Here is a 56,635-nt window from a genome sequence, read left to right as displayed (position 1 = left end):
CCCCGGGTCCCCGGCTGCGGCCCCGGTGTCGACTGCAGGGGCGGACCCGACGGGCTCCCCCGCCCGGCGGAGGGTCTTCACCGCGAGGGCGAGCGCGGGGAGGTGGGACGGGATGCCGTCGAAGGGCGAGGTGCGGGCGGGCCGTTCCTGCTGCTTCACGGACTGCCAGGTCGCCACGATCTCGTCCACCGACGCGGGGAAGCTCCCCCGCAGCGCACCATCGGGGGCGAACACGTGCGGATTGCGCCGGACGAGCTTGGCCGTGAGCCCGGCCGCGACGTCCGCGAATCCGAAGGCCCCCTCCTCGGCCTGCAGCTGCGCGTGGAGGACCACCTGGAACAGGACGTCGCCGAGCTCGCCCCGCAGTTCGTCCCGCAGCGCATCGGGCGGGTGTGCTGCGCGGGCGATGTCGTCGACGGCCTCGTAGAGCTCGTACGTCTCCTCCACCAGGTACTCGAGCAGCGACGCGTGGTCCAGTGCCGCCGTCCACGGGCAGTGGCGGCGGAGGAGGTCCACCACCTCCACGAGCCGCTCGACCGCCGCGCCTGGGGTGGGCCCGGGCGCGGCGTCGAAGCGCAGGGAGGGTGCGTCCGTCACGGGGTCGGTCAGGCCGACGCCTGCCGGGCGGCCGTGTCGAAGCTCTCCGCGACGTACTGGGCCAGCGCCTCGCGGTCCTCGAGGGGCAGGAACGCGGCGTCGACGGCGTTGAGGGTGAGCTCCAGCAGGTCGCCGAGGTCGTACCCGAACGTGTCGACGAGCAGTTCGAACTCCCCGGTGAGGGTCACCCCGCTCATGAGGCGGTTGTCGGTGTTGACGGTGACCTTGAACCCGAGCTGGTAGAGCAAATCGAAGGGATGCGCGTCGATGGTGTCACCGAACGCCGCGATGGCCCCGGTCTGCAGGTTGGAGGACGGGCACAGCTCGAGCGGGATCCCGCGGTCCCGGACCCAGGAGGCGAGGCGCCCGAGGTTCGCGATGCCGACCTCCTCGCCGTCCGCGGCCTCCTCGTCCACGGACTCCTCGATCTCGATGTCCTCGGCGATGCGGACGCCGTGGCCGAGTCGCAGGGCGCGCCCGGCGACGAGTGCGTCCTGGATGCTGTCCAGGCCGGCCGCCTCGCCCGCGTGGATGGTGGCGGGGAACTGCTCGGAGGCCAGGAAGGTGAACGCGTCGGTGAAGCGCGAGGGCAGGAAGCCGTTCTCGGCGCCGGCGATGTCGAAGCCGACGGCGCCCCTGTCGCGGTGGCGGACGGCGAGTTCGGCGATCTCCTGGCCGCGGTCCGCGTGACGCATCGCGGTGATGAGCTGGCCGACCTGGATCACGCGGCCGGTGGCGATGACGGCGGCGGCGCCCGCCTCGAGGCCCTCCTGCACGGCCTCGACGGCTTCGTCGAGCGTCAGGCCCTTCTGGGTGTGCTGCTCGGGGGCCCAGCGCACCTCCCCGTACACGACGCCGTCGAGCGCGAGGTCCTCGACGAACTCGCGGGCCACCCTGATGAGGCCCTCGCGCGTCTGCATCACGGCGATCGTGTGGTCGAAGGTCTCCAGGTAGCGTTCGAGCGAGCCCGAATCCGCGGACTCGCGGAACCAGGCACCGAGCGCCTCGGCGTCCGACGCCGGCAGCTCGTGCCCGATCCCGGCGGCGAGTTCGACGATGGTGGCCGGCCTCAGCCCGCCGTCGAGGTGGTCGTGAAGGGAGATCTTCGGCAGGGTCTGGATGTCGATGGCGGCGTCGGGGACGGCGTCGTTCTGGGTCTGGGTCACGCTGCCAAGCCTACGCGATCAGCCTCAGGGCGGGCTGGTCTCGCGGGACGGCTCCGGCACGTGCACGGCGCTGCCGGAGGGGTGGTCGGCGGGCTGGGCGAGCGGTCCGTCGAGGGTGGTCTGCAGCGGGGTGGAGCCCCGGACGAGGGCGATCACGCGGTCCACGACGAACCCGATGACGACCGCGATCGCGATGGCCACCGCGATGCCGAGCAGGTGGTTGTGCTGGAACCAGGTCCCGGCGAGGGCACCGATCCCCACGGAGTACCCCGCCCAGACCACCCCGGACAGCGCCGTGAGGGCGACGAAGCGCCGGTGCGAGTAGCCCGTGGCGCCGGCGGTGAGGTTCACGGCCACCCGGCCGATCGGGATGAAGCGCGCCACCAGGACCAGCGAGGCGGCGCGTTTCGCGAGTTCCCTGCCCGCCCAGGTGAAGGAGCGCTGCATCCGCGGCCGGCGCATCCAGCGGAAGCGCGTGGTGCCGATCGCCCTGCCGAGGAGGTACGCGATGTTGTCGCCGAGGAACGCCCCGAGCGCCCCGACGAGGATGAGCAGCCACGGGTTGGGCACACCCTGGGTGATGACGAGCGAGGCCAGGCCCACGACGACGGACTCGCTGGGGAACGGCGGGAAGAAGCCGTCCACGATGCAGCACACGAGGACGAGGAGGTACACCCATGGCTGCTCGGCGGTCGCGAGCACGAAGTCGCTGATGCCGCCGAGTGCGCTGGTGATCGCGTCCATCGTGTTCCTCCCGCTCGTCGTCCCGCGTCGGCCCGCCGGAATCGGATACGGGGGACGAGCGCGGGACGGGACGCCCGGGGGTGGTCCCGACCGGACCGCCGTGTGTCGCCGCGCGTCTGCCTCCGACGCTACCGGTGGTCACCATTGTGGGTCGTCGCCCTTCCGGGCGACATGCTTCGGCGGCCGGCTCACCCTCAGGGATGAGACCGGCCGCCGGAGCCCCTACGGGTAGACCCTGAGGCGGACCGCTAGGCGATGCGGTCGATGATGAGCTGCTGGGCGGGACGGGAGCCCTCCGGAGCGATCACGACGGCGTCGGCGAGGGCCTCCCGCGCGCGGTCGAACTTGTCGGGGGTGTCGGTGAGCAGCGTCATGAGCGGCTCTCCGGCGCGTACCGGCGCGCCCGGCTTCGCGTGGAGGCGCACACCGGCTCCCGCCTGCACCTGGTCCTCCTTGCGGGCGCGGCCGGCGCCGAGGCGCCAGGCGGCGACACCCACCGAGAGCGCGTCGAGGCCCACGAGGACGCCGTCGGCCGGGGCGAGGATCACCTCGGACTCCTTCGCGACCGGCAGGGCCGCCCGGGGGTCGCCGCCCTGCGCCTCGATCATCCTGTTCCAGACGTCCATGGCACGCCCGTCCTTCAGCGCCGCGGCCGGGTCGGCGTCGCGCACGCCCGCGCAGGCGAGCATCTCCTCGGCGAGGCGGACGGTGAGTTCGACGACGTCGGACGGGCCGCCGCCGGCGAGGACCTCGACCGACTCCTCGACCTCGATGGCGTTGCCGGCGGTGAGGCCGAGCGGGGTGCTCATGTCGGTCAGGAGCGCCACCGTGTTCACGCCGGCGTCCTTGCCGAGGGCCACCATGGTCTCGGCGAGTTCGCGGGCCTGGGCCACGTCCTTCATGAAGGCGCCGCTGCCCACCTTGACGTCGAGGACGAGCGAACCGGTGCCCTCGGCGATCTTCTTGCTCATGATCGAGGACGCGATGAGCGGGATGGCCTCGACGGTGCCGGTGACGTCGCGCAGGGCGTAGAGCTTCTTGTCGGCGGGGGCGAGTCCCGTGCCGGCGGCGCAGATCACGGCACCGACGTCGGCGAGCTGGCGCAGCATGGCCTCGTTGCTGAGGTGCGCCTGCCACCCCGGGATGGACTCGAGCTTGTCCAGGGTGCCGCCCGTGTGGCCGAGGCCGCGCCCGGAGAGCTGGGGTACCGCGACGCCGAACACGGCGACGAGCGGGGCCAGGGGCAGGGTGATCTTGTCCCCCACGCCGCCGGTCGAGTGCTTGTCGCTCGTCGGGCGTCCGAGCGAGGAGAAGTCCATGCGCTCGCCGGAGGCGATCATGGCGGCGGTCCAGCGGGAGATCTCCGCGCGGTCCATGCCGATGAGCAGGATCGCCATGTTGAGGGCGGCCATCTGCTCGTCGGCGATGACCCCGCGGGTGTACGCGTCGATGGTCCAGTCGATCTGCTCGGGGGTCAGGGTACCGCGGTCGCGTTTGGTCCGGATGATGTCGACGGCGTCGAAGGCTTCGGTCATGGGGATGTCCTCGGGTTGTTCGGGGTGATGGTCGGGGAGGACGGGAGGGGCGCGGCCGGTCCGGCCACGCCCCTCCCGTCCTTATTCTCAGGCGAGGTGCTGCGGCCCGAAGGCGTCCGGCAGGACCTCGTCCATGGTGCGGATGCCGCTGACGGTCAGGAGCACCATGTCGGGTGCGCGGAACTCGTACAGCAGCTGGCGGCAGCGGCCGCACGGCATGAGCGTGTTGCCCTCGCCGTCCACGCAGCTGAACGCCCTGATCCGGCCGCCGCCACTCATGGCGATCGCGCTGACCAGCGTGCACTCGGCGCAGAGCGTGAGCCCGTAGGAGGCGTTCTCCACGTTGCAGCCGGAGATGATCCGGCCGTCCTCGAGCAGGGCAGCCACGCCCACGGGGAACTTCGAGTACGGGACGTAGGCCTTTTTCATCGCCTCCGTCGCGGTGGCGGTGAGCGTGGCCCAGGGGATCTCGGTCCCGGTGGTGTCTGTGTCGGTCATGGCAGGTGCTCCTAACCCTTGATGTAGGGGATGCCGCTGGCTCCCGGCGCCCGCGAACGGCCCACGAGACCGGCGACGGCGAAGACCGTCACCACGTAGGGCAGCATGCGCAGGAACTGGTCCGGCACGGGTGTGCCGAGCAGGCTCAGCACGTTGGACAGATTGGTCGCGAAACCGAACAGCAGGGCCGCGAAGAACGCGCCGATCGGGTTCCAGCGGCCGAAGATGAGGGCCGCGAGGGCGATGTAGCCCTGGCCCGCCGTCATGTCGCGGCCGAAGCCGGAGACGGCCACGAGCGTGAAGAACGACCCGCCGATGCCCGCGACCACGCCGGCGAGCAGCACGTTCATGAACCGCATCCGGTTGACGTTCACGCCGAGGGTGTCGGCGGCCTTCGGGTGCTCCCCGACCGCGCGCGTCCGCAGGCCCCACCGGGAGTGGTAGAGGGCCACGTAGACGACGGCGACCGCGATGTACATGAGGTAGCCCACGATGGTCTGCTGGAACAGGATCGGGCCGATCACGGGGATGTCCGCAAGGAACGGGATCTCGATCACGGGAAGGCGCGGCGGCGAGTTCCACCGCTCCGCGTCCTCGCTGAGGACGGCGGAGAACAGGAACCCGGTGAGCCCGGAGACCAGCACGTTCAGCACGACGCCGACGATCACCTGGTTGACCACGTACCGGATGCTGAAGACGGCCAGGACCAGCGACACGAGGACACCCGCGACGGCCGCCGCGAGGAGGCCGACGAACGCGCTGCCGGAGAGGGAGGCCGCGACGGCGGCCGCGAAGGCGCCGAACAGGAGCTGCCCCTCGATGGCGATGTTGACGACGCCGGACCGCTCGCAGAGGACACCCGAGAGGGAGCCGAAGATCAGCGGCACTGCGAGGGTCACGGACCCGGCGAGGAGCCCGTAGAGGGCCACGTTCGGGGTGCGGGCGCTGCCCACCACCCAGGTGAGGAACGCGATGAGGAACAGCACCGCGAACACGGCCGGCACCCAGGTGGGCGTCTTCTGCGCGGACCGGGTGCGGAGGATCGCGAGGACCGCGAGGGCGAGCATCGCGAGGGCCGCGATCCAGCCGATCACGGGGGCGGACACGACGATCGAGGGCAGGACGATCGGGTCGTTCTCCTCCGAGAGCCGGAACGTGACGTCGTTGCCCGGCGCGCCGAGGGCGAAGACCAGCAGGGCGAAGAGGGCGACGACGGACAGGATGATCGGGTTCTTCCAGCTGCGCACGCCGGTGTCGCCGGTGCCGCGGGCGGGACTGTTGCTCTGGTCGCGGGCCGTGGTTGCTGTGCTCATGCTGCTGCTCCGGTCGAGGCTGGCGTGCGGGTCGTGGAGCCGCCCCTGCCCGCGCGGGACGCGCCGGGTGCGGGGAGGCGGAACAGCGCGCGGACGAGCGGCGGCGCTGCGATGAAGAGGACGATGAGCGACTGCACCACGAGGACGATGTCGATGCTGGTCCCGGTCGAGGCCTGCATGGCCACTCCCCCGGCACGGAACGCGCCGAAGAGGATGCCGGCGGCGAAGGTGCCCCACGGCGAGGAACGGCCGAGGAGCGCGACGGTGATCGCGTCGAAGCCGAAGCTCGCCGCGACACCCGAGGTCAGGACCTTCTCGGTCCCCGACACCTGCGCCACACCGGCGAGGCCCGCGAGGGCTCCGGCGATGGCCATGGCGAGGATGTAGCCCTTGCTGACGTTGACGCCGGCCGTGCGGGCGGCGCTCGCATTGGCGCCGACGGCCCGGAGCTCGAAGCCGACCGTGGAGCGGTTCAGCAGCCACCACACGAAGACGGTCGCGAGCACGGCGACGACGAAGCCCCAGTGCAGGCGGAAGGCCGGACCGAGCAGCGGCGGGTACAGCGCGGAGGCGTCGAGCTGGGGGCTGATGGGGTTCGTGGACCCCGGCCGCTGGAACGCCGGGGTGCTCAGGAAGTAGAGCACCAGGTTCGTCGCGATGTAGTTGAACATGATGGTGAGGATGACCTCGTGGGCGCCGGTGCGTGCCTTGAGGAGTCCGACGAGTCCGGCCCACACGGCCCCGCCCACCATGCCCGCGAGGATCACGAGGAGCAGGTGGAGGCCGACGGGCAGGTGCAGGGTGAAGCCGACCCACCCGGCGAACGTCGCGCCGATGAGGATCTGCCCCTGGGCACCGATGTTGAACAGGCCCGCCCGGAAGGCGAGGGCCACGCCGAGGCCCGCGCAGATGAGCGGCGTCGCCACGGTCAGGGTCTGCGTCAGGGGGTAGATGACCCGGGTGAAGGACTCGCCCTCGAGGTTCAGCACCGACCCCTGGAACAGTGCGAGGTACGCGCCGGACGCGGCCGACCACGCGGCGGCCAGGGTGTCCTGGGGGCGGCTGAAGAAGTACGACGACGCCCGCGCCACCTCCTGGTCGGTGACCGCGATGAGCAGGCCGCCGAGGATCAGGGAGAGCACCACGGACAGGAAGGCGACGAGCGCGTTCCCCGTCATGATGCGCTGCAGGAGGGTCGATTCCGGGGCGGGGCCGGCGCCGAGGCCGGCCGCGGTCACGGGAACGGCCGGTGGCGGCAGTTCCCCGCCGGCCGTCTCGACGGCGTTCTCGAGGCGCACCTCGTCCTGACGGGCGGTGTCGTTCGCCTCCCGGCGGGTGTGCGGAGCACCGTCGTCGGTTGCCGGGGTTACCGGCCTGTCGTCCTGCGGGGTCACAGGTTTCCTCCTTGAACGTCGTGGGCCTGCGCCAACGCCTCGTCGGCGGGCATGCCGGCCATCATGAGGCCGAGGACATCGCGTGAGACCGTGCCGGGCACGATCCCCATGAGCCGCCCGCGGTACAGCACCGCGATGCGGTCGGCGAGCTCCAGGACCTCGTCCAGTTCCGTGGAGACGATGATCACCGGCGTGCCGCCGTCACGCTCCGCGACGATCCGGCGGTGCAGGAACTCGATGGAGCCGACGTCGACGCCGCGGGTGGGCTGCGAGGCGATGAACAGTTTGAGTGGCCGCGAGAACTCGCGGGCCATGACGACCTTCTGCTGGTTCCCGCCGGACAGCGTGCCGGCCGCGGCGGACGCCGACTGGGTGCGGACGTCGTATTCCGCGATCTTCTCCTCGGCGTTCTTCTCGATGGCCGAGGGCGACATGGACAGGCCCTTCGCGAAGGGGGCGTCGTCGTACCGGTTGAGGATGAGGTTCTCGGCCACGGAGAACGTGCCGACGAGGCCCTCGACGCTGCGGTCCTCGGGGACGAACCCGACGCCGGCACGGATGATGTCCTTGACGCTGCGGCCCACGAGTTCGGTGCCGCCGAGCGTGATGGACCCCGTGACGTGGTCCTGCAGCCCCATGATCGCCTCGGTGAGCTCTGTCTGCCCGTTGCCCTGCACGCCGGCGACCGCGAGGATCTCGCCCTCGGCGACGTCGAAGCTGAGCCCGTCCACGACGTGCTGGCCGTTGGCGGCCTGGACGGTGAGGTCGCGGACCCGGAAGGTCACCTCGCCCGGGGTCGCGGGCCGCTTGTCGAGCGTGAGGCTGACGGACCGCCCGACCATGAGGGACGCGAGCTCCGTGGTGGGAGCGCTCGGGTCGGCGGTGCCGACCACCTTGCCTCGGCGGACGACGGTGATCACGTCGGACACCGCCTTGACCTCGCGCAGCTTGTGCGAGATGAACACGATCGACTTGCCGTCGGCCTTCAGCTGCACCATGATGCCGAGCAGTTCGTCGGTCTCCTTGGGGGTCAGCACGGCGGTCGGCTCGTCGAGGATCAGCACCTCGGCGTCGCGGACGAGGGCCTTGATGATCTCGACGCGCTGCTGCACACCCACCGGGAGGTCCTCGACCACGGCGTCGGGATCGACGTCGAACCCGTACTGGTCGGAGATCTGCCGGATGCGCGTGCGCGTCTCCTGGAGGTTGAGCATGCCGCCGGCCTTCGTGGACTCGTTGCCGAGGGCGACGTTCTCCGCGACGGTGAAGACCGGTACGAGCATGAAGTGCTGGTGCACCATGCCGATCCCCGCGGCCATCGCGTCCCCGGGACCCTTGAAGGTCACCGGCTTGTCGTCGACGCGGATCTCGCCCTCGGTGGGGTCGTAGAGCCCGTACAGGACGTTCATGAGGGTGGACTTGCCGGCCCCGTTCTCGCCGAGCAGGCTGTGGACCTGCCCGGGTTCCACGACGAGGTCGATGGAGTCGTTGGCCACGAGCGATCCGAAGCGCTTCGTGATGCCGATCAGTTCGAGTTTCACAACTCAACCAGCCTGTTCTGTTGTGGTGTCTTCCTGTCGGAATCGAGCGGAAGTCACCGGAAAGGATACCGGGTGCGGCTCCGGTGCGCGCACCCGGGGGGAACGCAAACCGCCCTCCTCCCTGCGGGAGACCCGCGGGGAGGAAGGCGGTGTGCGACGTGCTGGTACTACTTGGGGCTGGCGGCCGAGTCGACCGTGATGTCGCCCGAGACGATCTGGTCCTTCAGCTCGTCGAGCTTGGTCTGCAGATCGGCGGGGACGTTGGCCTCCTGGTCGTGGAACGGCGCGAGCGCCACGCCACCGTTCTCCAGCGTGCCCACGTACGGGGTGCTGTCGAACGTGCCGTCGACGTCGGTGCTGACGACGTCCTCGACGGCGTCGCCCATGAGCTTCATGACCGAGGTGAGGATGAATTCCTCGCCCTTGCCCGCGGTCTCGTAGCCGTCGGAGTCGACCCAGATCGCTTTGACGTCCTTGCCGGCGCCGTTCGCCTCGATGACGGCGTCGAGCGTGCCGGCACCCACCGGTCCGGCGACGGGCATGATGATGTCGGCGCCCTCGTTGATGAAGTTCTGGGTGTTGGTCTTGCCGGCGGCCGCGTCCTCGAAGTTGCCCACGAAGGTGCCGTTCTGGCTCTCCTTGTCCCAGCCGAGGAGCTGGACGTCGCCGCTCGTCTCCTCGTTGAAGTAGTCCACGCCCGCGGCGAAGCCGTCCATGAAGATGGTGACGGTGGGGATGTTGATGCCGCCGTAGGTGGCCACCTTGCCGGTCTCGCTCGTGGCCGCGGCCGCGTAGCCGGCCAGGAAGGCCGCCTGTGCCGTGTCGTAGATGATCGGCTTCACGTTCGGCAGGTCGATCGAGTTGTCGTCGATGATCGCGAAGTGCGCGTCGGCGTTGGCCTCCGCGGCCGCCTTCGTGGTGTCGGCGAGCAGGAAGCCCACGGTGATGGTCAGGTTGCAGCCGGCCTGGACCATCTGGTCGACGTTGGGGCCGAAGTCGGTCTCGGCCTGCGACTCGGCCTGGTTGATCTTGATGCCCAGGTCCGTCTCCGCCTTCTTCAGTCCCTCGTAGCTGGACTGGTTGAACGAGCGGTCGTCGAATCCGCCCGAGTCGGAGACGATGCAGCCGAGGTAGTCGGAGTTCGCCTCGGCGCTGGCGCCGCCGCCGGACGAATCCTCGGCCGGCGGCGCACCGCAGCCGGAGAGGACGAGGGCCGATACGCCGAGAACGGCGGCGGACAGGCCGGTTCCGCGCGAAAACTTGCGCAGTGAGTTCTTCAAAATGCCTCCAGGAGAAAAGTGCGCCACGGGTACGAGGACCAGTGAGTGTCCATCACGGGTCTGTTGCGATCCGAGGCTCTGTTGTCACTGGAAGACCGTGGCGCCGCGACACCGTCGGTGCAGCACGTATGCGAACATCCTAAGGGCCAAGTGACGGGGAGCACTACACGGCCCGCCCGGAGCCGGTGATCGTTCGGGTTTCGTTATGCACCGCGCCTCAGGACGAGGGAGGACGGGCCCTGCGGACGTCAGTCGTCGTCCCCGAACACGACCCGCAGGGCGGCGGCCGCCATGACGCGGACGCCGCAGCCGATGGCCCGCTCGTCCGGCGCGTAGTCGCCCCGGTGCAGGTCGAACGTCTCGCCGCCCGGGGTGCGCGTCCCGAGCCGCATCATGGCGCCGGGCACCTCCTGCGTCATCCACGCGAAATCCTCCCCGCCCATGGACTGCGGGGTGAGGACGACGGCGTGCGAGCCGAGCTCCGCGCGCGCCGCGGCCTCCAGCAGACCGGTTTCGGCCTCCTGGTTCACCACCGGCGGCACCCCGCGGATGTGCTCGAGCTTGACGTCCACGCCGAACGGGGCCGCCACCTCGCGCACGGCGCGGTCGAGCAGCTCGCCCGCGGAGTGCCAGGCCTCGCCGTCGAGGCAGCGCAGGGTCCCGGACATGAAGCCGTGGGCGGGGATGGCGTTCGGGGCGGAACCGGCGTGGATCTGCCCCCAGACCACCGACACCGCGCTGCGGACGTCGATCCGGCGCGACAGGACGGCGGGGACGTTCACGGCGATGGACGCGAGCGCGAAGACGAGGTCCTCGGTCAGGTGGGGGCGCGAGGTGTGGCCACCCCTGCCGCTGAGCTCGACCCGGATGGTGTCCGACGCGGAGGTGATGGCGCCGATGCGGGTTCCCACGGAACCGACGTCGATCCTCGGGTCGCAGTGCAGCGCCAGGATGCGCGGGACGCCGGCGAGGACGCCCTGGGCGATCACGTCGAGCGCACCGCCGGGCATCAGCTCCTCGGCGGGCTGGAAGATGATCCGCACCGTGCCGGGCAGCGCCTCCTCGGCGTCGAGCCCGGCGAGGACGAGCGCGACGCCGAGCATCACGGTCGTGTGGATGTCGTGCCCGCAGGCGTGGGTCACGCCCGTCGAGGCAGAGGCGAACGGGAGTCCGGTCTCCTCGATGATCGGCAGTGCGTCGATGTCCGCGCGCAATGCCAGGCGGAGCGGTCCGCGGCCGATGTCGACGAACGCGCCGGTGCCCTCGAGGCGCCGGGGCGCGAGCCCCGCCTGCTCGAGCCGGGCCACGAGGACGTCGGTGGTGCGGTGCTCCTTGTAGGAGAGCTCCGGATGCCGGTGCAGATCGCGGCGGATCCCGATCAGCTCGTTGTGGAACTGCTCGAGGGAGGCCCCCACCCGGGAGGTCGGTGAACTCTGAGTGATGAACGTATCCACTCCCTCAGCCTACCGACCCGGGGCCGGGCTCCCCACCCGGGTCCGCGCAGGCGCCGTGTTCGACAGATCGCCCTCCCGCGGGACCCGGGTGGGCGCCACGGCGTCAGAGGACGTCGGTGTCGCCGCTCGCCCGCAGGCGCTCGACGGCCTTCTTGACCTCCTGGGCGTGCTCCTTGGTGGTGACGAGGAGCGCGTCGGGGGTGTCGACGATGACGACGTCGTCGATCCCGATCAGCGCGATCACGCGCTTGGTGTCCGAGACCACGATGCCGGAGGCGTTCTCGGAGAAGACGCGCGCGCCCTCCCCCATCACCGTGAGCTCGCTGTTCTCCTCCGCGGGGTTCAGGCGGCCGATCGCGGCGAAGTCGCCGACGTCGTCCCAGTTGAAGACCCCGGGGATCATGGCGACGTCACCGGCCGCGGCGGCGGGCTCCGCGACGGCGTAGTCGATGGCGATCTTCGGGAGGGTCGGCCAGACCCGGCGGGCCACCTTGACTCGCTGCGGCGTGTCCCACGCCTCGGCGATCTCCATCAGGCCCGCGTAGAGCGCGGGCTCGTTGGCGGACAGGTGCTTGAGCATGAGGTCGACGGGCGCCACGAACATGCCCGCGTTCCACGAGTAGTTGCCGCTCTCGATGTACCCGTCGGCGACCTCCTGCGAGGGCTTCTCGACGAACTCGATGACGGCGCGGGCGCTGGGCGCCCCCTCGGCCGCGAGGGACTCGCCGGCCCGGATGTAGCCGAACCCGGTGGAGGCGTGGGTCGGCTTGATGCCGATGGTGACGATGTACCCGCGGGCTGCCGTGTGGATGGCCTCGCGGACGGCGTCCTGGAAGACGTCCACGGGCGCGATGACCTGGTCGGCGGCGAAGGACCCCATGATGATGCTCGGATCCCGCTGGTGGAGGATGGCGGCGGCCAGCCCGATCGCCGCGCCGGAGTCCTTCGGCTCGGATTCGAGGACGAGGTTCATGTCGTCGATCTCGGGCAGCTGCTCGAGGACGGCGCGGCGGTGCACGATGCCCGTGACCACCATGGTGCGGCCGTCGCACAGGGGGCGGAGGCGGTCGTACGTCGCGCGGATCAGGGTGCTGCCGGAACCGGTGAGGTCATGCAGGAACTTGGGGGCGGCGGCCCGCGAGAGCGGCCACAGGCGCGTGCCCGTGCCTCCCGCGGGGATGACGCCGTGGAAGCGGTCCAGCGCGTTGTCGGGGGTCTGGCCAGCGGCCCTCTCGGTATTCATCGCTTCCACGGTAACCGACGCACGGGAACCGGTTCCGTCGGGCGGCGTCACAGGCCTTCACGCGGCGCCGGCACCGGAGCGGATGCGGACGCGAATGCCGACGCGGATGCCGCTGCCGACGCCGGTGTTAACAAGGTCACAGGGAAGGGGCCCCTAAATTGAACGGGGACTGTCACCGGCCTAGATTATTCTTATCGGAAGAGTGCTGTCGCACCGGCGTGATCCCTGCGTATATCGCGCTAACGCCCGGGCGATGCAGGGAGGTAATTTCAATGCCGAAGACACTGACACCAGCGGGCACCCTCTACCGTGGGCGGGAGGGCCAGTGGTCCTGGGTGGCCCACCGCATCACCGGGGTAGTGATTTTCTTCTTCCTCCTGGTCCACGTGCTGGACACGTCGCTCGTCCGGGTGTCGCCCGAAGCCTATGACGCCGTCATCGCCTCCTACAAGAACCCGATCATGGGTCTCGGGGAGCTCGGCCTCGTCGCGGCGATCATGTTCCATGCCTTCAACGGCATCCGGTTGATCCTCGTGGACTTCTGGAAGAAGGGCCCCAAGTACCACCGCCAGATGCTCTGGAGCGTCGTCGGCGTCTGGGCCGTCGTCATGATCGCCTTCTCGATCCGCCATCTCACGCACGTCTTCGGAGGTTAGGACCCATGGCTACCCCAATCATCGAAACCCCCCGCTCCGGGCGCGTCGCACCGGGCTACTCGCGCACCACCAGCTCGCGCAGCAACTTCGAGATGGTCGCGTGGCTGTTCATGCGCATCTCGGGCGCCATCCTCGTCGTGCTGATCTTCGTCCACCTGTACGTCAATCTCGTCGCCGGTGACGGCATCAGCGGGATCGACTTCGGCTTCGTGGCCGGCAAGTGGGCCAGCCCGTTCTGGCAGATCTGGGACCTCACGATGCTGTGGCTCGCCATGCTGCACGGGACCAACGGTATCCGCGTGATCATCAACGACTACGCGGACAAGAACAGCACCCGCATGTGGCTCAAGGGCGTGCTCTACACGGCGACCCTCGTCATCGTGGTCCTCGGCACCCTCGTGATCTTCACCTTCGATCCGTGCCCCGTGATCGACGGCGTCGCCCACGTCGCCGACTACTGCCCCACCCCGTAGTACTGCTCCGTAGCACTACCCGAAGTACCTGCCGGTTCCCGGCAGCCCCCGCGTGGCAGGCTCATCGGAGCGCCCCCATGCACCGACACCGGTTTCAACAGAAAGAGCGACCAGCATGCAGGTCCACAAGTACGACGTCGTCATCGTCGGCGCCGGTGGCGCAGGGATGCGCGCAGCCATCGAATCGGGCCAGCGGGCCCGTACGGCCGTCCTGACGAAGCTCTACCCCACCCGCTCCCACACGGGTGCCGCGCAGGGCGGTATGTGCGCGGCCCTCGCCAACGTCGAGGAGGACAACTGGGAGTGGCACACCTTCGACACCGTCAAGGGCGGTGACTACCTCGTCGACCAGGACGCCGCCGAGGTGATGGCGAAGGAAGCCATCGAGGCCGTCCTCGACCTCGAGAAGATGGGCCTGCCCTTCAACCGCACCCCGGAGGGACGCATCGACCAGCGCCGCTTCGGCGGGCACACGCGGGACCACGGCAAGGCTCCGGTCCGCAGGTCCTGCTACGCCGCCGACCGCACCGGACACATGATCCTGCAGACGCTCTATCAAAACTGCGTCAAGCACAACGTCGAGTTCTACAACGAGTACTACGTCCTCGACCTGCTGATGGTCGACGAGGAAGTCACCGTCGACGGCGAGACCCGCCTTCAGAAGCGCGTGGCCGGCGTCGTCTCCTACGACCTCGCCTCGGGCGAACTGCACGTCTTCCAGGCCAAGTCGGTCGTCTTCGCCTCCGGCGGCGTCGGCAAGGTCTACAAGACCACCTCGAACGCCCACACGCTCACCGGCGACGGCATGGGCATCGCGTTCCGCCGCGGCATCCCCCTCGAGGACATGGAGTTCTTCCAGTTCCACCCGACCGGCCTCGCCGGGCTGGGCATCCTGCTCTCCGAGGCCGCACGCGGCGAGGGCGCGATCCTCCGCAACTCGGAGGGTGAGCGTTTCATGGAGCGCTACGCCCCCACCATCAAGGACCTGGCACCCCGCGACATCGTCGCGCGGTCCATGGCCAACGAGGTACGCGAGGGCCGCGGCGCCGGCCCCAACAAGGACTACGTCCTGCTCGACCTGACGCACCTGGAGCCCGCGCACATCGATGCGAAGCTCCCGGACATCACCGAGTTCGCCCGCACCTACCTCGGTGTGGAGCCCTACACGGAACCGGTGCCGGTCTTCCCCACGGCCCACTACGCCATGGGCGGCATCCCGACCAACATCCAGGCCGAGGTGCTGGCGGACAACGACACCGTGGTACCCGGGCTGTACGCGGCCGGCGAAGTGGCCTGCGTGTCCGTCCACGGATCCAACCGCCTCGGCACCAACTCGCTGCTCGACATCAACGTCTTCGGCAAGCGTGCCGGCATCGCCGCCGCGCAGTACGCGCTCACCGCCGACTTCGTCGAGATCCCCGAGAACCCCACGGTGGAGACGGAGGAACTCCTCAACCGGGCCCGCAGCTCCGAGGGTGGAGAGCGCGTCGCGCTGATCCGCAAGGAACTGCAGGACATCATGGACGCCAACGTCCAGGTGTTCCGTACCGAGGAGACACTGCTCGAGGCACTGCGTGTCATCGATACTCTGGAGGAGCGCTACACGCGCATCACGGTGCAGGACAAGGGCAAGCGGTTCAACCTGGATCTGCTCGAAGCCGTGGAGCTCGGGTTCCTCCTCGACATGGCGAAGGTCATGACCGCGGCGGCCCTGCACCGCAAGGAGTCGCGCGGCGGACACTTCCGCGAGGACTACCCCGAGCGGGACGACGAGAATTTCATGACCCATTCCATGGCCTACAAGGACCCCAGCGCCACCGAGACCAGCGGCGTCCGCCTTGAGACCAAACCGGTTATCTTCACCCGATACCAGCCCATGGAGCGTAAGTACTGATGAGCACCGAAACGATGGAAAAGGAGCCGGCCTCCAAGGTCGAGCTCGCACCCGGCGTCGGCGGCGGTGGAGAGATCCCCACGTTCGACATCACCCTGAAGGTCCGCCGCTACAACCCCGAGGTCTCCGACGAGGCCCACTGGGACGAGTGGAAGCTGACCATGTACGGCACGGACCGCGTGCTCGACGCACTGCACAAGGTCAAGTGGGAGCACGACGGCTCCGTGTCGTTCCGCCGCTCCTGCGCGCACGGTGTCTGCGGCTCCGACGCCATGCGCATCAACGGCCGCAACCGCCTCGCCTGCAAGACCCTGCTGAAGGACCTCGACACGTCCAAGCCCATCCTCGTGGAGCCCATCAAGGGCCTCCCCGTGGAGAAGGACCTGATCGTGGACATGGAGCCCTTCTTCCAGTCCTACCGCGAGATCATGCCGTTCCTGATCAGCAAGGGCCACGAGCCCGCGAAGGAGCGCCTGCAGTCCGCCGAGGAGCGCGACCGCTACGACGACACCACCAAGTGCATCCTCTGCGCGGCGTGCACGTCGTCCTGCCCCGTCTTCTGGACCGACGGCCAGTACTTCGGTCCCGCGGCGATCGTGAACGCGCACCGCTTCATCTTCGACTCGCGTGACGACGCCGGGGACATGCGCCTCGAGATCCTCAACGACAAGGAAGGCGTCTGGCGTTGCCGGACCACCTTCAACTGCTCCGAGGCGTGCCCCCGCGGCATCCAGGTCACGAAGGCGATCTCCGAGGTCAAGCAGGCCATCCTGACCCGCAAGATCTGATCGACGCGACGAACCACCGCCGGTGACGCCGGCAGGAGAAGGGCGGCCCCGGTGACGGGGCCGCCCTTCTCCGCGTCTACGGGGTCAGGTGTGCTTCTTGCGGCGGCCGCGCGGGATGAGGCCCCGCCGGATCAGGTTCCGGCCGATCAGGCTGCGCCGGACCAGGCTCCCGGCCTTCGCGCCGTGGTCGCGGTCGCTCGCCTGTTGCAGGTCGGCCGCGCTCACGGCGCTCCAGGACGCGGCGAGCAGGTACACCTGGCTGAGGAAGAAGAACCAGACGAAGAGGCCCAGGATCACCGCGAACTGCAGCAGGATGGCGTTCCGGCCGAGCCCGGACAGCAGGAGCGTCGAGAAGGTCCGCAGGATGGTGCTGCCGATCCCGGCGATCACCGCGCCCTGCAGCAGTGACACGCGGGGCATCTCGATGGCGGACGCGCTGTGCAGCAGGACCACGGCCACGAGCGTGTCGAGGATGACCATCACCGCGAATCCGGCGAGCTGCGTCAGCACCCGGCTCACGGAGTCCAGGTTCAGCAGTGCGAGCAGCGCACCGAGCGTGTCGTTCGCGAGCACCCCGAGCACGGTGGTCACGAGCATGACGACGGCCAGCAGGGCGAGCGTGAGCAGGTCCTTGACCTTGATCAGCACGGGGTTGCCCATGACGGGCGCAAGGTCGAAGATGCCGCGCATGGCCTCCCGCATGCCGGACACCCAGCCGAGCGACGTGGCGAGCGTGACGACGGAGGAGACGAGCAGGGTGATGCCGAAGCCGGTCGTCTCGCTGAAGAGGGCGTCGGGCTCCACCAGCCCGCCCCGCCCCTCCACGGTGATCAGTCCCGGTACGGCCTGGGCCAGGGCGTCGATGACGATGCCCCGCAGCGCCTCGTTGCCGGCGATCACGAGCCCGAAGGTCGCGAAGCCGACGAACAGGAGCGCGGCGATCGCGAAGAACAGGCGGTAGGCCAGACCCGCGGCCATCAGAGGCCCGCGCCGCTCGTTGTAGAGCACGAACACCCGCACGGGCCGCAGGGTGAAGAACCGGCACAGGGCGAGGTCCACCCGGGCGAACAGGAGCTCCGCTCCCCCGGTCCCGGACCGGGTCAGCCGGCCGACCTTGACCTGGGCGTCGATGACCCGGTGCTGCAGGTCGGTCAGGCTGGCGGGTGACGGCTGGTCAACCCGCGGCGGCTTCGGAGCTGTCAGCGTCTTCGCCAAAGTGCAGCTCCTCCCTCAACTTCCACAGCCCTGACGGCACGTGCTCATAGAGTCCCATGGATCGCACCTCGAAGGAGGCCTCGAACGCCTGGAGCACCTCGACGGCAGCGTCCAGTCCCGCCTCGGAGACGTCGTGGGCCACCGTGACGTGCGGGTGGAAGGGGAACTCGAGGTCGCGGTCGAGCGGTCCCGCCTGGAGCTGCGTGTGCAGCGCCACGCATTCGTCGAACCCCTCCTCGAGGTTCAGGAATACCACGGGCGAGACCGGCCGGAAGGACCCGGTGCCGACCAGGCGCACCGTGAACGGACGCTGGCGGCGGGCGACGGAGCGCACGTGGTCGATGGTCTCGTCCCAGTCGGTGGCCGGCGTCGTCGTGATGAGGGTGATGTGCGGCGGCACGACCGCCGCCATCGGATCGCCGAAGGACCCACGCCACGATTCCAGGTCGCCGGCGAGGGGTTCGGGGATGGGGATGGTGACGCCGACGCAGCTACCGCTCGGGCGCGGGCCTGCGAGGGCTGTCACCACTCCGTGGGGCTGACCGGTCGGGGCGCACATGGATCAGAGGGCCCCCGCGCCGGGCAGGAAGCCCACGCGGGCATAGACGTCGGCGAGCGTGGGAGCGGCGAGGTCGCGGGCCTTGGCCGCACCCTTGGCCAGCAGGCGGTCGAGCTCTGCGGGATCGGACAGCAGCTCTTCGGCACGCGTGCGGACGGGGGTCAGCGCCTCGACGACGACCTCGGCGAGGTCGACCTTGAGGTGCCCGTACATCCGCCCCTCGTAGTCCGCCTCGAGGTCCGCGATGGACCGGCCGGAGAGGGCGGAGAAGATGGCGAGCAGGTTCGAGATGCCGGGCTTCTCCGCCGGGTCGAACCGGATCTCCGTACCCGTGTCGGTGACGGCGGACCGGATGCGCTTGGCGGTGGTCTTCGGATCGTCGAGCAGGTTGACGAGCCCGGCCGGCGAGGGCCCGGACTTGGACATCTTCGCCGTCGGGTTCTGCAGGTCGTAGATCTTCGCCGACTCCTTCTGGATGAGGGGCTGGGGAAGCACGAACGTCTCGCCGAACCGCGCGTTGAACCGCTGGGCCAGGTCACGGCTGAGCTCCACGTGCTGGCGCTGGTCCTCGCCGACGGGGACGCCGTCGGGCTGGTACAGCAGGATGTCGGCGGCCTGCAGGATGGGGTAGGTGAAGAGCCCCACGCTGGCCGTGTCGGTGCCCTGCCGGGCCGCCTTGTCCTTGAACTGGGTCATGCGGGACGCCTCACCGAACCCGGTGAAGCAGTTCAGCACCCAGGCGAGCTGTGCGTGCTCGGGTACGTGGGACTGCACGAAGAGGGTCGCCTTGTCCGGGTCGACGCCGCCGGCGATGTACTGCGCGGCCGTGAGCCGCGTCCGCCGGGCGAGTTCCTGGGGATCCTGCGGGACGGTGATGGCGTGCAGGTCGGGGATGAAGAAGACGGCGTCGTAGGTGTCCTGGAGGCGCACCCAGTGCACGAGCGCACCGAGGTAGTTCCCGAGGTGCAGCGAGCCCGCGGAGGGCTGCATGCCGGAGAGGATGCGCTGGCGCCGGCCGGTGGCCGAGGCGGTCGTGGACGACGTCGTGGAGGCTATCGTGGGGGCTGTCATGGAGGCTGTCCTGTGGTCTAGATCTGGTAGTCGACGACGAGCGGGGCATGGTCCGAGAACCGCGTGTCCCAGCTCGGTGCCCTGTCGACCTCGGCGCTCACGGCGCTCTTGGCCAGGGCCTGGGTGGCGAGCTGGTAGTCGATGCGCCAGCCCGTGTCGTTGTCGAAGGCCTTGCCCCGCCAGGACCACCACGTGTACGGGCCGTCGACGTCCCCGGCGAGGAGCCGGGCGACGTCGAGGAAGCCGCACTCGTCGGAGAAGAACCGGTCGAAGTAGGCCCGTTCCTCGGGCAGGAACCCGGCGTTCTTGACGTTGCCCTTCCAGTTCCGGATGTCGAGCTGCGTGTGGCCCACGTTGAGGTCGCCCATGACGACGGCGTGGTCCGCACCGTCCCTGAGCTGGGGCAGCCGGGTGATCATGGCGTCGAGGAACCGGTACTTGTCGTCCTGCTTCTGGGTACCGACCTCGCCGGAGTGCACGTAGGCACTGACCACCGTGAGGCTCGCGCCGTCGACGTCGAAGTCCGCCTCGACCCACCGGCCGGCCGTGTCGAAGTAGCTGTCACCGATGGACGTGCGCGTGGCGACGGGCGCCTGGCGCGAGGCGATGGCCACGCCGGCCCGGCCCTTGGCCTCGGCCTCGGTGTGGAGGATGTGCCAGTCATCGCCGAGGAGGCTGTGGACGACGGCGTCGGGTGCGCGGACCTCCTGCAGGCAGAGGATGTCGACGTCGCGCTGATCCAGCCATTCCCGCATCCCGCGCTTGTAGGCGGCGCGGATTCCGTTGACGTTCACGGACGCGATGCGGAGGGGTTTCTGCGGAGGATTCGGTGCCGGACTCACCCGATCAACCTTACCCCGCAGGGTGTCCCCCGGTGCTCCCGGCGGGACGCCCTCACTCGACGACGGTCCCCTCGACAGGACCCTCACTGGACCCCTTCATCATGGAGCGGGCGTTGTGCGAGGTGATCTCGATCGTCTCGAGGGCACGCTCGACCATTCCCTCGTCCTTGCCGAGATAGTCGCGGACCACGCCCACCTGCACCTGCACGATCTTGAAGCTGTGGTCGAGCTTCAGGTCCCGTGCGCGGTCGGCGGCCGGGGGGCCCGCGGGCGACTGTCCCGGGGCGCCGAAGGCCCCGTGGCCCTGCAGGCGGGCGGCGGCCTTCCGCGCGGCGGAGCGTAGGCTGAAGACCACGAAGCCGAAGATCAGGAGCCACCCCAGCGAGATGATCACCACGAGCCAGCCGATCACGTCGTTCTGGTTCGCCGCGAAGACCACGGCGACCAGGAACACGACCAGCATGACCGCCATCCCGGCACTGCCCATGCGCATGCTCATGCCCCGGCCCGCTGGCCGCTCATTGCTCCCTAGTGACTGCATGGGATCATTCTTCCCCATGCCCGGGCCCGCCCCGGTGCCTTCCACCGCGGGCGAACTGTCAGGTTCCTCGAAGACTTCTCCCACCTCCGCCCATCCGTGATGCCGATCACCCCGAAGTACAGGCATGCGCGCCCTACGGTGCGCCTCACTCGCTCTATGGAGGAACACACCATGAACAAGAAGATGCGTTTCCTGGCAGTACCGGCACTCGCCCTCGGCGCCGTCGCCCTGGCCGGCTCCCCCGCGATGGCCGCCGACGCCTCCTACTCCTCGACCCTCGGCCAGCTGAACGGCACCACCGGCACCGGCAGCATCACCGTCGACGTCAAGGGCGACCAGGCCACCGTCAACCTCCAGGTCTCCGGTCTCGCCCAGACCTTCATGGACGGTCCGTACCCGCACGTCCAGCACGTCCACGGCGGAGCGCTCGGACAGTGCCCCACCATGGCGAAGGACGCCAATGGCGACGGCATCGTCAGCGTCACCGAAGCCGCTGATCTCTACGGAGCGATCCAGACCACCCTGACCACCAGCGGTGCCACGACGCCGGCCGAAGGCCTGAACCTCCAGCTGGGCGGCCAGGGCGGGACCTACAGCGTGCAGCGCACCATCACGCTGGACGCCGCCACCAAGGCGTCCCTCGAGTCCGGCACGGCGGTCGTCGTCGTGCACGGCCTGGATCCCGCAACCGCCGGTGTCCCCGCGGAGGTCTTCAACTCCCCGAGCGACCTCGACCCGGCGCTGCCCCTCGGCGCCACCTCCCCCGCACTGTGCGGCACCCTCGTGCAGACCCAGATGGGTGCCATGCCCTCGGGCGGAGCGGACACCGGTGTCGCCACCGAGTCCGGCTCCGGTTCGGTCGGCATGATCGCCCTCGGCGGAGGGCTCGTCCTCGCGGCAGCAGCCGGTGGAACCTTCGCCGTGCGCCGTCGCGCAGCACAGAACGCCTGATCCCGGTACCTCGTGACCAGTAGAGCAACCGACCACCGCTGGGGCTTCACGGCCCCGGCGGTGGTCGCCCTTTTCCTCCTCGCCGGCTGCTCCTCCGCCGGCTCCCCCGCGGCGCCCGAGGCCACGGCAGCGGACTCCCCGGCGGCCGTCGCGACGCCGTCGGCCCCTGCCGCCCCGTCCACCCCCACATCCCCTGCCCCTCCCGCTGCTCCCTCGACGGGCCCCTCCGGTGCGGCCGCGCCGACCGGACCCGCGGTGCTCCCCGCCTCAGCACCCGTGACCCTCGAGATCCCCTCCATCGGCGTCAGGACGGATCTGCTCCGCCTCGGCCTCCGCGAGAACCGGAGCCTCGAGGTACCGCCCGACGGCCCGGGCGCTCCCGCCGGCTGGTACGACCAGTCCCCCACCCCGGGCGATCGCGGGCCTGCCGTGATGCTCGGCCACGTGAACGCGACCGACGGCGGCAAGGGCGTCTTCGCCGATCTCCGGGCCCTCGGGGCCGGCGACCGCATCGACGTCACCCGTGAGGACGGCACGACGGCGGTCTTCGAGGTCCAGCGCGGGGAGGCGTACCGGAAGGACGAGTTCCCCACCCTCACGGTGTACGGCAACACCCCGGGCTCCGAGGTGCGTCTCATCACGTGCGACGGGTACAACCCCGACACCGGGGAGTTCGACGACAACTACGTCGTGTACGCCACCCTCGTCCCCTAGCGCCGGGCCCGGCCGGACCCTACTTGAGGAACAGCTTCCGCAGGCGCAGCGTGGTGAGGAGCATGCCGACGGCGATCATCACCAGGAAGTAGCCGAGGTGGATGATCGTGGCCGTCGTGAACGAGGCGACGCTGATCTGCCGAAGCAGTTCCACCCCGTGCCACAGGGGCAGCGCCTGGATGAACCACTGGATGCCCTGCGGGTACACGCTGAGCGGGTAGAACGTTGCCGAGAACAGGAACATCGGCAGCATCACGAAGTTGATCCACTCCATCTGCTGGAACGTCTTCATGAAGCTCGTGATGCCCATCCCGAAGGACGCGAATCCGAACGCGATCACCACGGACGCCGGGATCACGAGCAGTGCGACGGGTGTGGTGAGGAGCCCCATGAGGCCCATGACCGCCGTGAAGCCGGTGGCGTACAGGGCTCCCCGCAGCAGGGCCAGGAAGATCTCCCCGATCGCCACGTCCAGCGGTCCGAGGGAGGTGTAGAGCATCCCCTGGTAGAGCTTCGCGAAGTTCATCTTGAAGAAGACGTTCCACGTGCTGTCGTACACGGCGCCGTTCATCGCGGAGACGGCGAGCAGCGCGGGCGCGATGTACGCCGCGTAACTGATCTCCTGACCGCCCGGGCCCTCGACCGTGCCCACCAGCGCGCCGAGGCCCACACCCATGGACACCAGGTAGAGCACGGGCTCGAAGAAGCCGGACACCATGATCAGCCAGTTGCTGCTGCGGGTGGCGAGGAGGCCGCGGGCGATCACCGCCTTGGCGTTGCGCGAGTACAGCGCCGCGAGGGGCCGCGCGGATCCGGAGAGCGCGTAGTCCTGCGCCGTGAGCTGCGGACTCATCGGCCGAGCTTCCTCGCGTAGACGGACCGTGCCCGGCGCAGGCCGGCGACGGCGAGGACCACCAGGAACAGCACGTGGACGACGGCGAGCCAGACGGGCACGTCATGCCCGTACGTCAGGGCACGGCCGAGTTCCGTCCCGTGCCACAGCGGGGAGATCCAGCCGATCCACCGCAGGAACACCGGGAGGGTGTCCAGGGGGAAGAAGGTCCCGGAGAAGAGGAACAGGGGTGTGACGACGAAGCGCATCACGAGGGCGAACTGCCCCTTGTCCTCCTCGACACCGGCGGAGTAGGCCATCAGCGGGAGGCCGAACGCGAGCCCGCTGAGCACCGCGACGGGGACGGCCGCGATTCCCGTGGCCGACGGCGACGCGCCGAACAGGGCCACGATCAGGAAGTAGACGAGCGTCGTCGCCGTCAGCCGGGCCGTGATCGCCAGGACGTGGCCGTTGACGATCTGGGCGGGCTCGAGGGGCGAGGCATGCGGGCCGTAGTAGACCCTCCGCCACTTGAAGCCGTCCATGACCGGGTAGGTGAACTCCGTGGCGGCCGTCATGATCGCCGCGGACGCGAGCAGCGCCGGGGCGATGAAGGCGAGGTAACTGACACCGCCGAAGGCCCCGGCGGCGTTCCGGTCCACGAGCGTCGCGAGGCCCACGCCCATCGCGAACAGGTACATGACGGGCGTACCCACGCTCGAGGCGAGCAGCGTCCAGCGGTAGCCGTTCATGGCCCGCAGGACGTGCTCGGCGTAGTACCAGGAGCCGAACCTCCGGGCGCGGCTCGCCGACACCCCGGGCTTGTGGGCGTGCAGCCGGTACGGCGGGCCGGCTGTCTCCTGCACGTCCGCGGGACGGTGCTCAGTCAACGAGGCTCCTCCCCGTCAGGCGCAGGAACACGTCCTCGAGGGAGGACCGTCGCACGAGGGAGGTGAGAGGCCGCAGCCCGCGGGAGACCACCTGTTCGAGGGCGGCCTCGCCGTCGTGCGCGTAGATGAGCACGCGGTCCGGCAGCGGCTCGAGCCGCTCGCCGATCCCCTGCAGCTCCCCGGCGACCGTGGTGTTCCGCTCGGACCCGAAGCGCAGTTCGAGGACCTCGCGCGTGGAGTGCTCGCGGATCAGCTGCGCCGGCGATCCCTCGGCCATGATCCTGCCCTTGTCGACGACGACGAGCCGGTCGCACAGCTGCTCGGCCTCGTCCATGTAGTGCGTGGTGAGGATGAGGGTCACACCGGATTCCTTGAGCCGGAACAGGCGGTCCCACAGGATGTGGCGCGCCTGGGGGTCCAGGCCCGTGGTCGGTTCGTCCAGCAGGAGGATCTTGGGCTCGTTGATGAGCGAGCGGGCAATCGTCAGGCGCCGCTTCATGCCGCCCGAGAGGGCATCGACCTTCGCGCCCGCCTTGTCCGTGAGCTGCGCGAACTCGAGCAGCTCGTCGGCCTTGGGCTTCAGGTAGCTCATCGGCAGCCCGAAGTAGCGTCCGTAGACGATCAGGTTGTCCCGGACGCGCAGTTCCTCGTCGAGGTTGTCCTGCTGGGGGACGACGCCGAGATGGGCCCGCACCTCGGGGCCGTGCTCCTGCGGGTCGAGCCCCATGATGGTGAGCTGCCCGGACGTGCGCTGGGACACGCCGCCGATCATGCGCATGGTCGTCGACTTCCCTGCGCCGTTGGGGCCGAGCAGGCCGAACGACTCCCCTGCGGGGACGTCGAACGAGATGCCGTCCACCGCCTTGAAGTCGGCGTAGTGCTTGCTGAGCTGGTGCGCGGAGATGACCGGCGGACCGGGAGGGGTTGTGGGCACCCGCCCAGCCTAGGCGATGCTAGGCGGTGGCCGCCCGGCGCTCGGCCGCCTCGACGACGTTGGTCAGCAGCATGGCGCGGGTCATGGGTCCCACCCCGCCCGGGTTCGGGGACAGCCAGCTCGCCACCGATGCCGCGGCAGGGTCCACGTCGCCCGTCAGCCTCGCCTTGCCCGTCGCGGGGTCCTCGACGCGACTCACCCCGACGTCGAGCACGATGGCCCCGGGCTTCAGCTGGTCCGCCGTGATCATGTGCGGGATCCCCGCGGCGGCGACGACGACGTCCGCACGGCCGAGGTGGTCGGCGAGGTCCACGGTCCCGGTGTGCGCGAGGGTCACCGTGGCGTTGATCTGCTTGCGGGTCAGCAGGAGCCCCAGGGGACGCCCGACTGTCACCCCGCGCCCGACGACGAGCACGTCGAGTCCCTTGAGGGCGACGTCGTGCCGGAGCAGCAGTTCCACGATGCCGTGCGGGGTGCAGGGCAGCGGCGAGTCCATGGGGGCGTTGACGTTGAGCACCAACCGGCCGAGGTTGGTGGGGTGCAGGCCGTCCGCGTCCTTCGCCGGGTCGATGCGCTCGAGGATCGCGTTGGTGTCGATGTGCGCGGGCAGGGGCAGCTGCACGATGTAGCCGGTGGTGGCGTCGTCGTCGTTCAGCTCGTCGAGGACCGCCTCGAGCTCCGCCTGGCTGATCGTGTCCGGGAGGTCGCGCCGCACCGAGGTGATACCCACCTCGGCGCAGTCGCGGTGCTTGCCGGCCACGTAGGAGGCACTGCCGGGGTCGTCCCCGACGAGGACCGTCCCGAGCCCGGGCGTGATGCCGCGCTCGCGCAGCACCGCCACGCGCTCGGCGAGTTCCGCCTTGATCCGGGCGGCGGTCGCCTTCCCGTCAAGGATGCGTGCTGGTGTGCTCATGCGAATCGTCCTTCTCGGAGTGCCTGTCCAGTTGCTCGAGCAGGAATGCCTTGCCGCGGTCGCAGCAGCCGGTGAAGCAGCATTCCGCCGTGGGGATGTCGAAGTCCGTCGACGCGGCGGCCTGCGAGGTGAGGGCGCCGGGCGGGAACGGACCTACCACTCCTCCTGGCCCGGGTAGAGCGGGAAGTTCGCCGCGAGCGCGGACACGCGGGCACGGAGCGCCTCGACGTCGGGGGCCGGCTTCAGCGCGGCGGCGATGATCTCGCCGACCTCGGTGAACTCGGGAGCCCCGAAGCCCCGGGTGGCCAGCGCCGGGGTGCCGATGCGGAGGCCGGAGGTGACCATCGGCGGGCGCGGGTCGAAGGGGACGGCGTTGCGGTTGACCGTGATGCCGACGGAGTGCAGCACGTCCTCCGCCTGCTGGCCGTCCAGGGACGAGTTGCGCAGGTCCACCAGGACGAGGTGCACGTCGGTGCCACCGGTGAGCACCGAGACGCCGTGCTCGGCGACGTCGGAGGCGGTGAGGCGGTCCGCGATGATGCGGGCACCCTCGAGTACGCGTTCCTGGCGTTCCTTGAACTCCGCGGAGCCGGCGATCTTGAAGGCCGTGGCCTTGCCCGCGATGACGTGCATGAGGGGCCCGCCCTGCTGGCCGGGGAAGACGTTCGAGTTGATCTTCTTGGCCCACTCCTGCTTCGCGAGGATCACGCCGGACCGCGGACCCGCGAGGGTCTTGTGCACTGTGGAGGTGACGACGTCGGAGTACGGGACCGGGCTGGGGTGCACACCGGCGGCGACGAGGCCGGCGAAGTGCGCCATGTCGGTCCACAGCAGCGCACCGACCTCGTCGGCGATGGACCGGAAGGCCGCGAAGTCGAGCTGGCGCGGGTAGGCGGACCAGCCGGCGATGATGACCTGGGGCTTCTCGGCGAGGGCCTGCTCGCGCACGCGCTCCATGTCGAGGCGGTGGGTCTGCTCCTCGACGCCGTAGGCGGCGACCTCGTAGAGCTTGCCGGAGAAGTTGAGCTTCATGCCGTGGGTCAGGTGGCCGCCGTGCGCGAGGGACAGGCCCATGATCTTGTCACCGGGCTTGATCATGGCGGAGAGGGCGGCGGCGTTGGCCTGCGCGCCGGAGTGCGGCTGGACGTTCGCGAATTCCGCCCCGAACAGGGCCTTGACGCGCTCGATCGCGAGGTTCTCCGCCACGTCGACGTGTTCGCAGCCCCCGTAGTACCGGCGTCCGGGGTAGCCTTCCGCGTACTTGTTGGTCAGCACGCTGCCCTGGGCCTCGAGGACGGCGCGGGGCGCGAAGTTCTCCGAGGCGATCATCTCGAGGGTGTCCCGCTGACGTGCGAGTTCGTCCCGCAGGACGGCGGCGATCTCCGGGTCCACCTCGGACAGGGGCGCGTTGGTGACGGAGTCTGCGGCAGCCTGGGATGGAGCCGTGGGCGAAGTGGTCATCGGTTGATCCTTCTGTGGGTCTCGCAAGAGGTCAGCTTGAGTCGCGGGGCGGCGGATCGATCATCCGCGCCCGGCCGCTCAGAAACGTGACCCGCGGCCCAGGCGTGCGATCCGTGGTCTGCACTGGAAGCACGGGCTCTCCCGGGGGATCGTCCTGGCTCCATGCCGCTTCCTGGTGGTTGCCCACCCTACGCCAGTCGCGACGGTCCCATGCTAGCCGTACGACGACGTGACCCGCCACCGCATCCTCCTCACCCCCGGCGCGGGCCTGTCCGGGTACGGGAGGGCGCGCACGGTCGGCGCGCCCTCCCGGGCATCGCCTGCAGGAACGGCTCCCTTCCCCGGCCGGTGTCCGGGCGCCGGCGGAATACGGGATCGGGCTGGTCCGTTCGGGATGAGTGGAACGGGGTCCCGATGGACGGGAACCGCCAGGAAAGGTCTTGGGTCATGCTCGGGTCGGCTCGGCAGGTAGCGGTGGACGGGGAATCCCGCAGGGTGCGCGTCGTCGTGATCGGCGCGGGCCAGGCAGGGCTGAGCAGCGCCTACCACCTGGCGCGGCGGGGACTCGAACCGCACCGGGACTTCGTGGTCCTCGATGCGAACCCCGCGCCGGGCGGTGCCTGGCTGCATCGCTGGCCCGCCCTGACCTTCGACGCCGCCCACGCCCTGCACAGCCTGCCCGGCTTCCCGCTCGGCGCGCCGGACCCGAAGGAGCCGGCTTCCGCCGTCGTGAACCGCTACTACGGTGCCTTCGAGCGCGAGTTCGCCCTGCCGGTCGTCCGCCCGGTCACGGTGCTCCGGGTGGAGCCGGACGGCGCGGACCTCCCCGACGACGCTCACTCGGGCCCGCTGAGGATCACGACGACGGGCGGCACCTGGATCGCCGATGCGGTCATCAGCGCGACGGGGACCTGGGACCGCCCGTACTGGCCCTACTACCGGGGGCGGGACGTGTTCGCGGGGCGCCAGCTGCACACCCACGACTTCCGGTCCGCGGCCGAGTTCGCGGACCGGCGGGTCCTCGTCGTCGGCGGCGGGACGTCCGCCGTGCAGTTCCTGCTGCAGCTCGCCGAGGCCGGCGCGACGACCAGCTGGTCCACGCGCCGCCCGCCGGCCTTCACGCGCCGTCCGTTCGACCCGGAGTGGGGACGGGAGGTCGAGGCCGAGGTCACCGCGCGGACGAGCGCGGGCCTCCCCCCGGCCAGCGTGGTGTCGGTCACCGGACTGCCGCTCACCCCCCAGTACCAGGCGGGGATCGACGCCGGGATCCTCGTGTCGCGCGGACCGCTCACCGAACTGCGCGAGCACTCGGCGGTGTTCGCCGACGGCTCGGAGGAACCCGTGGACGCGGTCCTCTGGGCGACGGGCTTCAGGGCGTCACTGGATCACCTCGCACCCCTGCACCTCAGGGAGCCCGGCGGCGGCATCCGGACGGACGGCGTGCACGTCGTGAAGGAGCCGCGCCTCCTGCTCGTCGGGTACGGGGCATCGGCATCCACCCTCGGTGCCTCCCGTGCGGGCCGTGCCGCTGCGGCAGCCGCGGTCGGCTCCCTCCGAAGCATCGCGTCACACGAGGGCCCTGCCGGTAATCTGGCGTAGGTGACCTCCCCCGAGACCTCCCGTTCCTACTCGCTCACGCTCTCCTGCCCCGACAGGCCCGGGATCGTGCACGGTGTCTCCGGCGCCCTCGTGGGGGTGGGTGCCAACATCACCGAGTCGCAGCAGTACGGCAGCCCCGACACGGGCACCTTCTTCATGAGGGTCGCGCTCACCACCGGGGCCACCCTGCAGGATCTCCGCACCGCGCTCGAGCCCGTCGCCACGGAGTTCGGGATGGAGTGGGCGCTCGCCGAATCGGCCCGCCGCACACGGACGCTCATCATGGTCTCCCGGGCCGCGCACTGCCTCAACGACCTCCTGTTCCAGCACCGCTCGGGGACGCTCGCCATCGACATCCCCGTGATCGTCTCCAACCACCGGGACCTCGAGGGCCTCGCCGCGTTCTACGGCATCGAGTTCCACCACATCCCCGTGACGCCCGAGACCAAGCAGGACGCCGAGGACGCGCTGCGGGCCCTCATGGACCGCCACGACATCGAACTCGTGGTCCTCGCCCGCTACATGCAGATCCTCAGCGACGGGCTCTGCGAGGACCTCCGCGGCCGTGCCATCAACATCCACCATTCCTTCCTGCCGTCCTTCAAGGGCGCGCGTCCCTACCACCAGGCCCACGCGCGCGGCGTGAAGCTGATCGGTGCCACCGCCCACTACGTGACGGCCGTGCTCGACGAGGGCCCGATCATCGAGCAGGAGGTCATCCGCGTGGACCACGCCCGCACGGCCGAACAGCTCGCCTCGATCGGCCGCGAACTCGAGGGACGCGCCCTGGTGCAGGCGGTCCAGTGGCACGCGGAACGGCGGGTCCTGCTCGACGGCCGTCGCACCATCGTCTTCAACTGACGCCGGTCGGCCTAGGCTGACGTCATGACCAACCTCATCCCCTTCCGCGGCAGGACCCCCGACACCGGCGCCGCCGCGTTCACCGCGCCCACCGCCTCCCTGATCGGCGAGGTCACGCTCGGGACCTCCGCGAGCGTCTTCTACGGCGCGACCGTCCGTGCGGACACGGCGTCCATCCGGATCGGGAGCGGGACGAACCTGCAGGACAACGTGGTGGTGCACGCGGACCCCGGCTACCCGGCCAGGATCGGCGACCGCGTCAGCGTCGGGCATGGCGCCGTCGTGCACGGCTGCACCATCGAGGACGACTGCCTCATCGGCATGGGCGCCACGGTCCTCAACGGTGCCGTGATCGGGTCCTGCTCCCTGGTCGCCGCCGGTGCCGTGGTGCTGGAGGGCACCGTGGTGCCGCCGCGCTCGCTCGTGGCGGGGGTGCCGGCGAAGGTGCGCCGCGCCCTGGACGACGCCGAGGTCCAGGCGATCCGCGACAATGCCGAGCGGTATACCAGGCTCGCGGAGGAGCATCACCAAGCGTTAACTTCTTGACTACAAAGTCCGCCTGCGGCACCCTTGACCTCATGCCCGCAGAACTCCCCTCGACGATGAGGACACCCCTGAACACCGCGCTTCCGAAGCCGGGCTCCCAATCCGCACTGCGCGAGCAGAACCAGCGGCGCGTCATCGCCGCGCTGATGAGCGGCGGGCCGCAGACGCAGGCCGAGCTCTCCCGGCAGACCGGCCTGTCCACGGCCACCATCTCCAACATCGTCAAGGTCATGGCCACGTCGGGCATCGTGAGCACCACCCCGACCACCAGCTCCGGGCGCCGGGCGCTCTCCGTGATCCTCAACGACAAGGGCCAGGTCGCCGCCGGCATCGACATCGGACGACGCCACCTCCGGGTGGTCCTCGCCAGCCCCAACTACCGGATCCTGCAGGAGGCCTCCGTCAGCCTGCGGCCGGGCCACAGTGCCGTCGAGGGGCTCCGGGCGGCCTCCGACCTCCTCGACGCCCTGCTCGCGAACGGTGGCATCGACCGCCGCGCGCTCCTCGGCGCCGGCATCGGCATCCCCGGCCCCATCGACCGGCGGACCGGCACGGTGGTGCAGGGCGCCATCCTGCCCGAGTGGGTCGGGATCAACATCCGCGAGACCTTCGGCGAACGGCTGCAGGTCCCCGTGTTCATCGACAATGACGCCAATCTCGGCGCGCTCGCCCAGGTGACGTGGGGGCCGCACAGCGCGGTGGAGAACCTGCTGTTCATCAAGGTGGGCTCCGGGATCGGCTCCGGCCTGGTGCTCAACGGGTCGCTGTACTACGGCAACGTCGGTGTCACCGGGGAACTGGGGCACACCACCATCAACGAGCAGGGCGTCATCTGCCGGTGCGGCAACAGGGGCTGCCTCGAGACCGTCGCCTCCACGTCCACGATGATCGAGCTCCTCGGCCGCGGCAGCGCCGAGACCGTGGACACCCAGCGCATCATCGAGTGGGCCCTCGCCGGCGACACCGCGGCCCTGCGCGTCATCGACGACGCCGGTGCCGCCATCGGCCGCGCACTCGCCCACGTGGCCAACCTGATCAACCCCGAGACGATCGTCATCGGAGGCCCGCTGACGAGCCTCGGCGACATCCTGCTCGAGCCCGTCCGGCGCGGCCTCGCCCGCCACGCTGTCCCGCTCATCGGCGAGACCACGAGCGTGTGCATGTCCTCGCTCGGGGACCGCGCCGAGGCCCTCGGCGGCGCCGCCGTCGTGCTCGCCCACCCGGGACTCACCCCTGCCCTGGCGAGCTCAGCATAAAGATTTGATCTGTTTTCTCCGTGCTTTGCGTTCAACAGTTGACGCCAAGGCACCCTAGCGTGTTCAATTCTTTCGGGCCGAGGTTGGGCCTGCACCAAGACAACGCCGTCACCGCGGGAGGCTCCATGAACAACCACACCATCCTTGAGATGCGCTCCATCACCAAGGAGTTCCCGGGAGTCAAAGCCCTCTCCGACGTCTCCATCGAGGTCAGCGCGGGCGAGATCCACGCCATCTGCGGGGAGAACGGCGCCGGCAAGTCCACCCTCATGAAGGTCCTCTCGGGGCTCTACCCCTACGGCGACTACTCGGGAGAGATCGTCTTCCAGGGCGAGGTCGTCCAGTTCAAGGACATCCGCTCCAGCGAGGCGGCGGGCATCGTCATCATCCACCAGGAACTCGCCCTCATCCCCGAGCTCTCGATCGCCGAGAACATCTTCCTCGGCAACGAGCCCACCCGTTTCGGCGTCATCGACTGGGACTACGTCAACCGGACCACCCTCGACCTCATGGCCCGCGTGGGACTCACCGAGGACCCGACGACGAAGATCAAGGACATCGGCGTCGGCAAGCAGCAGCTCGTCGAGATCGCCAAGGCCCTCAACAAGTCCGTGAAGCTCCTCATCCTCGACGAGCCGACCGCGGCCCTCAACGAGTCCGACTCGCAGCACCTCCTGGACCTCATGGCGGGCCTGCGCTCCAAGGGCATCTCCTGCATCATGATCTCCCACAAGCTCAACGAGATCGAGCAGATCGCCGACTCCATCACGATCATCCGCGACGGCAAGTCGATCGAGACTTTGCACGTCAAGAACGACGGCGTCGACGAGGACCGCATCATCCGCGGCATGGTGGGACGCTCCCTCGAGTCCCGCTTCCCGGAGCACACGCCGAAGATCGGCGAGACCTTCTTCGAGGTCCGCAACTGGACCGTCGGGCACCCCACGGTCCCCGACCGCCTCGTGTGCAAGAACTCGAGCTTCCACGTCCGCCGCGGCGAGATCGTCGGCTTCGCAGGACTGATGGGCGCGGGGCGCACGGAACTCGCGCGCTCGGTCTTCGGGCGCTCGTACGGCAACTTCAAGTCCGGGCACATCCTCATCGACGGCAAGGAGGTGACGCTGCGCTCGGTGCCCCAGGCCATCGACGCCGGCCTCGCCTACGTGACCGAGGACCGCAAGTCGCTCGGGCTCAACCTGCTGGACGACATCAAGACCACCACGGTGTCGGCCGACCTGAAGAAGATCACGCGCGGCCTCGTGGTGGACCGGGACGAGGAGTTCAAGGTCGCCGAGGAGTACCGGAAGTCCCTGCGCACCAAGACGCCGAGCGTCAACGACGGCGTCGCCACCCTCTCCGGAGGGAATCAGCAGAAGGTGGTGCTCTCGAAATGGATGTTCACCGACCCCGAGCTGCTCATCCTCGACGAGCCGACCCGCGGCATCGACGTGGGCGCGAAGTACGAGATCTACGGCATCATCCAGAGGCTTGCGGATCAGGGGAAGGGCGTTATTGTCATCTCCTCGGAACTGCCCGAACTGCTCGGCCTCTCCGACAGGATCTACACGATCTTCGAAGGTGCCATCACTGGAGAACTGACCCGCAATGAGGCGAATCAGGAATCGCTGATGAAGCTCATGACCGCCAGCAGGAAATCTGCCTGACCGTAGCCCTAGGAAAGACACCATGAATTCGCTCAAACAAATCCTCGGCGGGAACACCCGCCAGTTCGGGATGATCTTCGCCCTGGTCGCGCTCGTCGTGTTCTTTCAGTGGCAGACCGGCGGCAAGACCCTCACGCCCGGCAACATGATGAACCTGTTCAACGGCAACTCCTACATCCTGATCCTGGCGATCGGCATGGTGCTCGTGATCATCGCGGGGCACATCGACCTCTCGGTCGGGTCCATCGCCGCGTTCGTCGGCATCGTCGTCGCGATCGCCATGCGGGACTGGGGCATCCCCTGGTACCTGGGTGTCGTCCTCGGCCTGGTGCTCGGCGCCGTGATCGGCCTGTGGCAGGGATTCTGGGTGGCCTACGTCGGCATCCCGGCGTTCATCGTCACCCTCGCGGGCATGCTCCTGTTCCGTGGCGCCAACCAGGCCGTCGGCGATTCGAACACCGTGCCCGTGCCTGAAGGGTTCCGGTACCTCGGGGCGGGCTACCTGCCCGAGGTCGGGCCCAGCACCGGGTACAACAACCTGACCCTCCTGCTGGGGCTCGCCCTGGTGGCGTTCGTCATCTACCGCGAGATCCGCAGCCGCCGCAAGCTCGAGCGGATCGGTGCCGAGCTCCCTCCGACCTGGGTCCCCGTGGTCAAGGTCGGCCTGCTCTGCGCCGTCATCCTCTACGCGACCTACCTGTTCGCGACCGGCCGTCCCGGCACCTCGTTCCCGGTCCCGGGGCTGATCCTCGGCGTCCTCGTCATCATCTACGCCTTCATCTCCAACAAGACGATCCTCGGTCGGCACGTCTACGCGGTGGGCGGTAACCGCCACGCGGCCGAGCTGTCCGGCGTCCAAAGCAAGCGCGTCAACTTCATGGTCATGATGAACATGTCCGTCCTCGCCGCCCTCGCCGGCATGATCTTCGTCGGCCGCTCCACCGCCTCCGGCCCGTCCGACGGCGTCGGCTGGGAACTCGACGCCATCGCTGCAGTCTTCATCGGCGGCGCCGCGGTGAGCGGCGGCGTGGGAACCGTCGTCGGGTCCATCATCGGTGGCCTCGTCATGGCCGTCCTGAACAACGGACTCCAGCTGCTCGGCATCGGTGCCGACCTGACCCAGATCATCAAGGGCCTCGTCCTCCTCGTCGCCGTCGCCTTCGACGTCTACAACAAGAGCCAGGGCAAGCCGTCGATCATCGGTCTGCTCACGAGGAACTTCGGCGGGGGTGGCGATGGCAAGAAGGCCGACGCCCCAGTTCGCGAACCCGCTCCGACCGAGCAGGCCATCGGAACGAAGGAAGTAATCTCCCACGACGTCTAGGGTCCGTGCGCACGCCGGCCCTCAGGCAAGGAAGCTCCACCCGTCCATCAGAGCAAGAGCAACAGAAAGAGAATGGAATGCGTAAGTTCGCAAAATCCCTCGCAGCCATCGCTGCAATATCAGCATTGACGCTGACCGGGTGCGGCCGCGAAGAAACGGCTCCCGCAGCCGAGGGCGGCGACGCTGCCGCCGCCGGCTTCGAGACCGGATCCGCCATCGGTGTGGCCCTGCCGCAGAAGACGTCGGAGAACTGGGTTCTCGCCGAGAAGCTCTTCAACGACGGCCTGACCGAAGCCGACTACAAGCCCAACGTCCAGTTCGCCAACGGCGGCGTCTCGGAGCAGCAGAACCAGATCAGCTCCATGATCACCAACGGCGTCAAGGTCCTGATCGTCGGTGCCATCGACGGCGCGCAGCTCGGCACGCAGCTGGCCCAGGCCAAGGAAGCCGGCATCACCGTCATCGCCTACGACCGTCTGCTCCTCAACACCGAGGACGTCGACTACTACGTGGCCTACGACAACTTCAAGGTCGGCGAGCTGCAGGGCCAGGCCCTCCTCGACGGCATGAAGGCCAAGAAGCCCGAGGGCCCCTACAACATCGAGCTGTTCGCCGGATCCCCTGACGACGCCAACGCGAAGGTGTTCTTCGACGGCGCCATGAGCATCCTGCAGCCCGAGATCGACAAGGGCAACCTCGTCGTCGTCTCCGGCCAGACGTCCTTCGAGCAGGCTGTCACCCAGGGCTGGAAGGCCGAGAACGCCCAGAAGCGCGCGGACTCCCTGCTCTCCGGCAGCTACGGGTCCACCGAGCTCGACGGCGTCCTCTCCCCCAACGACACGCTCGCCCGCGCCGTCCTGACCTCCGTCGAAGGTGCAGGCAAGCCGCTGCCCATCGTCACCGGCCAGGATTCCGAGGTCGAGTCCGTGAAGTCCATCATGGAGGGCAAGCAGTACTCCACCATCAACAAGGACACCCGCGCCCTCGTTGAGCACGCCATCGAGATGGTCGGCAACCTGCAGGCCGGCGAGGAGCCCGAGGTCAACGACCCCGACTCCTACGACAACGGCGTGAAGACCGTTCCCGCCTACCTCCTCGAGCCGCAGATCGTCACGAAGGACAACGCCGCCGAGGCGTACGCCAACGACCCGACGCTGTCCGCGCTCACCAAGTAAGTACCGTCCGGACCCCGTCCGGCAGCATCACCGAAGCGCCCCGGCCACCAGGCCGGGGCGCTTCTTCGTGGCCGGCCGGGCGGACGGGATCGACGTCGCGAAGCCCCCGCGGGTGCTGGACGCGGCCCCCGCGGACGGCAAGGATGGGTTCATGAACCCACAGAACCGCATCATCGTTCCCCCCTGCGCGGAAGCAGGAGCACCCAGTCCCGTCGTCGCCACCGGCCGCCCCCTGAAGTGGGGTGTCATCGCCACGGGCGGTATCGCGGCCAAGGTCACCCAGGACATCGCCCTGCTCGAGGACGCGGTGCTGCACGCCGTGAGCTCGCGCAGCGCGGACAGCGCCGCTGCCTTCGCCGAGCGGTTCGGGTTCGCCACGAGCTACGGGAACGAGGGTGCGACGGCCGGCTATCAGCGTCTCGTGGACGACCCCGAGGTCGACGTCGTCTACATCACCACCCCGCACGGCCAGCACTACGAGGTCGCCAAGGCGGCCCTCACCGGCGGGAAGCACGTCCTGTGCGAGAAGCCGTTCACCATCAACGCAGCGGAGGCCGAGGAGCTGGCCGCGATCGCCGCCGACCGCGATCTGTTCCTCATGGAGGCCGTGTGGACGCGTTTCCTCCCCAGCGTCAATCGCGCGTGGGAGATCATCCACTCCGGGGAGCTGGGCGACATCCGGTGGGTCCAGGCCGATCTCGGCTTCACCGCCCCCGACGATCCGAGCAGCCGCCTGTGGGACCCGAAGGCAGGCGGCGGCGCACTGATGGACCTCACGGTCTATCCGCTCACCTGGGCCCTGGGGTCGCTCGGTTTCCCCGACTCGGTCTCGGCCGTCGGAACACTGAACGACGACGGCGTGGACCTGCAGGCCGCCGTGACCCTCGCCTACGGGAGCGGGGCGTATGCCCAGTTGTCGTCGTCGTTCATCGCCTCGTGCCCGGGACAGGCGACGGTCTGTGGATCGAAGGGCTGGCTGAAGACCGGTGGCGGGCCTCTCCACAACCCGAAGGAACTCATGATCGACGCCGGTCACGGCGAGGCCCGGGTGGAGAAGTTCGAGCAGGTCGGTGCGGGATACACCTACGAACTCCGCGAAGTCACGCGCTGCATCCAGGAGGGACTCACCGAGAGCCCGACCATGCCGGTGGGCGACACCGTGAAGACCATGCGCCTGCTCGACGGCGTGCGCGAGACGATCGGCCTGCGGTACGAGAACGACGCCGCCTGACGGATCGTCTCGGCCGGCGCATGCCGAAGGACGGGTCCCCCGCAGCCTCCGCTGCGGGGGACCCGTCCCTTTCAGGTATGGGACCCTTTCCGGCTAGGCCCGCGCGGTCGAGCGTCGTGCTGCCAGCAGGCCGCCCGCGCCGGCGAGGAGCAGGAGCGAACCGAAGAGCAGGAGCTGCTGCTCGGCGAATCCGGTGGACGCCAGCGCCTGAGGAGCACTGGATGCCGTACCGGCGGAGCCGGCTGCTCCGGTGGCCGTGGTGACCTTCACCGCGTTGCTGGCCACGGAGATCGTGCCCGGTGCAGTGTCGGTACCTGAGCCGTTGGTGCCGTCGTCCGTGCCGTGGTCGCCCGAGCCCGGGACATCAGGAGTCGTCGGGGTGGTCGGAGTGGTCGGCGTGGTCGGCGTCGTAGGAACCGACGGCGTCGTAGGAACCGACGGGTTCGTCGGAGTGGTCGGCGTGGTCGGGATCGTAGGAACCGACGGCGTCGTAGGAACCGACGGGTTCGTCGGAGTGGTCGGCGTAGTCGGCGTGGTCGGCGTCGTCGGAACCGTCGGGACCTCCGCAGCTGCATCACAGTCGGTGCTTTGGTCGCCGATCAGGGTGATGCCGGTGCAGCCGACGTTCACCGGGATGGTGACGACCGGCGAGATGACGTTACCGTCGAGGATTCCGCCATCAGTCGTGCCGCCGGTGTTGCCACCGGTCGTGCCGCCGGTGTTGCCGGTCGAACCGGTCGAACCGGTCGTGCAATCCGAAGCACTGTCACCGATCACGGTGACGCCCGTGCAGCCGACGTTCACCGGGATGGTGACGACGGGAGAGATGACGTTACCGTCCAGGATTCCGCCATCAGTCGTGCCGCCGGTGTTGCCGCCGGTGTTGCCGCCGGTGTTGCCGCCGCTGTTGCCGGTCGAACCGGTCGAATCGGTCGTGCAATCCGAGGCGCTGTCACCGATCAGGGTGATGCCGGTGCAGCCGACGTTCACCGGGATGGTGACGACGGGAGAGATGACGTTACCGTCCAGGATTCCGCCATCAGTCGTACCCTCAGTACCGCCGGTACTGCCAGTGTTGCCGCCGGTGTTGCCGGTCGAACCGGTCGAACCGGTCGAACCAGTCGAACCGGTCGTGCAATCCGAAGCACTGTCACCGATCAGGGTGACGCCCGTGCAACCGACGTTCACCGGGATCGTGACCACCGGCGAGATGACATTCCCGCCTAGGAGACCCCCGTTGAGAAGACCGCCATCAGCCGTTGCGGGAGCGGGAGCGGGAGCCGGAGTAGTGCCGGTCGAACCGCCGGTGTTGCCCGTCGAGCCGGTCGTGCAATCGGCGGCTCGGTCACCGATCACGGTGACGCCCGTGCAGCCGAGGTTCACCGGGATCGTGACCACCGGCGAGATGACATTCCCACCCAGGAGACCACCGTTGAGAAGACCGCCATCAGCCGTTCCGGGAGCGGGAGCGGGAGCGGGAGCGGGAGCGGGAGCGGGAGCCGGAGTAGCACCGGTCGAACCGCCGGTGTTGCCCGTCGAGCCGGACGTGCAGTCCGAGGCGCTGTTGCCGATCAGGGTGATGTCATTGCAGCCGACATTCACCGGCACGGCGACCTCGGGCGAGATGACATTGCCGTTCAGCAGCCCGCCGTCGAGCAGACCACCACCGGCCGGCGCTGGCGCGGGAGCCGGCGTACCGCCGGTGGAACCCGTCGACCCGGTCGAGCCGGTCGATTCGGCGGAGCCCGTCGAAGACGAATCACCGATCACGGACACCGTATTGCCGGACACGTTCACCGGCACCACGGCCTCGGGCGAGATGACATTCCCGTTCAGCAGCCCCCCGTTGAGAAGACCACCACCGGCCGGCGCCGGCGCGGGAGCCGGGGAACCGCCGGTCGAACCGGTCGAACCGGTCGATTCGGCGGACCCCGTCGAGAACGAATCACCGATCACCGACACCGTATTGCCGGACACATTCACCGGCACGGCGACCTCCGGCGAGATCACGTTGCCGTTGAGCGGCCCCCCGTTGAGAAGACCCCCACCGGCCGGGGCCGGCGCGGGAGCCGGCGTACCGCCGGTGGAACCGGTCGAACCGGTCGATCCCGTCGATTCAGCGGAGCCCGTCGAGGACGAATCACCGATCACGGACACCGTATTACCGGACACGTTCACCGGCACGGCGACCTCCGGTGAGATCACGTTGCCGTTGAGCAGACCACCGTCGAGCAGACCGCCGATGGACCCGTTCGAGGATCCGCTGCCGATGGTACCGAGGCCGGCACCCAACTCGAGCGATCCGTCGAGCGAGACCAGGGTCTCCTGGATGATCGAGCTGCTCGTGGTGCCGGCTGGCAGGGGTGCGGTGATGATGGTTCCGAGACTCGAATCGAGTCCGGAGTCAGAGGTTGCCGAGAGGTCCGCGGCTGATGCCGAACCTGCTCCGAGGACGACGACGCCCCCGGCTAGAAGGACCCCGTAGAGCCCTCGCTGCACGCATGTGCGCATGATGTTCTCCTGTAGCTGGAAGTGGTGTGGAGACGCCCGAGGCGCCGTGACCGTCTGCCGTGCAGAGCACGGCGACGCCACCACTAATCAGGAGAGGAACCGGGATCGAAGCTGGGGGATGTCGGAAGACCGGCCGCCGCGGAACGGGCAGCACGGCCGGAGAGCAGGATGAAGACGAGAAGGGCCGTTCCGACGAGCGCTGCGAGCGGAGCTGAGACGCCGCCGCCGGTCATGGACGCGAGGACCGTGGAGGAACCCGCCAGGGGCGCGGCCGGGAAATCCGGTACCGCCGGCGTGGCCTGGGCGATCGTCGCCAGGACGGGCGCGGCAGCCTCGGCGGTTCCGCCGGCGATCGCGGGCAGGAGCAGCCCCGAGGTGAGACCGGCGGTCCTGGCGGCCAGATCGAAGCCACCGTCGGAGAGGACAGGCGAGGTACTCCGCGGCGTCTTGTGCGCAACCCCACCGACGGCACCCTTGGAAGAATCAGGGATGACGTCGTCGACCGGGGCCGGGGCGACGGGCACTACTGCGGTCTCGGGCGCGCCGTCGAGCGCAGGCGCTACCGGCTGCGCCACCGGGGCGACGGCGTCCGGGAGCGGGACGACGGCCTCGACCGGCGGGACGAGGTCCGGGAGCGGGACGACGACGTCGACCACCGGGGAGATGGCCTCCGTGACCGGCGCGACGGCCTCGAGCACGGGTGTGGTGACACCGCCGACGGTTCCGTCGACGATCCCCACGACCGGGGACGTCACATCGGTGACCGTCCCGGCAGGGACCACGCTGCGCACGATGGGTACCTGGGCGACCAGGTCGTCGACGGTCGACGTGACGGGGACGAGGACGGTGCGTGCCGGCTGGCCCAGGACCTGGGGCAGCTGGGCCACCAGGTCGGGGGCGACGGGAAGCCCGCCGAGCAGCGGACGAGGTGCAGTGGAAGCCGATGGACCGGGACCCGCCACGGCCGAGAGCGGCTTCGAGAGGGCGGAGACGGCCGGTGCACTCGCGGAATCGACGACGCCGACCACAGAATCGAGGAGACCGGCATCGTGTGGCGCTTCGGCGGCGGAGGCACCGGAGGCGCCGAGTGCCATCCAGCCGAGGGCTCCTACTCCGGTGAGGATCGACAGGCGCAGGGTAGTAGCGAGAGACCGACGCTTCTGCATCTTCATTGCTACACCCCCCCAGGCTGAGACCTTGGAGAAAGACTAGACCCGGTCTGGGGCGGATGTAAACAGTTGTTGTTGAAGTAATCAGCCGGCGTACCACCGAGGTGGTACGCCGGCTGATCGGTGCGGTCCTACTTCGCGAGGATCGCCAGGACCTCGGAGAGCGTGGCGGAGGGACGCATCACCTGGGTCACCTTCGTGACGTCCGGGTGGTAGTAGCCCCCGATGTCGGCCGGTGAACCCTGCACGGCGAGCAGCTCGGAGACGATCGCGTCCTCGTTGCCCGTCAGCGCCTCGGCCACCCGCGAGAAGCTCTCGGCCAGCTCGGCGTCCTGCTCCTGCCGGGCCAGTTCCTCGGCCCAGTAGCGGGCGAGGAAGTAGTGGCTTCCGCGGTTGTCGATCTCACCGACGCGGCGGCTCGGCGACTTGTTCTCCAGCAGGAACGTGCCGGTGGCGCGGTCCAGCGTGTCGGCGAGGACCTGCGCGCGGGCGTTGCCGGTCGACGTCGCGAGGTGCTCGAAGCTGACCGCGAGGGCGAGGAACTCGCCCAGGCTGTCCCAGCGCAGGTGGTTCTCCTTCACGAGCTGCTGGACATGCTTGGGCGCGGACCCGCCGGCGCCGGTCTCGAAGAGTCCGCCGCCGTTCATCAGCGGGACCACCGACAGCATCTTGGCGCTCGTGCCGAGCTCGAGGATGGGGAACAGGTCCGTCAGGTAGTCGCGCAGGACGTTGCCCGTCACCGAGATGGTGTCCTCGCCCTTGCGGATGCGCTCGAGCGTGAAGGCCGTCGCGTCGACGGGCGTCATGATCTGCAGCTCGACGTCGTCCGTGTCGTGCTCGGCCAGGTAGGCCTGCACCTTGGAGATCAGGTTCGCGTCGTGCGCACGGCTCTCGTCGAGCCAGAACACCGCGGGTGTCGCCGAGGCGCGGGCACGCGTGACGGCGAGCTTCACCCAGTCGAGGATGGGGGCGTCCTTGGTCTGGCAGGCGCGCCAGATGTCACCGGGTGCGACGTCGTGCTCGATCAGCACGGCGCCGTCCGCATCGAGGACCTGCACCGTGCCCTCGGCCTGGATCTCGAACGTCTTGTCGTGGCTGCCGTACTCCTCGGCGGCCTGCGCCATGAGGCCGACGTTCGGGACGGTTCCCATGGTGGTCGGGTCGAATGCACCGTTGGCGCGGCAGTCGTCGAGGACCACCTGGTAGATGCCGGCGTAGCTGCTGTCGGGGATGACGGCGAGCGTGTCGGCTTCCTTGCCGTCCGGTCCCCACATGTGGCCGGAGCTGCGGATCATGGCGGGCATGGACGCATCGACGATCACGTCGCTGGGGACGTGCAGGTTGGTGATGCCCTTGTCGGAATCGACCATGGCGATCGCCGGGCCGTCCTCCATGCCCTGGGCGATGGCCTGCTGGACACCCTCCCGGACATCCTCCGGCAGCTTGTCGAGGCCCCCGAGGATCGACGCGAGGCCGTTGTTCGGGCTCAGGCCGGCGGCGGAGAGCTGCTCGCCGTACGTCTCGAAGAGCCCGGGCAGGAAGGCGCGGACCACGTGGCCGAAGATGATGGGGTCGGAGACCTTCATCATGGTGGCCTTGAGGTGGGCCGAGAAGAGCACGCCCTCCTCCTTGGCCCGGGCGACCTGGGCCTTCAGGAACTCGTTGAGTGCCTCGGCGCGCATCACGGTGCCGTCGACGACCTCGCCCGCGAGCACGGGGATCGAGTCCTTGAGCACGGTGACGGAGCCGTCGGCCGCGACCTGCTGGATGCGGATGGTGCCGTCGGCCGGGATGACGACGGACTGCTCGTTGGAGCGGAAGTCGTCGCTCGTCATGTGCGCGACGTTCGTCTTCGACTCAGGCGTCCAGGCGCCCATGCTGTGCGGGTTCTGGCGGGCGTAGTTCTTCACGGACGCGGGTGCGCGGCGGTCCGAGTTCCCCTCGCGCAGCACCGGGTTCACGGCGCTGCCCTTGACCTTGTCGTATCGCGCGCGGACGTCCTTCTCCTCGTCGGTGGACGGGTGGTCGGGGTAGTCCGGCAGTGCGTAGCCCTGCTCCTGGAGCTCGGCGATGGCCGCCTTGAGCTGCGGGATGGACGCGCTGATGTTCGGCAGCTTGATGATGTTGGCTTCCGGCGTCTTCGCCAGGGCGCCGAGCTCTGCAAGCGCGTCGGCCATCTGCTGGTCCTCGGTGAGGCGGTCGCCGAAGAGCGCGATGATGCGCCCCGAGAGCGAGATGTCCCGAACCTCCACCTCGACACCCGCCGTCGACGCGAACGCCTCGATGATCGGCAGGAATGAATAGGTAGCCAGCATCGGCGCTTCGTCGGTGTGGGTATAGATGATTTTGGCCATGGGTTGGCGTCTCCCTGGTGCTCTACGGTGGTCTGTCTGGGGGTTGCCCATCGGCTCTAACTTACCGAGGTCCTGAGGTCTTCGCCTAACGGCGGTACCGGGAAACGACGGCGTTGACGGGCCCTGGGGACGATCAGTGGAAGAAGTGGCGCGCACCCGTGAGGTACAGCGTCACGCCGGCGGCGTTCGCGGCGTCGATGACTTCCTGGTCGCGCACCGAGCCGCCCGGCTGGACGACGGCGCGCACGCCGGCGTCGAGCAGGATCTGCAGCCCGTCGGCGAAGGGGAAGAAGGCATCCGACGCCGCGACCGAGCCGCGGGCCCGCTCGCTGTCGGACAGCGTGTTGGCCCGCTCGACGGCGAGGCGGCACGAGTCGACGCGGTTGACCTGGCCCATGCCGACACCGACGGACGCGCCGTCCTTCGCCAGCAGGATCGCGTTCGACTTCGCGGCACGGCAGGCCTTCCAGGCGAAGCCGAGGTCGGCGAGCGTCGCCTCGTCGGCGGCCTCACCCGCGGCGAGTGTCCAGCCGGAGGGGTCGTCACCGGCCGCGTCGAGGGTGTCCGCGACCTGCATGAGCACTCCCCCGGACACCTGCCGGAACTCCACGGGATTCCGCCCGTAGCCCTCGGGCAGGGTCAGGAGCCGGATGTTCTTCTTCTGCGAGAGGATCTCGACGGCCTCGGCGGAGAACGACGGCGCGATGACGACCTCCGTGAAGATGTCCTTCACCGTCGCGGCCATCCCCGCCGTGACCTCCCGGTTCGCGGCGATGACCCCGCCGAAGGCCGAGACCGGATCGCAGGCGTGTGCCTTCGCGTGCGCGTCCGCGATCGGGTCCTCGGCATCGGCGGACCCGACGGCCACACCACACGGGTTGGCGTGCTTGATGATCGCGACGGCGGGCTCCTCGAAGTCGAAGGCTGCACGGAGCGCTGCGTCGGCGTCGACGAAGTTGTTGTAGCTCATGGCCTTGCCGTGGAGCTGGTCCGCCTGGGCGATGCCCGGCGTCGCGCCCTTCTCCACGTACAGTGCCGCCTGCTGGTGCGGGTTCTCGCCGTAGCGGAGGACCTCGGAGCGCTCGAGTGCGAGGCCGGCGTACCCGGGCCAGGAGAACGCGTCGTCGTCCGTGTCGAACTGCTCGGCGGTCCAGGACGCGACGGCGGTGTCGTAGGCGGCGGTGTGCGCGAAGGCGAGCGCGGCCAGCTTCCGTCGTGCCTGCAGGTCGAAGCCGCCCTCGGCGGCCGCCGTGACCACCTCGCCGTAGCGTGCCGGGTCGACGACGACGGCGACCGACGGGTGGTTCTTCGCCGCGGACCGGACCATGGCGGGGCCGCCGATGTCGATCTGCTCGACGACGGCGTCGGGCTCCGCGCCCGAGCGCACCGTCTCCACGAAGGGGTAGAGGTTCACGACCACGAGGTCGAAGGCCTCGATGTCGAGTTCGGCCAGCTGGTCCACGTGCTCCTGGCGGCGGCGGTCGGCGAGGATGCCCGCGTGCACCTTCGGGTGGAGCGTCTTGACGCGCCCGTCGAGGGTCTCGGCGAAGCCGGTCACCTCGGACACCTCGGTCACCGGGACTCCTGCGGCCGCGATGCGCTGCGCCGTCGACCCGGTGGAGACGATCGAGACACCGGCACGGTGCAGGCCCTGGGCCAGCTCCTCCAGGCCGGTCTTGTCGAACACCGAGATCAGTGCGCGACGGATGGGGACACGGTCGAGGTGGGTCAGGCTCACGCAGTTCTCCGTCAGTCAGGGTTCGCCGGGGGTCGCCCATCAGTCTATAGGGGCTGCGTTCCCGCTCCGCGGGAGGTCCTTCCCGGTACAGTTCTCGCAGTACACGGCCCCTCCCACGAAGGCATCATGAGCATCAATACACAGCTTCCCACCGGCGACCAGGTGGTACAGGACCTCCCCTGGCGCTGGAAGGTCCAGGGGCGGATCTTCCTCATCGGCGGCCTCGGCTTCATGTTCGATGCCTGGGACGTCACCCTCAACGCCTTCCTGATCCCCCTGCTCATCGACGACTGGGGGCTCTCCTCCGGGCAGGCGGCGTGGGTCGCCACGTCGAACCTGATCGGCATGGCCGTCGGCGCGTTCGCCTGGGGGACGGTCGCGGACGTCATCGGCCGCAAGAAGGCCTTCACCCTCACGCTCCTCGTGTTCTCGATCTTCACCGTGCTCGGGGCGTTCTCCCCGGACATCGTCTGGTTCTGCGCGTTCCGGTTCCTCGCCGGCTTCGGCCTCGGCGGCTGCATCCCCGTGGACTACGCGCTGGTCGGCGAGTTCACCCCGCGCCGCCAGCGCGGCCGGGTCCTCACCGCGATGGACGCCTGGTGGCCTGTCGGCGCCTTCCTGTGCGGTGTGGTGACGACGGCGATCGTGGCGCAGACGGGCAACTGGCGGTACGCGATGCTCGTCATGGTGCTCCCGGCGCTCCTGGTGTTCTGGGTGCGGCGCGGTGTGCCCGAGTCACCGCTCTACCTCGTGCAGCGCGGCCGGCAGGAGGAGGCGCGGGAGGTCATCGACGGCCTCGTCGCGCGGACCGGCGGCGAGCAGCGGGCGTGGCGCCTGCCCGATCCGGAGCAGATCCCCCGCCTGTCCCTCGGCAGCATCTCGGGGCAGCTCACCGGACTGTGGCGCTACAACTGGCGGATCACGCTGACCGCGTGGAGCCTCTTCCTGACGATCCTGCTCGTCTATTACGGTGCGCTGACCTGGATGCCGCGCATCCTCATCGCCTCGGGGTACGCGCAGTCGGTCGCGTTCATCACCACCACGTTCATGACGGGCGTCGGTTTCCTCGGCGTCGTCGCCGCCGCCCTGCTCGTGGAGCGCGTGGGCCGCAAGTGGCTCCTCGCCATCACGGGCCCGGGGTCCGCCGCGCTGCTCGTGGTGTTCGCGCTGACCCTGGACCTGCCCGCCGTGGCCACGGCCTGGCTGCTGGGCTTCGGCTTCGTGGTGCAGGTGGCCATCCCCGTGCTCTACACGTACGTCTCGGAGCTGTACCCCACCGAGCTCAGGGGCAGCGGCTTCGGCTGGGCCTCGACCGTCTCGCGCGTCGGTGCGGGCCTCGTGCCGCTGATCTTCGGCAGCCTCCTGTGGCCCCTCCTCGGCCTCCCGCTCACGTTCGCCCTCACGGGCGGTCTCGTGGTCCTCGCCGTCGTGTTCATGGCGTTCAACGCTCCGGAGACGAAGAGCGCCAGGCTCCACTGAGCAGCCACGGGCGCCGACCGGCGCCCGTGGTGCGGCCCTAGAGCCAGTGGTTGCGCTTGAACGCCCAGTACAGCCCCACGCCCATGGCCACCATGAGCACGAGCGCGAACGGGTAGCCCAGCTGCCAGTGCAGCTCGGGCATGGCGTCGAAGTTCATGCCGTAGATCGAGGCGATCAGGGTGGGCGCGAAGAGGATCGCCGCCCACGAGGAGATGCGCTTGACCTCCTCGCCCTGCGTCAGTGACGTCTCCGTCATCCGGGTCATCTCCTCGTTCTGCTGCTGGGCCACGAGCGTGGAGTGCACGGTCAGTGCGTTCTGCAGGAGCGCGCGGAAGGTGTTGACGCGCTCGACGACGCGGATCACGTGGTCCTGTACGTCGCGGAGGTTCTGGATGAGCTCGGGGTCCATCCGGTACTTCTCGGAGCCGCGCAGGAGGGACTCCATCACGGCCTCAAGGGGCTGGGTGGCGCGCTGGAACTCGATCACCTCGCGGTGCAGTTCGTAGATCCGGCGGGAGACGTCGGGGGCTCCGCCGAACAGTTCGTTCTCGATCTCGTCGATGTCGTTCTCGAGGCCCTGTACCACGGGCCCGTACTCGTCCACCACCTGGTCCAGCATCGCGTACAGGACGGCCTGCGGACCGGTGCGCAGGAGGTCCGGATCCGCCTCGAGCCTGCGGCGCACGACGCCGAGGTCCGGTGACTCCGCGTGCCGGATGGTCACCACGAAATCCTTCCCGATGAAGAGGTGCAGCTCACCGAACTCCACCTTCTCCTCGGCGTCGAGGTAGAGCGCGGGCCGCAGCACCAGGAAGAGGGTGTCGCCGTAGCGTTCGAGCTTGGCCCGCTGGTGGCCGTTCGTGGCGTCCTCGACGGCGAGCGGGTGCAGGCCGAACTCGGCCTCGACGGCGCTGATCTCCTCGGGGTCCGGACGGTACAGGCCGATCCAGCCCATGCCGCCGCTGTCGCGCATGATCTCGAAGGTCTGGTCCAGGGTGCCCGGGTTGATCCGCTTCTTCCCGTCGACGTAGACGGCGTTGGCGACCAGGGGCATCTCAGGCTCCCGCCGCGGAGCCGGCGTCGGTGGATGCCGCGAGCTGCGCGAGGGTCTCGATCAGGAGCCTGCGCTCCTCGACCTTGATGCGCTCGTGCAGGGTCTCCTCGGTATCCCCGGGCAGGACGGCGACCGGCGCCTGGGCGAGGATGGGCCCGGTGTCCACGCCGGCGTCGGCGATCATGACGGTGCAGCCCGTGACCTTGACGCCGTACGCCAGGGCGTCGCGCACGCCGTGCGCGCCCGGGAAGCTCGGCAGCAGGGCCGGGTGCGTGTTGAGGTAGCGGTCGGGGAAGCGGTCCAGGAAGTGCTGGTCGAGGATCCGCATGAAGCCCGAGGAGACCACGTAGTCCGGCTCGTGGGCCGCGACGGCGCGGGTGAGCGCCCGGTTCCACTCGGCGCGGTCCGCGTACTGCCGGAAGTCCACCTCGAACGTCCCGATGCCCGCCTCGGCCGCCCGCCGGACGCCGCCGGTCCCGGTCCGGTCCGCGCCCACGGCCGCGATGGTGACGTTCAGGGTGCCGTCGGCGACGGCGTCGATCACGGCCTGGAGATTCGACCCGGTGCCGGAGACGAGGACAACGATGCGCATGGCTCAACCTTAGGTCTCCGCTCGCCTAGGGTTGAACCATGCCGATGGAGGAACGATGACGCAGCAGGGCACGGGACAGAGCGGGCCGGGGCGGGCCGGAACGGGGCAGGGAAGGCCCGACGGCGAGGCCGCCGCCTCGGCACGCCTGTGGCTCCGCCTGTTCCTGATGACACTGCTCGGCTCGGTGCTGGCGAGCAACCTCGTGCTGCCCTGGAAGGTGCTCGCCCTCGTCCTGGCGCTGTTCGCGCTCGGGGCCGGCGTCGTCGCCCTCGTGAAGGCGATCGCCGCGAAACTCCCCCGCCTGGTCCTGGTGGCGACGTCCATCGGCCTCGCGGCGACCCTGTTCCTCGTGACGGGCACGGGTGCCTCGGTGCTCCTCTGGCGTGTCACCCAGACCTACGAGGACTGCATGTCGCAAGCCCTCACGCTGGACGCGCAGGGCCAGTGCGAGGACGGGCTGCGGAAGCTCGAGGGCCTCGGCGGCTGACCCGGCCGACCCGGCCGGCCCCGCCGACCCGGCCGGCCCCGCCGACCCGGCCGGCCCAACCGACCACCGGCAGGAACACCCTCAGCGGCGGCGCGGCTCGCGCTCGAGCAGGGGTCCGGCAGCGTGGCCGAGGACGGCTCCGACGGCCACCTCGACGGCGAGCCACAGGCCCACCGCGAGCGGGTCCGGCCCGAGGTCGGTGAAGCGCCCGAGGCCGAGCGAGGCCCGCGAGACGAGGGCGACGGCGGCTCCGCCGAGGCCCGCGGCGAGGCCGATCAGCACGGCGAGCGCCAGCGTGGACGCCGTCGAGGTCAGCCACCGGTGGGGGCTGTGCAGCACGAGCCACTCGTCGAAGTGGTTCTCGCCCTCACGGAAGAACCACCAGCCGGCGAGGAGCCCCGCGAGGACGGGGATGGCGAGCGCGGCGTAGCCGTACTCCAGGGTGCCGGCGGGCAGGGCACCGAGGATGGGCAGGGCGGGCAGGGGGCCCACAGTGCTGGCCAGCGGGGTGAGTGAGCTGCCGGTGCCGAGCGCGAAGCCGGCGCCCGTGGACCAGGCCATCGTCCACATCGCGAGGTTCGGCAGGAATCCGAGCTGGAGCAGGGTCACCACGGACGCGCCGGCGATCCCGCCGTCGATCCGCTCGTAGATGGCGGCGATGCCGGCCCAGTTCAGCCCGATCGCGACCGAGAGCAGCACGGCCGAGAGGCACAGGGTGACCATCACCGCGAGGAAGCCCGAGCGCAGGACGGACCACGCGTAGGAGCCCGCCCAGCGGGAGTGCTGGCTGGTGCGGCTCACCCAGGCGGCGAAGTCGACGCCGACGAGTCGGCTCCAGGCGCCGGCCTCGCGGTAGGCGCCCGTGATGAGGCCGATCCCGGCGGACACGGGCGGGATCAGCGCCCCGGCCACCAGGGGTGCCGAGGCTTCGGGGGTCGCGGACAGGTGCGCCACGGCCGCGCCGACGAGCGCATAGGTCAGCAGCGCGCCGAGCAGGGCCTGCCACAGCTGGTCCGTGTAGGAGGCCCGGGCGAGGCGGCGCCCCGCACGCCAGGCGAGCAGCAGCGGCACGAGGACCAGCCCGAGCGGCACCACGTGGAGGAGCCCCGAGCCCTGCACGAGCGGCACGCCGTGCATGACGAGCCACCCCTGGCCGGCGAGGCGGGCGGCGGACTCCGCGGTGCGGTCCGCAAAGCCCCCGGTGAGCCACACCGCGGCGATCGGGAGGACGACGAGCAGCGCCGAGAGCACGGCGGCCTGGCCGAGTTCGAACACCCCCTGCAGCCACAGGGGCATGGGCAGGGTACGGGGTTTGGTGGGGAGTTTCATCCCTTCCATGGTGCCATCGGCGGGGACCCCGGGCGCCCATCGACGCGGACCCGGCACTCCTCCGGGTGCGGTGGGGCCGGTCACCCCTGGAGGTCGAGGAGTCCCTTGACGACGGCGAGCGCCGCACCGACGAACGCGATCACGATGACGAACAGCCGCGCCTGCTCGTCACGGACGAACCGGCCCACCTTCTCCCCCACGACGATCCCGGTGACGATGACCACCCCGATCGCGAGCCACATCCACGGCGCGAGGACCGGCGCCTGGGACGGGTCCAGGAGCAGCTTGACGGCCAGTGTCACGCTGCCGATGCACACGAAGAACGGCTGGAGCGTCGCGGCGAAGGGGCGCTGCGGCCAGCGGGAGAGGACGGCGTACGCGCTCACCGCAGGCCCGCCGACGCCCGCCATCGAGTTGGTGAGGCCCGCGGTGAAGCCCGCGACGGCCTTCGGCGCATTGCCGCGCACCACGACGTCGGAGCGCTGGAGCACGAGGGAGACGGTCAGGGCGACGAGCACGACGACGCCGACCGTGACCGACAGGGGCGCCGACGGGACGACGACGGCGAGGAAGGACCCGGGGATCGAGCCGAGCAGCGACGGCAGCACGAGCCAGCGGAACATGCCCCAGTCGATGTCCTTCCACACCCGGCCCACGATGATCGACGAGGACACCACGCCGCAGATGTTGACCATGAGCACGCCCGCGTGGGGTCCGAGGATGATCACGAGGAACGGCGCGATGAGCAGGGCGAAGCCGAGTCCGGCGATACGCTGCGCCACGGCCCCGACGAGGATGGAGGCCAGCACGATGCAGAAGATGCCGAGAGTCACCCCGCTACAGTACGCCGGGGCCACCGGGGCCCCCCGCCGTCCCGTAGCCTGACACCATGACGGCGCTCACCACCGCACTGGCCACGGCCGACTGGCGCCGCCGCGTCTTCGGCCTCTACGACGACGTCCGCGAGCGCGCCGTGTCGGAGTCGCCCGAGGCCGCGCACGGCCTGTGGTGCCGGGGCCGTGACGAGCTCTTCCGCACACATCCGGCGTCCGCCCTCGGCGAGCGCGCGAAGGCGTCCTTCCCCGGACTCGCCGTCGCACCCTACGATCCGGCGTTCCGCTTCGAGGCCCTCCTCGACGACGACGGCGCGGGCGAGGAGATGGACGTCGCGACCGGCACCGACGGCGTGGTGCCGTTCCGTCGCCTCGGCACCCTCGTGCTGCCGGGACTCGGGTCCCTGGCGCTGTGGAGGCTCGCCTCCTACGGCGGCGGCCTGTTCCTGCCCCTGCGGGACGGCACCGCGGGCACACCGGGCGGCACCTACGGCGGCGGACGCTACGTCCTCGACACCATCAAGGGCGCCCACCTCGGCGAGGGGCGTGCCCCCGGCAGCCTCGTGGTGGACCTCAACTTCGCGTACAACCCCTCCTGCGCCTACGACGAGCAGTGGGCGTGCCCGCTGCCCGGCCCCGGCAACCGGCTCGCGGCGGACGTGCCCGTGGGTGAGCTCTACCGCGGGTACTGAGCACTCCGGGCGGGAGGAGCCGGCAGGCGGGCGGGGGACGCACCACGCCCGGCAGCAACCCCGGATCCGCCGGCCGGAGGGCTGGACCGCACGACCCCGAAGCGGTAGGGTGTCCGCCCGCATCGGCACCGCCGTGCCAGGCCCTATCATGGGAAGCGACCACACCCACCTCCGGAGGTTCCGATTACAGATACGGCTGCCCAACACGACATCTATTTCGGTGCCCCGGAGCCGGAGAACGAAGCGGAGATCCTCGAATCGGCGTCTCGCGCGGCGGTGGCGCGGCTCGAGGGCCGTGCGGACATCACCACCGTCAAACGGCGTTTCACCCTGATCAACCAGGACCGCACCCCCCACCAGGCCATGGTCGAGGACCTGCTCTTCATCCGTGCCGCCCTGGACCGGGCCGGGATCGAGTTCCTCCTGGTCCGCGGCAACGACCAGCGGCCCGTCATCGCCGTGGACCTCGCGGACCGTGAACGGCTGCGCACGGCGCTGGTGACGGCGTGCCGCGACGAGCCGTTCTACTCGCGGACCGTGGACACCAAGCGCCGCACCACCCTCCTGGTGAGCGACGGCGCACTCTCGAAGAGCGGCAAGGCGCGGATCTTCCGCCTGTTCCGCCCGCGCATCGAACCCCTCGGCGGGCTGGCCTACGGTCCGTCGGCCGGCGTGCAGATCGAGCTGTGGGCGCTCGGGGAGCGGGCCATCGAGCTGCCCGTCGAGAACTCCCTGACCCGCCGTACCCTGCCGGGCGCCGAGGTGGTGCGCGGCGAGGTGGTACGCCACGGCCTCACGTGGCCCACCATCGACAACATGTTCGCGGACCACGCCACGGACATCGACTTCGACATCGACATGGTCTTCTCCTGGGTGGACGGCAGCAGCCCGGAGTTCCAGGCGGCCCGCGCGGAACGCATGAAGGGCGTGGTGGTGGGCGAGGGCGACGACCACGAGGCCCGCTTCCGCCAGATCGACGAGCTGAAGTACGCGCTCCGCTCGGTCTACATGTTCGCGCCGTGGGTGCGCCGCATCTTCATCGCCACGGACTCGGACCGGCCCGCCTGGCTCGCGGACCACCCGTCCGTGACGCTCGTGCGTTCCGAGGAGCACTTCAAGGACCCGTCCGTCCTCCCGACGCACAACTCGCAGGCCGTCGAGGCGCAGCTGCAGCACATCCCCGGCCTGTCCGAGTACTTCCTCTACTCCAACGACGACATGTTCTTCGGGCACCCCGTGGCGCCGGACATGTTCTTCTCCCCGGGCGGGATCACCAAGTTCATCGAGGCGGACACGCGCATCGGGCTCGGCGAGAACGACGCCGAGCGCAGCGGCTTCGAGAACGCGGCGCGCGTCAACCGGCGCCTGCTGCACGAACGCTTCGGGCGCATCACCACGCGCCACCTCGAGCACACCGCCGCTCCCCTGCGCAAGAGCGTCCTGCTCGAGATGGAGGACGAGTTCGCGGCCGAGTTCACGGCGACGGCGGCGTCGCGTTTCCGCGCGAAGGACAACATCTCGGTCACCAACTCGCTGTACCACTACTACGCCCTGCTCACCGGGCGGGCCGTGACGCAGGAGATGGCCCGCGTGAAGTACGTGGACACCACGATGCGCTCGGGGCTGAAGAGCCTCAACAAGATGCTGGACAAGCGCGACCAGGACTTCTTCTGCCTCAACGACGGCAGCTTCCCGGAGGTCCCGGCCGACGAGCGGGCCCGCCTCGTCACGGACTTCCTCGAGAAGTACTTCCCGGTCAAGGCTCCCTGGGAGATCTAGGCCGCCCGTCGGAGGTCCGGCGCCGCATGGAAGACTGACGCGATGCAGACCTTCCTGCCGTACCCCGACTTCGCGGCCAGTGCCCGGGTGCTGGACCAGGCGAGGCTCGGCAAGCAGCGCGTCGAGACCCTGCAGGCCCTGCGCGCCCTCGTGATCCCCGACTACGGGTGGCGGCAGCACCCGGCCATCCGCATGTGGATGGGCTACGTCCCGGCCCTGACCGTGTACGGCCTGGCCATGGTGTCCGAGTGGGTCTCCCGCGGCCACGCGGACTCGACGCACCGGCAGATCCTGGAGTTCGCCCCGCACGTGCTCGATGACCCGGACGTGCCGATGCCGCCCTGGCTGGGTGAGCCCGCGTTCCATGTGAGCCACCAGTCCAACCTGATCCAGAAGGCGCCGGAGATCTACCGCAGCAGGTTCCCCGGCATCCCCGAGGATCTCCCCTACTACTGGCCCCCACCCGCGCAGGAGCGCGTCCCGGCCGAGCCGGAGGGCCGGCGGCTGTGGGTCTGGCGGGCCGCGTCCCACCCTCCCGAGGGCGACGCGACACTGCTCATGCCACCCGAGCCCCCGGGCGGACGCGCCGCACCGAAGTGGGAGCGCCAGCTCCACGCGTTCGAGGAGGCCGTGCAGGACGGCGACGCCGTGGCCATCGCCGATCCGGACGGAGAGCACTTCCGGACGGGACAGGTGGGCCCGGTCCTGATGCACGAGGACGGCCTGCTGCGCCCGGCGCACCTGCACGGCTGGCTGCGGCGCTCGGACTTCGACCCGCCGGCCCTGCTGCAGGATCCGCGGACGCTCTTCAGCGTGGGCCTGCCCGGGGCGCTGGCGCCGGAGCTCAGGCCGACGTGAGCCGGCGCGCCCGACGTCCGGCGCCGATCGTCACGCCGGAGGCCTCGACCCTGCGCCGGGCCTCCTCGCGGGGGACCACCTCGCCCACGGGTGCGTGGAGGCCGGCAGGCACCACGGAGTGGACGATCGTCTCCTCGTACACGTGCACGAGGTTGTAGGACTGCGCGCCGTCCCGCCCGCGGCTGCCGCCGCCGTCGAACAGGAGGTCCTGCGTGTAGCAGGTGGCGCTGGCCACCGAGACGGGCACCCCGGCGAACATGGCCGTCGTCGAGTAGTGCAGGTGCCCGGCGAGGATGGTGCGGACGTCCGAGCCGCGGACGACGTCGGCGAGCGCATGCTGGTCGCGCAACTCCACGAGGACCGCGAGCTCCTGCACGCTGGGCACGGGCGGGTGGTGGAGGGCGAGGATGGTCCCGTGCGGTGCCGGCACCTCGAGCTCGTCCGCGAGCCAGCGGAGCTGCGAGGGCGTGAACTCGCCGTGGTGGTGGCCCGGCACGGTGGAGTCGAGGGTGATGATCCTCAGCCCGTCGACGAAGTGGACGGCGTCCACGGGGGCGTCCGGACGGGCGGCCGCCGGTTCGTCGAGCAGGCCCGCCCGGAAGGCGGCGCGGTCGTCGTGGTTGCCCATGGCCCAGATGACCCGGGCGCCCAGCCGGGCCGCCGCCGGATCCACGATCGCCCGGAGTTTCGCGTAGGCACCGGGCTCCCCCTTGTCGGCGAGGTCGCCCGTGAAGACGATGGCCTGGGGCCGGGCGCCGGAGGCCTCGAGGTCGTCGAAGACCTCCTTCAGCCGCGCCTCGCTGTCCACCGCGCCGTACAGGGGGCGGTCGCCGTCGAGCAGGTGCGTGTCGCTCATGTGCAGGATGAAGTGCTGGGGCCGAGGGTGTTCTGCCGTCCGGGGGACCATGGAACCTTCTCCGATAGCTGATGGGACTTCGTTGGCTCCCTCCCATCCAAGCAGGGCTCCCTGCAGGCTTCATGAACGTGCCACGGCAGGTCGCGGAACATTGCGGAAACTCGTGCGGCCGGGATGGGCTGGCGGGGTGGGACCTCGCGTCGTAGGCTTCACAGGCGACGAAGTTCCCCCGAGTGAAAGGCACCACCATGGGATACCGCCTCAGCCACATTCCCCTCCGCCTCGCGACGGGGGCGTTCATCCTGAACTCCGGCCTCGGCAAGACCAGCCTGGACGAGGGCTCGGCCGGCTACCTGCAGGCCATGGCGTCCAGGGCCTTCCCGCAGCTCAGCCAGCTCGAGGCGCAGCAGTTCGGCAAGGCCCTCGCCGCCTGCGAGATCGCCCTCGGGTCCGCGCTCCTGGCGCCCTTCATCCCGAGCCGGGTCGCCGGTCTCGGTCTCCTCGCCTTCTCGGCGGGCATGATGACCATGTACCTGCGCACGCCCGAGCTGACCATGGAGGACGGCATCCGCCCCACCCAGGACGGCGTCGCCCTGGCCAAGGACAGCTGGATGCTCGGGATCGCCCTGTCCCTCCTGCTGGACCGCCGGAAGAAGTAGCAGGGTCGGCAGGAGACCGGGCGCATGTGCGGGCGTTTCGTCATCGCGGGCAACCGGGCCGACCTCATCGACGCCTTCGAGGTGGACGAGGCGGTCGAGGACGAGGTGAAGCCCTCGTGGAACGTGGCACCCACCGACACCGTGCAGATCGTCCTCGAGCGGCTGGACCCGGAGACCGGGGAGCTGACGCGGCGGCTGGAGCTCGCCCGCTGGGGCCTCATCCCGTCCTGGGCCAAGACCCCCTCGGTCGGTTCCCGCATGATCAACGCCCGCAGCGAGACCGTCCTGGAGAAGCCCTCCTTCCGGTCCGCGGCCCTCAAGCGCCGCGGGATCGTCCCCGCCGACGGCTACTACGAGTGGCGGAAGAACGGTGACGGCTCCAAGACGCCCATCTACCTGCACGGCCCGGACGGCGCGCACCTCGGCTTCGCCGGGCTGTACGAGTTCTGGCGTGATCCGGCGACGGTGTCCGCCGAGCACCCGCAGGGTGCGTGGGTGGTCAGTTGCACCATCATCACGCGCCCGGCGAGCGATGCGCTCGGTGAGATCCACGACCGCACGCCCGTGATCGTGCCGCCGGACCTGCGCGGGGACTGGCTCGATCCGCGGAACGACACCCGTCCTGCGGTCCAGGAGCTCCTCGACGCCATCCCCGACCCGGAGCTGGTCCCGCGGCTCGTCGGGACCCGCGTGGGCTCGGTGCGCAACGACGGCCCGGACCTGATCGAGCCCTTGTCCCCCGACGCCGAGGGTGCCTAGGGTCGGGGCAGGTGACGAGCGAAGGAGACGCATGATCAGGACGGACATCGCCCCGGGGATCCACTTCCTCGAGCACGCGAGGACCAACGTCTACCTCGTGGAGGACGACGACGGCGTGCTCCTGGTGGACACCGGCCTCCCCCGCTCCAGGGCCCTGCTCCTCGAGGCGCTCAGCCGGATCGGGCGGTCCGTGGAGGACATCCGCGCCGTCATCCTGACCCACGGCCACTTCGACCACGTGGGCACCGCCGAGCACCTGCGCTCGCAGCACGGTATCCCCGTGTACTGCCACCCCGATGACGCGTACATCGCCGCGCACCCCTACAGCTAC

The 56,635-nt window shown here is 69.7% G+C and carries 53 protein-coding genes (2 of these 53 only partly in view); 22 read left to right on the top strand and 31 right to left on the bottom strand.

Annotated elements, in window-relative coordinates; genetic code table 11:
- The 11 genes from QFZ50_RS02085 to QFZ50_RS02035 all read right to left on the bottom strand — a co-directional run.
- Positions 1 to 597, bottom strand: partial view of a MazG nucleotide pyrophosphohydrolase domain-containing protein gene (locus QFZ50_RS02085; RefSeq protein WP_307081450.1) — the 5' portion only. Its footprint begins 123 nt before the window's first position; only the first 597 of its 720 coding nucleotides appear in the window; it begins with the start codon at positions 595 to 597; its stop codon lies off the left edge, out of view.
- An 8-nt stretch (positions 598 to 605) separates the two neighbouring features.
- Complete coding sequence (locus QFZ50_RS02080) at positions 606 to 1,763, bottom strand: adenosine deaminase (RefSeq protein WP_307081448.1); 1,158 nt, start codon at positions 1,761 to 1,763, stop codon at positions 606 to 608.
- Positions 1,764 to 1,787: 24 nt separating this feature from the next.
- A complete protein-coding gene (locus QFZ50_RS02075) occupies positions 1,788 to 2,507 on the bottom strand; it encodes a DedA family protein (protein WP_307081446.1) in 720 nt (239 codons plus the stop codon).
- Between the two features lie 248 nt (positions 2,508 to 2,755).
- Complete coding sequence (locus QFZ50_RS02070) at positions 2,756 to 4,042, bottom strand: thymidine phosphorylase (RefSeq protein ID WP_307081444.1); 1,287 nt, start codon at positions 4,040 to 4,042, stop codon at positions 2,756 to 2,758.
- 87 nt (positions 4,043 to 4,129) lie between these two features.
- A complete protein-coding gene (locus QFZ50_RS02065) occupies positions 4,130 to 4,540 on the bottom strand; it encodes a cytidine deaminase (RefSeq protein WP_307081442.1) in 411 nt (136 codons plus the stop codon).
- Between the two features lie 11 nt (positions 4,541 to 4,551).
- On the bottom strand, positions 4,552 to 5,853 hold the full coding sequence (locus QFZ50_RS02060) for an ABC transporter permease (protein WP_307081440.1): 1,302 nt from the start codon (positions 5,851 to 5,853) through the stop codon (positions 4,552 to 4,554).
- Complete coding sequence (locus tag QFZ50_RS02055; RefSeq protein ID WP_307081438.1) at positions 5,850 to 7,247, bottom strand: ABC transporter permease; 1,398 nt, start codon at positions 7,245 to 7,247, stop codon at positions 5,850 to 5,852. Before QFZ50_RS02055 ends, QFZ50_RS02060 begins: the two co-directional genes overlap by 4 nt.
- Positions 7,244 to 8,788 (bottom strand): ABC transporter ATP-binding protein, encoded by a 1,545-nt coding sequence (locus QFZ50_RS02050; protein ID WP_307081436.1) that lies wholly within the window; start codon positions 8,786 to 8,788, stop codon positions 7,244 to 7,246. The genes QFZ50_RS02055 and QFZ50_RS02050 overlap by 4 nt, the downstream gene beginning before the upstream one ends.
- 167 nt (positions 8,789 to 8,955) lie before the next feature.
- Positions 8,956 to 10,068 carry a BMP family lipoprotein gene (locus tag QFZ50_RS02045; RefSeq protein ID WP_307081435.1) on the bottom strand — a complete coding sequence of 371 codons (1,113 nt, stop codon included), beginning with the start codon at positions 10,066 to 10,068 and terminating at the stop codon, positions 8,956 to 8,958.
- A gap of 248 nt (positions 10,069 to 10,316) precedes the next feature.
- Positions 10,317 to 11,483 carry an amidohydrolase gene (locus QFZ50_RS02040; RefSeq protein WP_373462294.1) on the bottom strand — a complete coding sequence of 389 codons (1,167 nt, stop codon included), beginning with the start codon at positions 11,481 to 11,483 and terminating at the stop codon, positions 10,317 to 10,319.
- 142 nt (positions 11,484 to 11,625) lie between these two features.
- Entirely contained in the window at positions 11,626 to 12,765 is a 1,140-nt protein-coding gene (locus QFZ50_RS02035; protein ID WP_307081431.1) for a mannose-1-phosphate guanylyltransferase, read from the bottom strand.
- Positions 12,766 to 13,037: 272 nt separating this feature from the next.
- Here QFZ50_RS02035 and sdhC point away from each other — a divergent pair, with 272 nt between their 5' ends.
- The 4 genes from sdhC to QFZ50_RS02015 all read left to right on the top strand — a co-directional run bounded on the left by sdhC (position 13,038) and on the right by QFZ50_RS02015 (position 16,576).
- Positions 13,038 to 13,421, top strand: a complete 384-nt coding sequence (sdhC, locus tag QFZ50_RS02030; protein ID WP_307081428.1) for a succinate dehydrogenase, cytochrome b556 subunit — start codon at positions 13,038 to 13,040, stop codon at positions 13,419 to 13,421.
- Positions 13,422 to 13,426: 5 nt separating this feature from the next.
- Entirely contained in the window at positions 13,427 to 13,894 is a 468-nt protein-coding gene (locus QFZ50_RS02025; RefSeq protein WP_307081426.1) for a succinate dehydrogenase hydrophobic membrane anchor subunit, read from the top strand.
- 115 nt (positions 13,895 to 14,009) lie between these two features.
- Positions 14,010 to 15,788, top strand: coding sequence for a succinate dehydrogenase flavoprotein subunit (gene sdhA, locus QFZ50_RS02020; RefSeq protein ID WP_307081424.1), 1,779 nt, complete (start codon positions 14,010 to 14,012; stop codon positions 15,786 to 15,788).
- Positions 15,788 to 16,576 (top strand): succinate dehydrogenase iron-sulfur subunit, encoded by a 789-nt coding sequence (locus tag QFZ50_RS02015; RefSeq protein WP_104049193.1) that lies wholly within the window; start codon positions 15,788 to 15,790, stop codon positions 16,574 to 16,576. The genes sdhA and QFZ50_RS02015 overlap by 1 nt, the downstream gene beginning before the upstream one ends.
- An 84-nt stretch (positions 16,577 to 16,660) precedes the next feature.
- Here the strand turns inward: QFZ50_RS02015 and QFZ50_RS02010 are convergent, their stop codons facing one another.
- Genes QFZ50_RS02010 through QFZ50_RS01990 form a run of 5 tightly spaced genes read right to left on the bottom strand, consistent with a single transcriptional unit; the run spans position 16,661 to position 20,804 of the window.
- Positions 16,661 to 17,791: a YihY/virulence factor BrkB family protein gene (locus QFZ50_RS02010; protein ID WP_307081422.1), complete on the bottom strand. Its 1,131-nt coding sequence runs from the start codon at positions 17,789 to 17,791 to the stop codon at positions 16,661 to 16,663.
- Positions 17,751 to 18,317, bottom strand: a complete 567-nt coding sequence (locus QFZ50_RS02005) for a 2'-5' RNA ligase family protein (RefSeq protein WP_307081420.1) — start codon at positions 18,315 to 18,317, stop codon at positions 17,751 to 17,753. The genes QFZ50_RS02010 and QFZ50_RS02005 overlap by 41 nt, the downstream gene beginning before the upstream one ends.
- Before the next feature lie 36 nt (positions 18,318 to 18,353).
- A complete protein-coding gene (trpS, locus tag QFZ50_RS02000) occupies positions 18,354 to 19,421 on the bottom strand; it encodes a tryptophan--tRNA ligase (RefSeq protein WP_307081418.1) in 1,068 nt (355 codons plus the stop codon).
- A 17-nt stretch (positions 19,422 to 19,438) separates the two neighbouring features.
- On the bottom strand, positions 19,439 to 20,263 hold the full coding sequence (locus tag QFZ50_RS01995; RefSeq protein WP_307081416.1) for an exodeoxyribonuclease III: 825 nt from the start codon (positions 20,261 to 20,263) through the stop codon (positions 19,439 to 19,441).
- Positions 20,264 to 20,315: 52 nt separating this feature from the next.
- Positions 20,316 to 20,804: a hypothetical protein gene (locus tag QFZ50_RS01990; RefSeq protein ID WP_307081413.1), complete on the bottom strand. Its 489-nt coding sequence runs from the start codon at positions 20,802 to 20,804 to the stop codon at positions 20,316 to 20,318.
- 171 nt (positions 20,805 to 20,975) lie between these two features.
- Between QFZ50_RS01990 and QFZ50_RS01985 the strand changes: the two genes are divergently transcribed.
- Together QFZ50_RS01985 and QFZ50_RS01980 are read left to right on the top strand one after the other, a co-directional pair.
- Entirely contained in the window at positions 20,976 to 21,755 is a 780-nt protein-coding gene (locus QFZ50_RS01985; RefSeq protein ID WP_307081411.1) for a hypothetical protein, read from the top strand.
- A gap of 12 nt (positions 21,756 to 21,767) precedes the next feature.
- Positions 21,768 to 22,469, top strand: coding sequence for a class F sortase (locus QFZ50_RS01980; protein WP_307081409.1), 702 nt, complete (start codon positions 21,768 to 21,770; stop codon positions 22,467 to 22,469).
- A 19-nt stretch (positions 22,470 to 22,488) separates the two neighbouring features.
- On the opposite strand, the gene QFZ50_RS01975 is transcribed toward QFZ50_RS01980, so the two are convergent.
- Genes QFZ50_RS01975 through glyA form a run of 6 tightly spaced genes read right to left on the bottom strand, consistent with a single transcriptional unit; the run spans position 22,489 to position 27,499 of the window.
- On the bottom strand, positions 22,489 to 23,322 hold the full coding sequence (locus QFZ50_RS01975; protein ID WP_307081407.1) for an ABC transporter permease: 834 nt from the start codon (positions 23,320 to 23,322) through the stop codon (positions 22,489 to 22,491).
- Positions 23,319 to 24,191 (bottom strand): ABC transporter permease, encoded by an 873-nt coding sequence (locus QFZ50_RS01970; RefSeq protein ID WP_307081405.1) that lies wholly within the window; start codon positions 24,189 to 24,191, stop codon positions 23,319 to 23,321. Before QFZ50_RS01970 ends, QFZ50_RS01975 begins: the two co-directional genes overlap by 4 nt.
- Entirely contained in the window at positions 24,184 to 25,125 is a 942-nt protein-coding gene (locus tag QFZ50_RS01965) for an ABC transporter ATP-binding protein (RefSeq protein WP_307081403.1), read from the bottom strand. The genes QFZ50_RS01970 and QFZ50_RS01965 overlap by 8 nt, the downstream gene beginning before the upstream one ends.
- A 19-nt stretch (positions 25,126 to 25,144) precedes the next feature.
- On the bottom strand, positions 25,145 to 26,038 hold the full coding sequence (locus tag QFZ50_RS01960; RefSeq protein WP_307081401.1) for a bifunctional methylenetetrahydrofolate dehydrogenase/methenyltetrahydrofolate cyclohydrolase: 894 nt from the start codon (positions 26,036 to 26,038) through the stop codon (positions 25,145 to 25,147).
- On the bottom strand, positions 26,013 to 26,198 hold the full coding sequence (locus tag QFZ50_RS01955) for a hypothetical protein (RefSeq protein ID WP_307081399.1): 186 nt from the start codon (positions 26,196 to 26,198) through the stop codon (positions 26,013 to 26,015). Before QFZ50_RS01955 ends, QFZ50_RS01960 begins: the two co-directional genes overlap by 26 nt.
- Positions 26,192 to 27,499 (bottom strand): serine hydroxymethyltransferase, encoded by a 1,308-nt coding sequence (gene glyA / locus QFZ50_RS01950; RefSeq protein WP_307081397.1) that lies wholly within the window; start codon positions 27,497 to 27,499, stop codon positions 26,192 to 26,194. Before glyA ends, QFZ50_RS01955 begins: the two co-directional genes overlap by 7 nt.
- A gap of 447 nt (positions 27,500 to 27,946) precedes the next feature.
- Between glyA and QFZ50_RS01945 the strand changes: the two genes are divergently transcribed.
- The 8 genes from QFZ50_RS01945 (at position 27,947) to QFZ50_RS01910 (ending at position 37,155) form a co-directional block, all read left to right on the top strand.
- A complete protein-coding gene (locus QFZ50_RS01945; RefSeq protein WP_307081395.1) occupies positions 27,947 to 29,098 on the top strand; it encodes an FAD-dependent oxidoreductase in 1,152 nt (383 codons plus the stop codon).
- Positions 29,099 to 29,959 (top strand): formyltetrahydrofolate deformylase, encoded by an 861-nt coding sequence (gene purU, locus QFZ50_RS01940; protein ID WP_307081393.1) that lies wholly within the window; start codon positions 29,099 to 29,101, stop codon positions 29,957 to 29,959. It abuts the gene before it with no gap.
- Positions 29,960 to 29,983: 24 nt separating this feature from the next.
- Positions 29,984 to 30,505, top strand: coding sequence for a gamma carbonic anhydrase family protein (locus QFZ50_RS01935; RefSeq protein WP_307081391.1), 522 nt, complete (start codon positions 29,984 to 29,986; stop codon positions 30,503 to 30,505).
- 32 nt (positions 30,506 to 30,537) lie between these two features.
- The gene (locus QFZ50_RS01930) at positions 30,538 to 31,761 is read left to right on the top strand and encodes an ROK family transcriptional regulator (protein ID WP_307086585.1); all 1,224 of its coding nucleotides are present in this window, start codon (positions 30,538 to 30,540) and stop codon (positions 31,759 to 31,761) included.
- A 125-nt stretch (positions 31,762 to 31,886) separates the two neighbouring features.
- Positions 31,887 to 33,425, top strand: coding sequence for a multiple monosaccharide ABC transporter ATP-binding protein (gene mmsA / locus QFZ50_RS01925; RefSeq protein ID WP_307086583.1), 1,539 nt, complete (start codon positions 31,887 to 31,889; stop codon positions 33,423 to 33,425).
- Between the two features lie 22 nt (positions 33,426 to 33,447).
- The gene (gene mmsB, locus QFZ50_RS01920) at positions 33,448 to 34,749 is read left to right on the top strand and encodes a multiple monosaccharide ABC transporter permease (protein ID WP_307081389.1); all 1,302 of its coding nucleotides are present in this window, start codon (positions 33,448 to 33,450) and stop codon (positions 34,747 to 34,749) included.
- A 77-nt stretch (positions 34,750 to 34,826) separates the two neighbouring features.
- Entirely contained in the window at positions 34,827 to 35,924 is a 1,098-nt protein-coding gene (locus QFZ50_RS01915) for a substrate-binding domain-containing protein (protein ID WP_307081387.1), read from the top strand.
- Positions 35,925 to 36,075: 151 nt separating this feature from the next.
- The gene (locus QFZ50_RS01910; RefSeq protein WP_307081385.1) at positions 36,076 to 37,155 is read left to right on the top strand and encodes a Gfo/Idh/MocA family protein; all 1,080 of its coding nucleotides are present in this window, start codon (positions 36,076 to 36,078) and stop codon (positions 37,153 to 37,155) included.
- A gap of 93 nt (positions 37,156 to 37,248) precedes the next feature.
- Here the strand turns inward: QFZ50_RS01910 and QFZ50_RS01905 are convergent, their stop codons facing one another.
- The 4 genes from QFZ50_RS01905 to purH form a co-directional block, all read right to left on the bottom strand.
- Positions 37,249 to 39,666, bottom strand: a complete 2,418-nt coding sequence (locus QFZ50_RS01905) for a hypothetical protein (protein WP_307081383.1) — start codon at positions 39,664 to 39,666, stop codon at positions 37,249 to 37,251.
- An 83-nt stretch (positions 39,667 to 39,749) separates the two neighbouring features.
- Positions 39,750 to 40,838 carry a hypothetical protein gene (locus QFZ50_RS01900; protein ID WP_307081381.1) on the bottom strand — a complete coding sequence of 363 codons (1,089 nt, stop codon included), beginning with the start codon at positions 40,836 to 40,838 and terminating at the stop codon, positions 39,750 to 39,752.
- 128 nt (positions 40,839 to 40,966) lie between these two features.
- Entirely contained in the window at positions 40,967 to 43,189 is a 2,223-nt protein-coding gene (locus QFZ50_RS01895) for an NADP-dependent isocitrate dehydrogenase (protein ID WP_307081378.1), read from the bottom strand.
- Positions 43,190 to 43,322: 133 nt separating this feature from the next.
- A complete protein-coding gene (gene purH / locus QFZ50_RS01890; protein ID WP_307081376.1) occupies positions 43,323 to 44,927 on the bottom strand; it encodes a bifunctional phosphoribosylaminoimidazolecarboxamide formyltransferase/IMP cyclohydrolase in 1,605 nt (534 codons plus the stop codon).
- Between the two features lie 126 nt (positions 44,928 to 45,053).
- Here purH and QFZ50_RS01885 point away from each other — a divergent pair, with 126 nt between their 5' ends.
- A complete protein-coding gene (locus QFZ50_RS01885; RefSeq protein ID WP_307081374.1) occupies positions 45,054 to 46,406 on the top strand; it encodes an MFS transporter in 1,353 nt (450 codons plus the stop codon).
- 37 nt (positions 46,407 to 46,443) lie between these two features.
- Here QFZ50_RS01885 and corA read toward each other — a convergent pair whose 3' ends face one another.
- Positions 46,444 to 47,460 carry a magnesium/cobalt transporter CorA gene (corA, locus tag QFZ50_RS01880; protein ID WP_307081372.1) on the bottom strand — a complete coding sequence of 339 codons (1,017 nt, stop codon included), beginning with the start codon at positions 47,458 to 47,460 and terminating at the stop codon, positions 46,444 to 46,446.
- Position 47,461: 1 nt separating this feature from the next.
- Complete coding sequence (gene purN, locus QFZ50_RS01875) at positions 47,462 to 48,052, bottom strand: phosphoribosylglycinamide formyltransferase (RefSeq protein ID WP_307081370.1); 591 nt, start codon at positions 48,050 to 48,052, stop codon at positions 47,462 to 47,464.
- Positions 48,053 to 48,107: 55 nt separating this feature from the next.
- Here purN and QFZ50_RS01870 point away from each other — a divergent pair, with 55 nt between their 5' ends.
- A complete protein-coding gene (locus tag QFZ50_RS01870; RefSeq protein ID WP_307081368.1) occupies positions 48,108 to 48,539 on the top strand; it encodes a hypothetical protein in 432 nt (143 codons plus the stop codon).
- An 81-nt stretch (positions 48,540 to 48,620) separates the two neighbouring features.
- On the opposite strand, the gene QFZ50_RS01865 is transcribed toward QFZ50_RS01870, so the two are convergent.
- Both QFZ50_RS01865 and QFZ50_RS01860 read right to left on the bottom strand, forming a co-directional pair.
- Entirely contained in the window at positions 48,621 to 49,868 is a 1,248-nt protein-coding gene (locus tag QFZ50_RS01865) for a cell division protein PerM (protein ID WP_307081366.1), read from the bottom strand.
- Positions 49,869 to 49,948: 80 nt separating this feature from the next.
- Complete coding sequence (locus QFZ50_RS01860) at positions 49,949 to 50,701, bottom strand: sulfite exporter TauE/SafE family protein (RefSeq protein ID WP_307081364.1); 753 nt, start codon at positions 50,699 to 50,701, stop codon at positions 49,949 to 49,951.
- A 56-nt stretch (positions 50,702 to 50,757) separates the two neighbouring features.
- Here QFZ50_RS01860 and QFZ50_RS01855 point away from each other — a divergent pair, with 56 nt between their 5' ends.
- From QFZ50_RS01855 to QFZ50_RS01845, 3 genes are all read left to right on the top strand, one after another.
- Complete coding sequence (locus tag QFZ50_RS01855) at positions 50,758 to 51,393, top strand: DUF1684 domain-containing protein (RefSeq protein WP_307081362.1); 636 nt, start codon at positions 50,758 to 50,760, stop codon at positions 51,391 to 51,393.
- 276 nt (positions 51,394 to 51,669) lie between these two features.
- Positions 51,670 to 53,172 (top strand): stealth family protein, encoded by a 1,503-nt coding sequence (locus tag QFZ50_RS01850; RefSeq protein ID WP_373462235.1) that lies wholly within the window; start codon positions 51,670 to 51,672, stop codon positions 53,170 to 53,172.
- Positions 53,173 to 53,214: 42 nt separating this feature from the next.
- Positions 53,215 to 54,030 (top strand): MSMEG_6728 family protein, encoded by an 816-nt coding sequence (locus QFZ50_RS01845; protein ID WP_307081360.1) that lies wholly within the window; start codon positions 53,215 to 53,217, stop codon positions 54,028 to 54,030.
- On the opposite strand, the gene QFZ50_RS01840 is transcribed toward QFZ50_RS01845, so the two are convergent.
- Positions 54,017 to 54,886 (bottom strand): phosphodiesterase, encoded by an 870-nt coding sequence (locus tag QFZ50_RS01840; RefSeq protein ID WP_373462234.1) that lies wholly within the window; start codon positions 54,884 to 54,886, stop codon positions 54,017 to 54,019. The two genes, QFZ50_RS01845 and QFZ50_RS01840, sit on opposite strands and share 14 nt — an antisense overlap.
- A gap of 248 nt (positions 54,887 to 55,134) precedes the next feature.
- Here QFZ50_RS01840 and QFZ50_RS01835 point away from each other — a divergent pair, with 248 nt between their 5' ends.
- The 3 genes in view from QFZ50_RS01835 to QFZ50_RS01825 are tightly spaced (at most 31 nt apart) and all read left to right on the top strand, a layout consistent with a single transcriptional unit that may run on beyond the window.
- Positions 55,135 to 55,545 carry a hypothetical protein gene (locus QFZ50_RS01835; RefSeq protein WP_307081356.1) on the top strand — a complete coding sequence of 137 codons (411 nt, stop codon included), beginning with the start codon at positions 55,135 to 55,137 and terminating at the stop codon, positions 55,543 to 55,545.
- Between the two features lie 24 nt (positions 55,546 to 55,569).
- Positions 55,570 to 56,304: an SOS response-associated peptidase gene (locus QFZ50_RS01830; RefSeq protein WP_307081355.1), complete on the top strand. Its 735-nt coding sequence runs from the start codon at positions 55,570 to 55,572 to the stop codon at positions 56,302 to 56,304.
- 31 nt (positions 56,305 to 56,335) lie between these two features.
- Positions 56,336 to 56,635, top strand: partial view of an MBL fold metallo-hydrolase gene (locus QFZ50_RS01825; protein ID WP_307081353.1) — the 5' end (the start) only. It continues 444 nt past the right edge of the window; the window shows 300 of its 744 coding nt (coding positions 1–300); it begins with the start codon at positions 56,336 to 56,338; the stop codon falls past the right edge of the window.

It is taken from the genome of Arthrobacter agilis (assembly GCF_030816075.1).
GTDB lineage: Bacteria > Actinomycetota > Actinomycetes > Actinomycetales > Micrococcaceae > Arthrobacter_D > Arthrobacter_D agilis_E.
The sequence above is the reverse complement of the archived record's forward strand: the minus strand, read 5'-3'. Positions and strand labels throughout refer to the sequence as shown.

What these genes read in the sequence shown, in the direction of transcription:
- QFZ50_RS02075 (WP_307081446.1), bottom strand. Translation starts at nt 2,507, where the DNA reads ATGGACGCGATCACCAGCGCACTCGGCGGCATCAGCGACTTCGTGCTC.
- QFZ50_RS02070 (WP_307081444.1), bottom strand. Translation starts at nt 4,042, where the DNA reads ATGACCGAAGCCTTCGACGCCGTCGACATCATCCGGACCAAACGCGAC.
- QFZ50_RS02065 (WP_307081442.1), bottom strand. Translation starts at nt 4,540, where the DNA reads ATGACCGACACAGACACCACCGGGACCGAGATCCCCTGGGCCACGCTC.
- QFZ50_RS02060 (WP_307081440.1), bottom strand. Translation starts at nt 5,853, where the DNA reads ATGAGCACAGCAACCACGGCCCGCGACCAGAGCAACAGTCCCGCCCGC.
- QFZ50_RS02035 (WP_307081431.1), bottom strand. Translation starts at nt 12,765, where the DNA reads ATGAATACCGAGAGGGCCGCTGGCCAGACCCCCGACAACGCGCTGGAC.
- sdhC (WP_307081428.1), top strand. Translation starts at nt 13,038, where the DNA reads ATGCCGAAGACACTGACACCAGCGGGCACCCTCTACCGTGGGCGGGAG.
- QFZ50_RS02025 (WP_307081426.1), top strand. Translation starts at nt 13,427, where the DNA reads ATGGCTACCCCAATCATCGAAACCCCCCGCTCCGGGCGCGTCGCACCG.
- sdhA (WP_307081424.1), top strand. Translation starts at nt 14,010, where the DNA reads ATGCAGGTCCACAAGTACGACGTCGTCATCGTCGGCGCCGGTGGCGCA.
- QFZ50_RS02015 (WP_104049193.1), top strand. Translation starts at nt 15,788, where the DNA reads ATGAGCACCGAAACGATGGAAAAGGAGCCGGCCTCCAAGGTCGAGCTC.
- trpS (WP_307081418.1), bottom strand. Translation starts at nt 19,421, where the DNA reads ATGACAGCCCCCACGATAGCCTCCACGACGTCGTCCACGACCGCCTCG.
- QFZ50_RS01990 (WP_307081413.1), bottom strand. Translation starts at nt 20,804, where the DNA reads ATGCAGTCACTAGGGAGCAATGAGCGGCCAGCGGGCCGGGGCATGAGC.
- QFZ50_RS01985 (WP_307081411.1), top strand. Translation starts at nt 20,976, where the DNA reads ATGAACAAGAAGATGCGTTTCCTGGCAGTACCGGCACTCGCCCTCGGC.
- QFZ50_RS01975 (WP_307081407.1), bottom strand. Translation starts at nt 23,322, where the DNA reads ATGAGTCCGCAGCTCACGGCGCAGGACTACGCGCTCTCCGGATCCGCG.
- QFZ50_RS01960 (WP_307081401.1), bottom strand. Translation starts at nt 26,038, where the DNA reads ATGAGCACACCAGCACGCATCCTTGACGGGAAGGCGACCGCCGCCCGG.
- glyA (WP_307081397.1), bottom strand. Translation starts at nt 27,499, where the DNA reads ATGACCACTTCGCCCACGGCTCCATCCCAGGCTGCCGCAGACTCCGTC.
- QFZ50_RS01945 (WP_307081395.1), top strand. Translation starts at nt 27,947, where the DNA reads ATGCTCGGGTCGGCTCGGCAGGTAGCGGTGGACGGGGAATCCCGCAGG.
- QFZ50_RS01935 (WP_307081391.1), top strand. Translation starts at nt 29,984, where the DNA reads ATGACCAACCTCATCCCCTTCCGCGGCAGGACCCCCGACACCGGCGCC.
- QFZ50_RS01930 (WP_307086585.1), top strand. Translation starts at nt 30,538, where the DNA reads ATGCCCGCAGAACTCCCCTCGACGATGAGGACACCCCTGAACACCGCG.
- mmsA (WP_307086583.1), top strand. Translation starts at nt 31,887, where the DNA reads ATGAACAACCACACCATCCTTGAGATGCGCTCCATCACCAAGGAGTTC.
- mmsB (WP_307081389.1), top strand. Translation starts at nt 33,448, where the DNA reads ATGAATTCGCTCAAACAAATCCTCGGCGGGAACACCCGCCAGTTCGGG.
- QFZ50_RS01915 (WP_307081387.1), top strand. Translation starts at nt 34,827, where the DNA reads ATGCGTAAGTTCGCAAAATCCCTCGCAGCCATCGCTGCAATATCAGCA.
- QFZ50_RS01910 (WP_307081385.1), top strand. Translation starts at nt 36,076, where the DNA reads ATGAACCCACAGAACCGCATCATCGTTCCCCCCTGCGCGGAAGCAGGA.
- QFZ50_RS01905 (WP_307081383.1), bottom strand. Translation starts at nt 39,666, where the DNA reads ATGCGCACATGCGTGCAGCGAGGGCTCTACGGGGTCCTTCTAGCCGGG.
- QFZ50_RS01900 (WP_307081381.1), bottom strand. Translation starts at nt 40,838, where the DNA reads ATGAAGATGCAGAAGCGTCGGTCTCTCGCTACTACCCTGCGCCTGTCG.
- QFZ50_RS01895 (WP_307081378.1), bottom strand. Translation starts at nt 43,189, where the DNA reads ATGGCCAAAATCATCTATACCCACACCGACGAAGCGCCGATGCTGGCT.
- QFZ50_RS01885 (WP_307081374.1), top strand. Translation starts at nt 45,054, where the DNA reads ATGAGCATCAATACACAGCTTCCCACCGGCGACCAGGTGGTACAGGAC.
- corA (WP_307081372.1), bottom strand. Translation starts at nt 47,460, where the DNA reads ATGCCCCTGGTCGCCAACGCCGTCTACGTCGACGGGAAGAAGCGGATC.
- purN (WP_307081370.1), bottom strand. Translation starts at nt 48,052, where the DNA reads ATGCGCATCGTTGTCCTCGTCTCCGGCACCGGGTCGAATCTCCAGGCC.
- QFZ50_RS01870 (WP_307081368.1), top strand. Translation starts at nt 48,108, where the DNA reads ATGACGCAGCAGGGCACGGGACAGAGCGGGCCGGGGCGGGCCGGAACG.
- QFZ50_RS01865 (WP_307081366.1), bottom strand. Translation starts at nt 49,868, where the DNA reads ATGAAACTCCCCACCAAACCCCGTACCCTGCCCATGCCCCTGTGGCTG.
- QFZ50_RS01855 (WP_307081362.1), top strand. Translation starts at nt 50,758, where the DNA reads ATGACGGCGCTCACCACCGCACTGGCCACGGCCGACTGGCGCCGCCGC.
- QFZ50_RS01845 (WP_307081360.1), top strand. Translation starts at nt 53,215, where the DNA reads ATGCAGACCTTCCTGCCGTACCCCGACTTCGCGGCCAGTGCCCGGGTG.
- QFZ50_RS01840 (WP_373462234.1), bottom strand. Translation starts at nt 54,886, where the DNA reads ATGAGCGACACGCACCTGCTCGACGGCGACCGCCCCCTGTACGGCGCG.
- QFZ50_RS01835 (WP_307081356.1), top strand. Translation starts at nt 55,135, where the DNA reads ATGGGATACCGCCTCAGCCACATTCCCCTCCGCCTCGCGACGGGGGCG.
- QFZ50_RS01830 (WP_307081355.1), top strand. Translation starts at nt 55,570, where the DNA reads ATGTGCGGGCGTTTCGTCATCGCGGGCAACCGGGCCGACCTCATCGAC.